The organism is Streptomyces sp. NPDC007088, assembly GCF_042869355.1.
Classification (GTDB): domain Bacteria; phylum Actinomycetota; class Actinomycetes; order Streptomycetales; family Streptomycetaceae; genus Streptomyces.
Genome location: NZ_JBIAFO010000028.1, coordinates 1 through 55371, shown reverse-complemented (window position 1 = coordinate 55371; position 55371 = coordinate 1). Strand labels below are relative to the sequence as shown.

Genomic DNA, 55371 nt, shown 5'->3' with positions numbered 1-55371 from the left:
CGGGCCCGCCTTCCCGGGGGCCGGCCCGCTCCGTTCCCGCATCAGGGCCAGGCTCTGGGCGAGTTCGTCGAGCGGGGACCGGGCCCGTGCCGGGTCACGGTCGAGCAGCTCCTCAAGGCCGGGGCCGGGCAGGTCCTGGACGACGGCGTACGGTTCCCGCAACAGGTACACCTCGGGGGTCCTCGCCCCGGCCGCCGTCAACTCCCGCACCGCCGAGGCGAACAGCCCGAAGCCGGTCCCCGGTGAGAACGGGTCGGCCGGATCGTCCCGCGAAGAATCCCGCGCCCCGGGCCAGTAGTCCTCGTCGGCGGTCCACGCATGCACCACGACCGTCGTGCCGTCGTCCAGGACGACGCGGTACGTGCCCTTCTTGGAGCCCCCCATGAGCCGCTGAACGCCCACGGCCCGGCGCGCCCGCCCCAGGGCCTCCCGCACCAGGGGACGTACGAGGTCGAGTGTGAGCCTGGCGCGGGCGGCCGTCACGGCTGCTCCCGGTAGGGGTCCGGGAATTCCGGGAAGGCGGTCCGCAGGCTCCGCATGTCGAGGAGATCGCGCTCCCTGGGCGGGTAACCCGTGTGGAAGGCGGCCTGCTGCCGCGCCGACAGGCAGGGCACGGTCCGGCCCCCGATGCTCCCGGTGACGAAGCAGTCCGCCGGGTACGCGTACGGCCGCCCCGGCGTGTACGACTCCTGCCGCGCGCTCCCGTCCGCCGCGAAGACGAGCGGGTGGAGGTCCACCTGATGTCCCCGCCCGTCGCGCAGCACCCAGCGCACCGGGCGGGCGTCCTCGGCGAGTACATGGCCGAGTGCGCCCAGGGCCGCCGCCAACTGCGCCGCCTGATCGGCCCGGTGGGCGAGATCCAGGTCCTCGTGCGGCCGCGTCGGCGTACCGAGCAGCGCGTCGACACCCCAGCCCCCGGCCACCCACACGGCACAACCGGCCGCCTCCAGGCGGTCCAGCAGGACGATCACGGACTCGGCACTCATCAACACCCGGGCACGGTAGGCCGGGAGCGGAGGACAGGTCGAGCGAATATCAGGGGCGCCCCTCCGACGGGCGCCGGCCTGAAGATCGCCGCCTACGGCGCCGGCGCGGGTGTCGCCGGTCCGCTCGCCACCCGGTCCTCCCCCACCGGCACGCTCGTCCTCGCGGCGGGCGTCGCGCTCGCCGCCGTCGCCGTGCACGCCGTGTTCCCGCGGGACGCGAGCGGTGGCCGGGCCGGGGGGCCGGTACGGGCGCGCCGGCACCCCGGCGGAGTGCTGCACGCCCGCAACCGACCGTAAGGTGGGAGCTGTTGTAGCCGGTTCTCGTACGCGGGGAGGGGCCGTCGCATGGCGGGTGCGCTGTGTGTGGTGGCGGGGCTGCTGTGCGTCCTGGTCGGGGTGCGCGCGGGGGGCCGGGCCGTGCGCCCGTTCCTGCCCGGCCGGGAGGCGCGGACCCGCGTCGACCGCTTCCCCGGGGACGCGCGGCGCGCCGCCGACATGGCGATCGCACAGGCCCGCCGCCGGGCCACGAGGGCGGAGCCCGCCGTGGTCCGGGTCGCCGCCGTGATCCACCTCGCCACCACCCAGTTCGGCCAGCCCTGCGTACCGCCCCCGCTAGCCGCCGCCGTACTGCGCGAACGCTACGAGGCCCGGGGCTGCCGGCGCGACTGCGTCACGGACGCCTACCCGGCGCACTGAGGAGCGCGCCGCGCGGGTGCGGGCCGACCGGGGGGAGGGGGCGGCCGCGTCCGGTCACTCCGGCCAGGCCGACTCCTGGATCGTCGTGACGAAGTCGCCGCGCCGGTAGCCGGGCACGAAGTGCTCCAGCACGTCCGCCTTGACGTTGCCGAACGTCGTCTCCGGCTTCGGCGCGACACCCTCCGTGAAGGCTTCGAGGATGCGCCGCTTGAAGTCGGGGCGCGGGTGCAGCTCCGTGACCGCCGAGCGGTCCCGTGCGGAGATGTCCCCGAAACCGATGCCGAGCACGTCGTACTCGACTCCCGCGGTCACGAGGGCCACCTCGGGCTCCATGTACGCCGGGATGCCCGGAGTGGTGTGCAGGGCGATGGCCGTCCACACCCGGCGCACGCTGTCCTCGGGCACGTCGTGGGCGCGCAGGAAGCGGCGGGCCTCGTCCGCGCCGTCCACCTCGAAACGGCGACCGCTGTCCCGGTGCCGTTCGCCGAGCCCCAGGTCGTGGAACATCGCCCCGACGTACAGCAGCTCCGGGTCGACGCTCAGGTCCCGGTGCCGGCCGAGAAGGCTGCCGAACCAGTAGACGCGCCGTGAGTGGTGGTAGATCAGCTCCGGGGTCGTGTCCCGCACCAGCTCGGTCGCCTCACGGGCGAGCCGGGTCGCGGGCACGCTCACCCCCGCACAGGTCTCGGCCACGTTCCGCTCCTCCGTCATGGACATACCTCCGAAGTCCCGGGTCCGGGTGCCCGGCGAGTGCGCCGTCACCCCTCCAGACTGCACCGCACCGCCCGGTCCCCGCCCGCCGGGCAGCCGGGGGCGGGCGGGGTCACCGGCGGTGCGCCCGGGGCTGCAGCGTCGTCGCGTACGGTCCGGTGCCGCTCAGCAGTTCCTCGTGCGTACCGCTCTCCACCAGCCGTCCGTGGTCCAGGACCACGATCCGGTCGGCGTCCTGGACGGTCGAGAGCCGGTGCGCCACGACGAACACCGTGCGCCCCCGCATCAGCCGGGACAGCGCCTCCTGCACGAGCGCCTCGGAACGGTTGTCGAGCGCCGAGGTCGCCTCGTCCAGGACCAGGACCCGCGGATCGCGGACCAGGGCGCGCGCGATGGCCAGACGCTGCTTCTGGCCGCCGGAGAGCCGTGAGCCGCGCGTGCCGACCACGGTGTCGACGCCGTGCGGCAGCCGGTTCACGAACTCCAGGGCGTTGGCCGCCGCGAGCGCCGAGCGCACCTGCTCCTCGGACACCTCCTCACCCAATCCGTAGGCCACGTTCTCGCGGACGGTGCCCTCGAACAGGATCGACTCCTGCGGCACGACCGACAGGAAACGCCGGTAGGTCCGCAGGTCGAGCGTGGAGAAGTCCTGCCCGTCGAGCAGGACACGGCCCTCGGTGGGCCGCAGGAAGCCGATGACGAGGTTGAGGACCGTCGACTTGCCGGCCCCGGAACCGCCCACCAGCGCCACCGTCTCACCCTCGCGCACGGTGAGACTGAAGTCCCGGACGGAGTACTCGGCCGCGTCCGGGTAGCGGTGTCCCACGTGCTGGAACTCGAAGCGGCCCCGCACCGCCCCGGCCCGCGCCTTGCCCTCGTTGATCTCCAGATCGGGCGCCTGGAGCACCTCGCCCACCGAACGCACCGACTCCAGGCCCCGCGACACGATCGGCATCAGGTTGAGCAGGCCCGTGACCGAGGCGGTGAGCCCCGTGAAGAAGGTGCTGATCATCACGACGTCACCGGGGGAGATCCCGAACCAGCCGTAGTACGCGACGAGCGCCGACCCGGAGAGGAAGGCGACCGCCATGACGTTGAGCAGAATCCAGGACAGCGCGCCGAACCGGCCGCCCAGCATGTCGAGCCGGAACCCGGCCGTCAGCACCCGCTGAAGCGAGCTGTCCACGCGGCGCAGCGCGGTGGGCTCCAGCGCGTGGGCCCGGGTGATCGGGATGAGCGTGGTCATCTCGCCGACGCGGGTGGACAGCCGCTCCACCTCGACGCGGAACGCCTCGTTGTCGTCCCGGATGCGCCCGCGCAACCGCCGTACCAGCAGCGCCGCGAGCGGGACGACGACGAGGAACAGCGGCAGGACGACGGGGGCCTGGAAACCGATGACGGCCAGACCACCCAGCAGGGTCATCAGCGCGCCGAGCCCGCCGTTGGCCACCTGCTGGAGCATCTGCTCCAGCGCCTCCACGTCCCGGATGACCTTGGTGTGCAGCACCTCGGCGCTCACCCTTGAGTGATAACCGATCGAGAGGTGCTGCATACGGCGGCAGAGCGCACCGCGCAACTCCGTGCCGGTGCGGCGGATCGAGGTGCTCAGCAGGCGGGAGAAGAGCAGCGCGAGCGGGAAGTTGAGCAGGAGGACGAACAGGACGGCGGCCGTGTTCCACCACAACTGGGAGACCGGACGGCGCTCCACCACGACATCGATGATGTGGGCGGTCACCAGCGGCAGCAGCCACACCGGTATGTGCTTGACGGCGAACACGAGCACCGCGCCCCACAACCTGGCCCGGTCGGGACGCAACAGGTAGCCGAGGGTCCGCAAGGGGTGCTCACCGGCGTACTGGTGGTCCAGGGGCGGGGTGCGGGGGACGGAGTGGGGGGTCTTCTGCTTCAGAGGTTTCTGCCTCAAGAGCCGGGCATCCCTTCGGGGGTGACGGGTCGGCCTGGTCGACAGACAGCGAGTCTCCCCCCTCGTGGTGGTGGGCCGCCAGGGGATTCCGCGTGGTGGACCGCGGCCGAGGACCACCTCCGGCGAAGGACACTCCCGTCATCCCCGTACGGCCCCTCGGATCTCTCCCGGAGAAACCGACTCCCCGCGCCCGCTGCCCTCGTGATCTACGCTGGCCGCCGGGCGTGCCGCGATCCCCGGCCGGTGGGCGGGTGCGGCCAGGACGAGGACGAGGAGGGCGCGGCATGGGACTGCTGGGCGTGGCGGTGCTCGGGGCCGGGCACATGGGAGCGGACCATGTGCGCCGGCTCGACCGGGTGGTGAGCGGGGCGCGGGTGGCCGCCGTCGCCGATCCCGACACGGCGCGGGCCGCCGAGGCCGCCCGCGGTATCGAGGACTGCGCGGTGCGCGCCGACCTGACGTCCGCGCTCGACGCTCCCGGGGTGGACGCGGTACTCGTCGCCTCCCCGGCCCCCGCCCACGAGGCCGCCCTGCTCGCCTGCTTCGAACGCGGGCTGCCGGTGCTGTGCGAGAAGCCCATGGCGCCCGACGCGCGCGGCGCGCTGCGGCTGGTCGAGGCCGAGACGACGACCGGCGGCCGGCTCGCGCAGATCGGCTTCATGCGGCGCTACGACCGCGAGTACCAGCGGTTGAAGACGCTGCTCGACGGGGGAGGGCTGGGCCGGCCGCTCATGCTGCACTGCACGCACCGCAACGTGTCCTCCCCGCCCGGCTTCACCTCCGCGATGCTCATCAACAGCTCCGTCTCGCACGAGATCGACGCGGCCCGCTGGCTGCTCGGCCAGGAGATCACCGCCGTCACCGTGCTGCGGCCCCGCCCCACCACCCACGCGCCCGACGGCCTGAGCGATCCGCAGTTCGTCGTGTTCGAGACCTCCGGCGGAGCCCTCGTCGACGTCGAGATCTACGTCAACTCCCGCTTCGCCTATCAGGTGCGTGTCGAGGCCGTGTGCGAGGGCGGCAGCGCCCGCATCGGCGAGGAGCACACCATGGTCGTGCAGACCCCGGGAACGGTGGGGGAGGAGGTCGCCCAGGACTATCTGGTGCGCTTCGCCGGGGCTTACGACCGCGAACTCCAGAACTGGGTCGACGCGGCCCGGGAAGGACGCGTCACCGGACCCAGCGCCTGGGACGGGTACGTCTCCTCCGTCGTGGCCGAGGCCGGGGTACGGGCGCTGGAGACGGGGGAGCGGGTCGCCGTGAGCCTCGCGCCGCGGCCCGCGCTGTACGGCTGAACCGACCGCTGCCCCTTCGCGACAGAGCGCCGCTGACCGTACTGCCGAACCCCACCGGCGAACAGGACCGTCGGCTCGCGTCGGGGTGGACCGGACCGGAGCACGTCGGCTCGCGTCGGGGTGAACCGGACCGGAGCCGCCCGCCCGCGCCGCGGTCCCGGGCAGGGCGCGCACCCGCGCCCTGCCGGGACACGCCCCGCACTACCGGTGCGCGGCCGCTACTTCGGCTCCGGCCACGTGCCGCAGTCCTCCCACGTGGAGTCCCAGCCCGAGTTCCCGCCCGCGTCGGTCACCGTGAACGCGCCGGCGCCGGTGGGGAACGGGCAGTTGTAGACCCCGGCGGCGCCCACCCCGGAGGCCGTCACGCCGCTGACCCGTGCCTCGCCCGGGGTCTCGGCCTGGACCACCACGGTGCCCGCCCCGTCGATCCGCGCCCCGTCCACGGTCACGTTGCGCACCGCCTTCCCGGTGCCGCCGCCCGAGACGAACTCGAAGACGCCGTACGGGCTGTCGGTCGCCGTGGTGTCGGTGATGTCCACCGTCGCCTCGATGTCGCTGTCGTAGGCGTCGACCCGCAGGGCCCCCATCGGATGGCCCCAGTTCGGGTTGAGCGCCCCGGTGCGCACCAGCGTGTTGCCGGAGACGGTGATGGTGCCGGCCAGCGGGAAGAAGGGGTCCGCGAACTTCTGGTTGGAGATCGCGATGCCGCTGCCCAGCGCGTTGGTGTCCGAGACCAGATTGTCCTTGACGGTGATGTCCCTGCCGCCGTAGATCGCGATGCCGTTGGCGAGGTTGGGCTGCGAGACGGTGTTCGACGCGAAGACGGAATCGGAGTTCGTGGCGTTGAGCGACCACATCGCGAGCGCGTCGTCACCGTTGTTGCGCAGGAAGTTGTCGCGTACCCGCACGCCCTTGGCGCTGCCGTTGAGGTTGAGCCCGTCGGCCGTCGTGTCGACGATCCGGTTGTCCTCCACCACGAGGTCGTCGTTGTTCCCGGTCAGCCACAGGCCCACCTTGAGGTGCTGGACCCACATGCCGGAGACGGAGGAGCCCGGACCCAGCGAGCCGTTGACGAAGTTGTCGGGGCTGGAGTCGTTGCGCTCGGTGACCTCGCCGATGACCGCGAAGTCCGCGAGATGCGCGTCACCCGCGGACGAGGATTGGTTGACGAAGCTGGAGGAGTGCACGACCGAGTACCAGCTGCCCGCGCCCCGCAGCGTCACGTTCTCGACCCCGCTGAGGGAGGAACCCACCGTGAAGTCGCCTTCCGGAATCCACACCACTCCGCCCTTCGCGGCGGCGATCGCCTCGCGGAACGCCTGGGTGGAGTCGGCCTTGCCCGAGGGATCGGCCCCCTTGTCGACGACCGAGACGGACCCGGCCGGCCGCGCGGCGGGCGGCGCGACCTTCTCGAAGTCCGCGACGTCCACGGTCACCTCGGCCGAGGCGGTGAGCGTCACCTCGTCCCCGGCCGCGACGTCCTGGCCGAGCAGCACGCGCGCGCTGTCCAGCAGGTGGTGCGTCTTCGAGCCGACGATCCAGGGTGTGTCGACATAGGAGTACTTCGAGGTCAGCGCGAGCGAGGCGCCCGTGGACTCGCCTCCCACCGAGACGTCCAGGCTCCCCGAGGTGCCGTCCGGGACGCTGTAGGCGACGGTCAGCGCGTTCGCCGCGACCGGCGCGGTGAAGGTGATGCTCTGCCCCGCCGCGAGTTTTACCGCCCGGCGCCCGGAGGACTCCGAGGCCACGGTTCCCTGCGTCAGGTCGGGACCGACCGCGCTCCCCTCGCTGCGCGCGTCCTCCGCCTCCACCGAGGTGAAAGGCAGATCGGCCCCCGCGGCGGCCGCGACGCGGCCCGCGGCACCCGCCGGGAGCGGGGCCGCCGAGGACACGGGCACCAGGAGCGCCGCCGTCGTCCCGGCGGCGGCCACGGCCACCGCGAGCGGGAGGAGACCGCGTCGGCGGGAGCGGGGCCGTGCAGGGGTTGTCATGTTCTTGTCATCACTGGACATGGAGTGAGCTGCGCCTTCCTGTGGGGTGGAAAGGGCGGCTGTCGGGGCGGTGGAAGGTGCCCTGGGGCACGGCCCCGATGCCACGAGGGAGGGCGACGGTGGGGGTCGCGGCTCCCGTCGTGCGACCGGTGGTCTCACGAGAGTGGAACGTGGCGCTCACCCTAGATGTGTCGCGCAGGGGTCAGCAAGACTTCGACAATATTTCGTGAATTCCTGACTGGTGGTCCCAGGGTCCGTCGGAGCGGGTGTGTACGGTCGCCCTCGCGCGTAACCAGAGCCGGAAGACGGCGGGTTGGGGCGGGACGGCGCGAGATGGGCGCCGCGTGCCTGCGAAGTCCTGACCGGTGTTCGTCCTGGTTTCGGTCAACTACTGAAGATGTCCGACCTTCGACGTCATACAGTTTGCAACTGCTGCGTTAATCTTGCGCTCATGACGCGACGAATTGCTCAGGTGGCCAAGAAGGTCGGGGTCAGTGAGGCCACGGTCAGCCGGGTGCTGAACGGCCGGCCGGGGGTGGCCGCGGCCACCCGGCAGTCCGTGCTGACCGCACTCGACGTCCTCGGCTACGAGCGCCCCACCCAACTGCGCGGGGAGCGTGCCCGGCTCGTCGGTCTGGTCCTGCCCGAACTCCAGAACCCCATCTTCCCCGCGTTCGCGGAGGTGATCGGGGGAACGCTCGCCCAGCAGGGGCTGACCCCGGTGCTGTGCACCCAGACCAAGGGCGGTGTCTCGGAGGCGGACTACATCGAGCTGCTGCTCCAGCAACAGGTGTCGGGAGTGGTGTTCGCCGGGGGACTGTACGCGCAGGCGGACGCCTCGCACGACCACTACAAGGTGCTCGCCGAGCGGCAGATCCCGGTGGTCCTCATCAACGCCGCCATCGAGACCCTCGGCTTCAACGCGGTCTCCTGCGACGACGGGGTGGCGCTGGAACAGGCGTGGCGCCACCTCGCCTCGCTCGGTCACGAGCGCATCGGGCTGATCCTGGGCCCCGAGGGGCACATGCCCTCGCGGCGCAAACTGGCGATGGCCCGCGCGGTAGCGGCCGCGGCCGGGAGCGAACTGCCCGAGGAGCGCGTCGTACGCGGGATGTTCTCGCTGGAGGGCGGGCAGGCGGCGGCCTCCCGGCTGCTCGACAACGGGGTCACCGGCATCATCTGCGCGAGCGACCCGCTCGCCCTCGGGGCGGTGCGCGCCGCGCGGCGCAGGGGCCTCGACGTGCCGGGGCGGATATCCGTGGTCGGGTACGACGACTCGGCCTTCATGAACTGCGCGGAGCCCCCGCTCACCACCGTGCGTCAGCCGATCGAGGCGATGGGGCGCGCGGCCGTGGAACTGCTCACCCTGCAGATCGGCGGCCGCACGGTGCCGCCGGGGGAGCTGTTGTTCGAACCCGAGCTGGTGGTCCGCGGCTCCACCGCGCAGGCCCCGCGCGGCCTCTGAGCACTCTTTCCGGCCCGGACGGGCACGGGAGGACCGCACGCCCCTCAAGCCCCCACGGGTCAGCCCGCGGGGGCTTCTTCGTGGCGCCGGACGATTCCGGCCCGTTCACCGGCGCCTGCGGAGGTTCCGGCGGTAGGGTGCGGTCCCCGGCCGCGGGCGGCCGTGGCTCACGAGGCCGGCGCGTCGCGGGCCGCGCGACCCCGTCAAGGGCCGGAGCGCCGGAAGTCCATAACTTTCAGAACACCGTTGCGTCTCCGACTGGTCCCGGTTCTGTTCCGGGCAGCCCGCCGTCGCCCAGGAGGCCCGTACCGGAGTCGGCGAAGGCCGGGCCCGCCCGGCCGGGGTGCCCCGCCCGCACCTCGCGCGCCCGCCCCTCGTCGTGGTGCGGGCCCACCTGAAGCGCCGCAGGTCGTACGGGGGTTGACCGCCGGTCGCGCGGCCTCGGACGATCTGTCGCGCCCGCGCTCGCGGGGACTTCTCCCCGGCCCCCTCCGCGGCCACCGCATCCAACGCCCTGTCAAAGATTTGCGAAATCGGAGCGACATCTTGCGGACATTCGTAGTTGGTGATTGAGTGAGCGCCGCCACACAGCGAAGTAGCTGTGGGTTTCCCATCCCTAGAGGGGTCCACCGATGAGAAGCTCCGGGTTCCGCCGTACCTGTACCGCCGCCGTAGTGTCCGCGTTGGCCTTGACCAGCCTGGCCGCCTGCGGCTCGGACGACGACGGTAACGACTCCGCGAAGGGCGGCAAGACGAAGATCACCGTCAACTGCATGCCACCCAAGAGCGCCAAGATCGACCGGAAGAGCTTCGAGGACGACATCGCGACGTTCGAGAAGGCCAACCCCGACATCGACATCGTCGGGCACGACGCGTTCCCCTGCCAGGACCCCAAGACCTTCGACGCGAAGCTCGCGGGCGGCCAGATGGAGAACGTGTTCTACACGTACTTCACCGACGCCTCGCACGTGGTCGACATCAACCAGGCCGCGGACATCACGCAGTACGTCAAGGACATGAAGGGTTACTCGGACATCCGGCAGGACCTGCGGGACGTCTACACCGTGGACGGCAAGGTGTACGGCGTGCCGCGCACCAACTACTCGATGGGCCTCCTGTACAACAAGAAGCTCTTCAAGGAGGCCGGCCTCGACCCCGAGAAGCCGCCGGCCACCTGGGAAGAGGTCCAGGCCGCGGCGAAGAAGATAGCGGGCCTGGGCAAGGGCGTCGTCGGATACGCCGACTACAGCGCGCAGAACCAGGGCGGCTGGCACTTCACCGCCGAGATGTACTCGCAGGGCGGCGACGTGGTGAGCGCCGACGGCAAGAAGTCGGCCGTCAACACCCCCGCGGGCAAGGCCGTCCTGCAGAACCTCAAGGACATGCGGTTCCGGGACAACTCGATGGGCTCCAAGCAGCTGCTCATCCTCAACGACGTGCAGCAGATGATGGGCTCCGGCAAGCTCGGCATGTACGTCTCCGCCCCGGACAACATCCCGATCCTGGTCAAGGAGAAGGGCGGGAACTACGAGGACCTCGGCCTCGCCCCGATGCCCGGCGGCAAGGGCACCCTGGCCGGTGGAGACGGCTACATGTTCAACAAGAAGGACACCCCGGCGCAGATCAAGGCCGGCCTGAAGTGGCTGGAGTTCCAGACCAACACCCCGGGCAAGGGCCTCAACGACTGGCAGCGCGCCTCCGAGAACAAGGCCCCGGTCGGTCTGCCCGAGCCGCGCCTGTGGACCGGTGCCACCGACCAGAAGGACCTCGCGCTCAAGAAGAAGTACGCGAACGTCCCGGTCGAGAACTACCAGGCGTTCCTCGACGGCGCCGACTCCGTCAAGCCGAAGCTGGAGCCGGCCAAGGCCCAGCAGATCTACTCGGTCCTCGACGCCGCCGTCTCCGCCGTCCTGACCAAGAAGGACGCGGACATCGACGGCCTGCTCAAGGACGCCGACACCAAGATCAACGGCATTCTCGCCCGAGGCTGACCACTCCATGAAGACTGCTCAGGAACCTCAGCGGTCCGCCGCGGCGCCGCCCCCCGTACAGCGGGGGGCGGCCCGCCCGGCGGGCCACGAGCGCGCGGCCCGCCGGCGCCGCGCCCTCGTACACAATCTCCGCGCCTACGCCTTCCTCGTCGGCGGCGTCGTCTGCTTCGCCCTGTTCTCCTGGTATCCCGCGATCCGGGCGATCATCATCGCCTTCCAGAAGTACATCCCGGGCTCCGACCCGGAGTGGGTGGGCTTCGACAACTTCACGGCCGTCTTCCACGACCCGGAGTTCGCCACCGCCTGGAAGAACACCGCGATGTTCACGGTGTTCGCCCTCGTGATCGGCTTCGCCGTCCCGTTCGTCATGGCGCTCGTCCTGAACGAACTGCGCCACGCCAAGGGATTCTTCCGCGTCGTGGTCTACCTCCCGGTGATGATCCCGCCGGTGGTCAGCGCCCTGCTGTGGAAGTGGTTCTTCGATCCGGGCGCGGGTCTGATCAACGAGGTCCTGCGCTTCCTCCATCTGCCCACCTCGGACTGGATCTTCAGCTCCGACACCGCGCTCGTCTCGCTGGTCCTCGTCTCCACGTGGGCCAACATGGGCGGCACCGTCCTCATCTACCTCGCCGCCCTCCAGGGCATCCCCGGGGAGCTGTACGAGGCGGCGGAGCTGGACGGGGCGAACATCTGGCAGCGGGTGCGGCACGTCACCATCCCGCAGACCCGCTTCATCATGCTGATGCTGATGCTGCTCCAGATCATCGCCACGATGCAGGTGTTCACCGAGCCCTTCGTCATCACCGGCGGCGGGCCCGAGAGCTCCACCACCACCGTGCTGTACCTGATCTACAAGTACGCTTTCAGTTATCAGAATTTCGGCGGGGCCTGCGCCCTGAGCGCCATGCTGCTGGTTCTGCTGAGCCTGTTCTCCGCCTGCTACCTGTGGCTCACCCGCACCAAGGACTGAGACCCAAGGACCGAGAGAGGAGAACAGCGTCATGACCACCGTGCTTCCGCCCACCGAACCGATGCAGAAGACCGGTTCCCGCAAAAGAGAACGGGCCAGCACCCCGGGCATCCGGGGGCTCGTCTCGCCGCTGGCCCTGGCCAGCCCCAAGGGCCGGATCATCTACTGGGTGATCTTCACCGTCGTGGTGATCGCCTTCGCCCTCGCCTTCCTCTTCCCGGTGTACTGGATGATCACCGGGGCGGCGAAACCGGCCGACGAACTCACCCGCACCCCGCCCACCCTGTTCCCCGAACAGTGGAACTTCTCCGGGTACACGGACGCCTGGGACCAGATGGACCTGCCCCGGCACCTGTGGAACACCGTCGTGCAGGCGGCCGGGGCCTGGGCCCTGCAGATCGTGTTCTGCACGGCCGCCGCCTACTCCCTGTCGAAGCTGCGTCCCGCCTTCGGCAAGGTGATCCTCGGCGGCATCCTCGCCACGCTCATGGTGCCCGCCCAGGCCATGCTGGTGCCGAAGTACCTGACCGTCGCGGACCTGCCGCTCATCCACACCAGCCTGCTGAACGACCCGCTGGGCATCTGGCTGCCGGCCGTCGCCAACGCCTTCAACCTGTACCTGCTGAAGAACTTCTTCGACCAGATACCCAAGGACGTCCTGGAGGCGGCCGAGATCGACGGGGCGGGCAAACTCCGTCAGCTCTGGTCGATCCTGCTGCCGATGTCCCGGCCGGTGCTGGCCGTGGTCTCCATCCTCGGCCTGGTCGCCGTCTGGCAGGACTTCCTGTGGCCCCTCATGGTGTTCTCCGACACCGACAAACAGCCCATCAGCGTGGCTCTGGTGCAGCTCTCGCAGAACATCTCGCAGAGCACCCAGATCGGCGCGATGGTCATCGCGAGCATCCCGATGGTGCTGGTCTTCCTCGTCTTCCAGCGGCACATCATCGCCGGTATCTCCGCCGGTTCCACCAAGGGCTGAGCCGGCCCGCGCCCACCGGCGCCGCCGGACCGATCCTGCGCACCGCCGTCCACTCCCGTTCCCCGCTGTGGGGGCGGCGGTGCGCAGTCCCGAACCAACAAAGCCCCACCGGAAAGCCCCACCGGGACGACACCGGCTCTGCGGGGCCCGCTCTCACGCCCGAAAGGAAACACATCGCATGGAAGGCAGCTCTCGGGAGTCCGCCGGCTCGAACTGGTGGCGCTCGGCCGTCATCTACCAGGTCTATCCGCGCAGCTTCGCGGACGGCGACGGAGACGGCACCGGCGACCTGGCGGGCGTCCGCGCCAAGCTGCCGTACCTCGCCGAACTGGGGGTCGACGCCCTCTGGTTCACCCCCTGGTACCTCTCGCCGCTCGCCGACGGCGGCTACGACGTCGCGGACTACCGCACCATCGACCCCGCCTTCGGCACCCTCGCCGAGGCCGAGAAGCTGATCGCGGAGGCCCGTCAGCTCGGCATCCGCACCATCGTCGACATCGTCCCCAACCACGTCTCCGACCAGCACGCCTGGTTCCGCGCCGCCCTCGCGGCGGGCCCCGGAAGCCCGGAGCGGGAGCGCTTCCACTTCCGCCCCGGCCGTGGCGAGAGCGGTGAACTGCCGCCCAACGACTGGCCCTCCGAGTTCTCCGGCGAGACCTGGACCCGGGTCGAGGACGGGGAGTGGTACCTCCACCTGTTCACCCCGCAGCAGCCCGACCTCAACTGGGACCACCCCGAGGTGCGCCAGGAGCACGAGGACGTCCTGCGCTTCTGGTTCGAGCGCGGCGTGGCCGGCGTCCGCATCGACTCCGCCGCCCTGGTCGCCAAGGACTCCGAGCTGCCCGACTTCGTCGAGGGCGAGGGCCCGCACCCCTACATCGACCGGGACGAACTGCACGAGGTCTACCGCTCCTGGCGCCGGGTGGCCGACGAGTACGGAGCGGTCTTCGTCGGCGAGGTCTGGATGCCCGACGCCGAACGCTTCGCCCGCTACCTGCGCCCCGACGAACTGCACACCGCGTTCAACTTCAACTTCATGACCTGCCCCTGGGACCTGGACCGGCTGCGGGCCGCGATCGACGGCACCCTCGCCGAGCACGCCCCCGTCGGGGCGCCCGCGACCTGGGTGCTGTGCAACCACGACGTGACCCGCACCGTCACCCGGTACGGCCGCGCCGAGGACACCGGCTTCGCCTTCGAGCGCAAACGCTTCGGCGTCCCCACCGACCTGGAACAGGGCACCCGCAGGGCCCGCGCCGCAGCGCTCCTCTCCCTCGCCCTGCCCGGCTCCGTCTACCTCTACCAGGGAGAGGAACTCGGCCTGCCCGAGGCGGACATCCCGCGCGAGAAGATCCAGGACCCGATGTACTTCCGCTCCCAGGGCGTCGACCCGGGCCGGGACGGCTGCCGGGTGCCGTTGCCCTGGATCGCGGACGCCCCGTACAGCGGCTTCGGCTCGACCGGCGAGCCCTGGCTGCCGCAGCCCGAGGGCTGGTCCGCGTACGCCGCCGACATCCAGGCCGCCGACCCCTCCTCGATGCTCTCGCTCTACCGCGCGGCGCTGCGGCTGCGCGCGAGTGAGCCCGGCTTCGGCGACGGACCCATGGAATGGCTGACCGCCGCCCCCGGCGTCCTCGCCTTCACCCGGCCCGACGGCCTCGTATGCGCCGTCAACTTCGCGCGGGAGCCCGCACCGCTCCCCGCGCACTCAGCCGTCCTGCTGGCCAGCGGCTCTCTCGACGAGAGTGGCAGGCTCCCGCAGGACACCGCGGTCTGGCTCAGGCACTGAGCCCCGGGGCGGTGCGCGGACTCCACCGCGTACCGCCCCGCCGCCCCGGGCCGGGCCGCCGTTCCACCCCCACCCACCCGCACAGAAGGAATGTCATGCACATGGCAACAGTCGCTCCTTCGCACCCCGGATCCCACCCCACTCCACCCCCGAGATCCCGTGTCCGGCGCGTGCGCGCGCTCGCCGCCCTCACGGCGCTCGCCTGCACCGCCGGCCTCGGCGCCCTCGCCGTCACCGGCCCCGCCGCGGCGGCCCAGAAGGCCCCGCTCTCCCCGCTCGCCGTCGAGGGACGCGGCGCGAGCGTCCCCTTCACGGAGCTGGAGGCCGAGGCCGCCACCACCAACGGCCAGGTGATCGGCCCCGACCGCACCTACACGACGCTGCCCTCCGAGGCCTCGGGGCGCAGCGCGGTACGCCTGGACGCGGCGGGGGAGTACGTCGAGTTCACTCTCACCAAGCCCGCCAACGCCGTGACCCTGCGCTACAGCGTCCCGGACAACACGGCCGGCACCGGCATCACCGCGCCCGTCGAGCTGAGTTCGGGCGGCAGCAAGCTGAAGGACCTCGACTTCACCTCGAAGTACGGCTGGTTCTACGGCAGCTACCCCTTCACCAACACCCCGGGCGACAAACCGCACCACTTCTACGACGAGACCCGCGCGCTGTTCGGCAAGACCCTCCCGGCCGGGGCCAAGGTGCGGGTCACCCTCCCGTCGACCACGGCGACCCCCTGGGCCGTCGTCGACCTCGCCGACTTCGAGCAGGTCGCCGACCCGCTCGCGCGCCCGGCCGGTTCGCTGTCCGTCGTCGACTACGGCGCCGACGCGAGCGGGGCCGGGGACTCCACGAGCGCCTTCCAGAAGGCCGTGGACGCGGGCGCCGCGCAGAACAAGGAGGTCTGGATACCGTCCGGCACCTTCAAGCTCACCGACCACGTGGTCGTCGACAAGGTGACCCTGCGCGGAGCGGGCCCCTGGTACTCCGTCCTCACCGGACGCAGCTCCACCGACCGCACGCGGGCGGCCGGGATCTACGGCAAGTACGTCCAGGGCGGCGGCTACACCGGTCAGATCCGCCCCTACGAGGCCGGCGGTCCGAGCAAGAACGTCACCCTCAGGGACTTCGCGCTCATCGGCGACATCCGCGAGCGGATCGACGAGGATCAGGTCAACGCGCTCGGCGGCGCCATGAGCGACTCCACCGTCGACAACGTGTGGCTCCAGCACACGAAGGTCGGGGCCTGGATGGACGGCCCCATGGACAACTTCCACATCAAGAACAGCCGCATCCTCGACCAGAGCGCGGACGGGGTGAACTTCCACGCCGGCGTCACCAACTCCTCGGTGGAGAACACCTTCCTGCGCAACACGGGCGACGACGGCCTCGCCATGTGGGCCGACACCAAGAACAACGTGAAGAACTCCTTCACCAAGAACACGGTCGTCGCCCCGATCCTCGCCAACAACATCGCGATCTACGGCGGCAAGGACATCTCGGTCACCGACAACGTCGTCTCCGAATCGCTCACCAACGGCGGCGGGCTGCACGTCGGCAACCGCTACCCGGGTGTCAGCCCCGGCAACGGCACCGACGTCTCGGGCACCTTCACCCTCGCCCGCAACACCACCATCCGGGCCGGCAACACCGACTACGGCTGGCCCTTCCCGATCGGTGCCGTGTGGTTCGACTCGCGCGACAGCTCGATCGACAAGGCGACCATCAACGTCACCGACACCGACATCCTGGACAGCTCCTACTCGGCGATCCAGTTCGTCTCCGGCACCACCAAGGGCGTCAACTTCAAGAACGTCAACATCGACGGCACCGGGACCTTCGCCCTGCAGTTCAACGACCCCGGACAGGCGAGCTTCACGGGCGTCAAGGCCAAGAACATCGGCTTCCGCGAGCCCGTCTACAGCTGCCTCGGCAGCTCCCTGAACATCACGCAGGGCACCGGCAACTCCGGCTGGAACGAGAAGCTGCCCGCCACCTACTGCGGCGAGTGGCCCGCCCCCGTCTACGGCGGCGGCAGCGGCCCGACGGACCCGACCGGGCCGACCGACCCGACCGACCCGCCCACCGAGCCCCCGACCGACCCCACCGTCAACCTCGCCCAGGGCAAGCAGGCCACCGCGACCTCCTCCACCCAGGCCTACGACGCCGGCAAGGCCGTGGACGGCAACGCGAGCACCTACTGGGAGAGCCAGAACAACGCCTTCCCGCAGTCGCTCACCGTCGACCTCGGCGCCACCAAGGCCGTCAAGCGGCTGGTCCTGAAGCTCCCCCCGGCCGCCGACTGGGGCGCGCGCACCCAGACCCTGTCGGTGCTCGGCTCCACCAACGGCACCTCCTGGACCACGGTCGCCGCCTCCAAGGGCTACCGCTTCGACCCGGCGAGCGGCAACAAGGTGACCGTCGACCTCCCGGCCAACACCAGCCTGCGCCACCTGCGGCTCACCGTCACCGGTAACACCGGCTGGCCCGCGGGGCAGCTCTCCGAACTGGAGGCGTACGGCTCCTGAGCCGGCGCGCCGAAGCTCCGTACGGCTCCTGACTCCGTACGGTCGCACCGGGCCGTGTCCCGCCCTCCGGCGGGGCACGGCCCTTCGCGTGCGCCGGGTCGCACCTCGTCCGGCGCGCGCTCCCCGCCCGGCCGGGTCATGATGAACGACGGGACGGGCCCGCCCGGGACGGCGGCCGGTCCCTTCCCCTGTGCCCCCAGCCGACCCCGGCCCCGCCGCGCACCGCGACGGGGCCCTTCGCCGGAGTACGACACCATGCCTGTGCCCGAACCCGACCTGCTGGCCGACCTCGCCCGCCGCTACCGGCGTCAGGAGCGCCTGGTGCGCAGCGCCCCGCACGACCTCGGCCGCCGTCGGCGCCTGGAGGAGACCGCGTACACCCTGCGCGTCCTGACCGGCCGTACCACCGCCCACGAGGCCGTCCGCGCCGCGGAGGTCGCCCTCGCGGGGTGCGGCCTGGTCCCGGCGGCGCGCACGCCGCGCCGACCCGACACCGGCCCCGGGGCGCGTTCAGGACATCGTCACTGAAATGTGACCCGCGTCACAGGTGTGCGGGGTGCGGGACGGGGCACCAGTCCTGTGACCCGAGCTCACGGCGGCCCTCCCCCCGGCCTCCTTGAGCCGATGCGGCCCCGCGCGCCCACCCCCCCAGGGCGTCAGCGGGGCCGCGGTTCGTGCGGCCCGGGGCGGGCGGGCCGGGCGCCCTCCGCCCCGGAACCATGTCCTTCCGGGCCGGGGCGACCGGCGTGCCCGTCCTCCGGCTCAGTGCCCGATCGGCTCGTTGTCCGCCGACTCGTTGCCCGAGACGGCCAGCGTGAACGAGTGCCCCGCCGGGTCCGCGTACAGGCGTGTGTCGCGCGGGCCGCCGTTGTCCTTCGTGTCGATCGGCCGTGCCCCGAGCCCCACGGCCTCCCGCTCCGCCTCGTCCATGTCCCCGTTCGCCACCAGGATGTGCAGATGTGACTGGAGGGAGTCGTCGGGGCGCGGCCAGCTCGGCGGCGCGTATCCGTGGTCCCTGCGCACCGCCAGATGCACCCCGCCCTCGCTCACGACCTCCACGAAGTCCGGATTGGCTCCGTACCGTATCTCGCCTCCCAGTAACTCCGCGTAGAAGGAAGCCAGTTCGACCGGCTCCGCACAGTCCAGTACCAAGTACGCGCTCTTCGCCACCGTCATGGTCTGCGGATACCCCGCCCCGGTTCCGGCACACGGCGCCCCGTGTCGCGTCCGGCAGGCCGGGTACGCGGGGCGCGAAAGGGCCCGGAGGCTCCCGGGCCGCACCCGCACCGAAGGAGACCGTCGATGGACCGCACCGAAGGGCATCCGATACCCGAACCGGCAAGCCCCGTCGTCCTGGAGCCGAGGCCGCCGCGCGGCCCCGTCCGCACCCATCTGCCCGGCCGCGCCGCGCGGGAGAGGGCCGGTGATGCCCGGAACGGCACCGAGCCGCGGCCGCCCGCCGACCCGGACTGGCCGGCCGGCAACGTCGTGCGCGGTCTCGACTGACCTGCGCGGCGGCCAGGCGTGGCACGCCCGCCCCGGCGGGCGGCGGTGGTTACATGACGTCCCGTGACCGCCCGGTCACGGGACCGGGGCGGAGAGCCGTGGAGGTGAGGACATGGAGCCGGCGGTACGCGCGGCCGCGCTCGCGGGCGCCGAGATCCTCGCCTGGTGGGCGCCGCTCACCGGGCTGTGGCTCGTCCTCATCAGTACCGTCGACACCGTGGAACTCGGCGTGGGCGCCGGCAGCGCCCTGCTCACCGCGCTCCTCGCCCGCGCCGTACGGCGGGCGGTGACCCGCGGGTGAACATCTGGCTCGCGCTCGCGGCCGCCCTCCTGGGCCTCGGCCTCGGCCCCGCCGTCTGGGGCGTGGCGAGCGGGTCACTGCGCCGCCGGGTCGTGTCCCAGAACCTCGCGACGACCACCGTCGGCCTCGTCCTGCTCCTGCTCGCCCAGGGCTACGACCGCCCCACCTACACCGACCTCGCGCTCGTCCTGTCCGTCCTCGGCCCCACCGGGACGCTGGTCTACGCACGGCTGCTGACCGAACGTCTGCGCCCGGGGCCCCCGGGCGCCTGGCTGACCACCGTGCTGCCCGCGGCGGCGATCTCCGCCGTGGTCCTCGCCCTCGTCCTCGCGACGGGGCCCGGCCGCGCGGCCCTCAAACTCCTCGTCATCGGGGTCCTCCTGGCCGGCGGCAACAGCCTGGCCTCGCGCGCCCTCGGGTCCGGCATCGGCGGCGAGGCGAACGCCGCTTCCGGCAGCGGGGGAGGGGGCCGAAGTGGCTGAGAACCTGCTCGCGTGCCTCGCCCTGCTGCTCGTCGTGGCCTCCTCGACGGCGGCCGTCCTCGTCCGCAGCCCCGGCCGCCAGGCCCTCGTCCTCGCCGTCGCCGGACTCGCCCTCGCGGTCCTGTTCACCGTCCTCCAAGCGCCCGACGTCGCACTGTCCCAGCTCGCGGTCGGCTCCGTGCTGACCCCGCTCCTGCTCATGCTGACGGTGCACAAGGTGCACCGGCGATCCCGCCCGGGACCGTCCGCGAGCCGGCCGAAGGACCGGCGGCGGTGAGGCACCGCCTGCGGCTGGGGCTCCTCCTCGTGTCGGGCGCCGCGCTCGCCGTCCTCCTCGTCGCGGCCTGCCTCGACCTCCCCCGCTTCGGTGGCGCGAGCCACCCCTACGGGGAGCGGGCCACCGCCGCCGCGCTCTCCCGGCACACCGCCAACGTCGTCTCCGCCGTCAACTTCGACCTGCGCGCCTTCGACACCCTCGGCGAGGAGAGCATCCTGTTCGCCGCCGTCCTCGGGGTCGGGGTCCTGCTGCGCCGCACCGAGGACGAACGCAAGAAGGCCCCGGCCCCCGACCCGGCGCCCCGCCCCGTACGCCTCTACACCCTCGCCGTCCTGCCCGTGTCCCTCCTCATCGGCTGGTACGTCGTCGCCCACGGCCAGCTCAGTCCGGGAGGCGGCTTCCAGGGCGGGGTCGTCGTCGCGAGCGCCGTCCACCTGCTGTACATCGGTGTGGACTACCGGGCCCTGGAACGCGTCCGCCCCCTCGGCCCCTACGTGGTCGCCGACGCGGCGGCCGAGGGCGCCTACCTCCTGATCGGCGCCGGAGCGCTCCTGGCGGGCGGCTCCTACCTCGCCAACGACTTCCTGCCGTACGGCACCTTCGACACGCTCACCTCCGGCGGCACCGTGCCCCTGCTCAACGCGGCGGTGGGGGCCGAGGTGGCCTGCTCCGTCATCGTGCTGCTCGCCCACTTCCTCGACCAGGCCGTCGAGATCGAGGCCGCCCGCGCCGCCCATCTCGCCGAGAGGACGGAGGGAGCGTGATGGACGTCCTGCCCTACCTCGCCGCCCTCTGGCTCTTCCTCGTCGGCTGCTACGGGCTGGCCACCAGCCGCAACCTCGTCCACGCCGTCGGCTGCCTCGGCGTGTGCCAGTCCTCGACGTACGTCCTGCTGCTCGCCGTCGGCTACCGCGACGGCGCCACCGCGCCCGTCTTCGCCGACATCGAGCCCGGCTCCCGGCCCGTCGTCGACCCCGTCGTCCAGGCCCTCGCCCTCACCGACGTCGTCGTCGGCGCCACCGTCACCGCCCTGCTGCTCGCCCTGGTCGTCCAGATCGCCAAACGCCACGGGACCGTGGACCCCGACGAACTCTCCGAACTGCGCGGATGAACCGACTCCTGCCCCTGCTCGTCGCCGTCCCGCTGTGCGGCGCCGCCCTCCTCGTCGTCCTCGGCCGGTTCGTCTCCCGCCGCGTCGCCGAGGTAGTCGGCGCGCTCTTCGCCGCCGCCACCGCCGCTCTGGCCGTGGCCCTCCTGGCCGGCCCGCAGCCCCACGAGGAATGGGTCGGCGGCTGGCGCCCGCACCACGGCGAGAGCGTCGGCATCGTCCTGAACGGGGACCGCCCCGGTGTCGGCCTCGCCGCGCTCGTCTCCGTCCTGGTCCTCGCCTCGCTCGGATTCGCGTGGCGCTACTTCGAGGAGCCCCCGCACCGGCAGGCCGGCGCCTTTCCCGCGCTGGTCCTGCTGTTCCAGGCCGGAATGTGCGGCTTCTGCGTCACCGGCGACCTCTTCAACGCCTTCGTCTTCTTCGAACTCATGGGCGTCGTCGCCTACGCCCTCACCGGTTACCGCGTCGAGGAGGCCCGCGCCGTCCAAGGCGCTCTCACCTTCGGCGTCCTCAACTCCCTCGCCGCCTACGTGGCGCTGCTGGGCATCGGCCTGCTCTACGCCCGCACCGGGCAGCTCGGCATGCGGCAGATCGGGCACGCCCTCGACCGGGGCGGGAAGCCCGACGCGCTCGTCCTGGCCGCCTTCGTGCTCGTCGTCACCGGCATGCTCGTCAAGGCCGCCGCCGTGCCCTTCCACTTCTGGCTGCCCGACGCGCACGCCGTCGCGCCGAGCCCGGTGTGCATGCTGCTGTCCGGCGTCATGGTCGAACTCGGCGTGTACGGCGTGTGGCGCCTGCACACGACGGTGTTCGCGGGCCCCGGCGGCATCCCCGCGGAAGCCGTGCAGCGGGCGCTGGTGACGCTCGGGGTCCTCACGGCCGTGGCCGGCGCGTTCTTCTGCTGGTTGCAACGCCACATCAAACGGCTTCTCGCCTTCTCCACCGTCGCCCACACCGGGCTCTTCCTGACCGGTGTGGGGCTGTCGCGCACCGAGGGCGCCGGCGGGGTCGCCGTCTACGTCCTCGCGCACGCCGGGGTGAAGGCAGCCCTGTTCGCCTGCGCCGGAATCCTGCTGGACCGCTTCGGCAGCGTCGACGAGTACGCGCTGCGCGACCGGGCCCGCCAGGCCCCCCGCTTCGCCGGGCTCCTGTTCGCTCTCGGAGCCCTGGCCCTGGCGGGGCTGCCCCCGTTCGGCACCTCCCTCGGCAAGTCCCTGATCGAGGAGAGCGGCGGCCCCGCGCTCACCGTCGTCCTCGTCGCCGTGTCGGCCGTGACGTCAGGGGCCGTCCTGCGGGTCGCCGGACGGGTCTTCTTCGGCCTCGGCCCGCGTCAGCGACGCCCCCAGGGGGAGAACCCGGCCGACACCACGAGCGGGGAGAGCGAACACCCCGAGACCGGCCGGCGCCTGGGCCGCGTCCCCCTCACGATGCAGACGGTGCCCGCCCTGCTCCTGCTCGGGGCCCTGCTCACCGGCTGCGTCCCCGCGCTCTACGAGGCGGTCGCGCGGGCACCCGAGAGCGGTCCGCGTCTTTCGCCGCCCGCCCACTGGACCTCCTCCGGAGTCGTCCTCGGACTGCTGTCCACCGCCCTGGCCCTGACCCTCGCCGCCCTGGCCGTGCTGCATCCCGTCGCGCCCGGCGGACGCACCTGGACCGGGCCGCTGCGCCGTCTCCAGTCCGGCCACATCGGCGACTACGTCGCGTGGCTGCTGGCGGGTGCGGCCCTGCTCACGGCGCTCACCCTCCCGGGCACCCTCACCGGCTGACCCGGGCCATCGCACGCGCATCCCCGCCGCACCGGCGGGTACGCGGACCGCACACCCGCACAGCGCCCGGAGTACCGGGCCGGAAGGAGAACCACCATGGGTGAAACCCCGCCGAAGGCGCCCGGCGAGCACGGCAACCCGCCCGTCCCGCGCGACATGCCCGACCAGCAGAGCCGGCCCGGCGAGGACCCCCTCGACATCCAGCCGCCGCCGGCCAACGACGGCTCGGGCAGGCGGGGCTCCGGCCAGGACGTGCCCGACACCGACGAGGCGGGCACCGGCAGAGCGGGCGACACGGCCGACGACTCCGAGGGGCCCGGCCCCGAGGAGTCGACCGGCTGAGCACCACCGCCCGCCACCGGCGGGCCGCCCACTCGCACGACCGGCGCGGTCGGTGGACCCTGGAGGGGCCGACCCTGCTGGACACCCCACGACGGGAGCACACGCAGTGACCACACACACCACCGACCAGGACCAGCCCGATCAGGTCGTCGTCGAACTGGAGGGCTCGTCCTCCCGCGACGCCGACGCCGTCCTCACCGCGCTGGGCGGGGCCTTCGGCTCCGACCGGGCGCCCGGCGACATCCCGGAGGACACCGAGGGCCGCCCCACCGTGTGGAGCGCCACCTTCGACGTCTCCGACGAGCGCGGCAAGGCCGCCCCGGTGCCGCTGACCGGACCCGTCACCCTGACCGCCCAGGGCGGCTACCATGCCGTGGACCGCCTGCGCGAGGCCCTTACCGACGTCTTCGCGGTCCACGTCACCGGCACCGCCTCCGGTGACCAGGAACAGGAGCTGCAGTTGCGCCTCGAAGGGAAGTGACGCGGGTGGGGGGAGGGCCCAGGCAGCGATCCGGCGGCCGCGAACCGGTGCCGCAGGCCCGGAGAAGGGCCCGGCTGTGACGCGGACCGCCGGGTGACGGGCCCCGGGCACCGGCTCGTGGCCGCCGGCACGCTGCTGCCCGTGGACGGACGGCTCGCGGCCGTCCTGCTCGCCCTCCTCCTCACCGCGGCGACGGTCGCCGCGCTCGCCCGCCTCGCCCCGGACGAGTCCTGGCGCCGCTCCCGCGCCGTGCTGCTCGCCGGGGCGCGCGCCGCCGTCCAGCTCGGCGTCGTCGCCCTCGTCATCGGCTGGGTCGTGCGCTCGACGCCCCTCCTGCTGGCCTTCCTGGCCCTCATGTACGCGGTCGCCGTCCGTACCGCGGGGCGCCGCGTCACCCCGCACCGCATCTGGTGGCGCACGGCCCTGCCGATCGGCGTGTCCGTCGCCCCGGTCGTCCTCCTGCTCCTGCTGACCGGACTGGTCCCGCTCAAGGGCGTCACGCTGATCCCGGTCACCGGCATCCTGATCGGCGGTGCCCTCACGGCGACCGTCCTCAGCGGCCGGCGCGCTCTCGACGAACTCGCCACCCGCCACGGCGAGGTCGAGGCCGCCCTGGCCCTCGGCCTCGAAGAGCGCGAGGCCCGGCTGGAGATCGCCCGCCCCGCCGCCTCCGAGGCCCTGCTCCCAGGGCTCGACCAGACCCGCACCGTCGGGCTCGTCACCCTCCCGGGCGCCTTCGTGGGCATGCTCCTCGGCGGCGCCTCGGCCCTTCAGGCGGGCGCCGTCCAGCTGTTCGTCCTGATCGCGCTCATGGCCGTACAGGCGATCTCCGTGGCCCTCGTCCTCGAACTCGTCGCCCGGGGCCTCCTGCACCGGGAGGCCGAGACCCGCCCCGCGCGCGGCGCCCGGCCCACCGTCGGTCAGCCGTGGCGCAGGAACAGTGCGGCGAGGTAGTCCTCCAGCCGCGCCCCGAGCACGGCGGGCGTCCGATCGCCCCGGCCGGCCTCCCGCCAGGGCCACCGCGACCTTCTCCGTCTCCGGCGCGAAGGCGCCCGGGAGGGTGACGAGCCCGACGGTGCGGGGAGCGGGCCCGGTGGGGCGGCGGGGACCGGCGGACGGCGTCCACGGCCCGTCGCCACAGCTCCGGCCGCCGGGTCCCTTCCGGGACCCGCACACGCTCGGCCGAGGCCCACGCCTCGTACCCGCGCGATCGGGCGCGTACAGGGACGTCGAGGCGGTGCGTGCCGGCCAGTTGCCGCGCCAGGAGCGCCGTTCGTCCCCCGGCCCCGTCGGTGTCCGCGTCGGCGAGCGCACCTCGCCGGGCAGCGGCGACATCAGCAGCGAGGGGTGGTCGCAGGGGACCGCCCCCGCGTCCGTGCGACGGGCTCGGTCCAGGCGCCCTGGTCTCCGGAAGCCCGCGCGGCCCGCGAGGTCCTGCGAGACCTCGCGGGCTGAGCCGGGGCGACCACACCTCGCGGGGCCGGTCCCTCAGCCGCGTACCGCCTCGACCACCGACCACACCGCGAGGACCGCCATGCACACGCCGCCGATCCGCTGCACCGTCTTGAGCGGCACCCTCTTCGCGATGAACCGGCCCGCGAGCAGCGCGAGGGCCGAGACGGACATGAGGGCCGCCGCCGCGCCGATGGCGACCGACAGCGTGCCGCGCGAGGCCGCCAGGTTGGCGGTGGTGATCTGCGTGAGGTCGCCCCACTCGCTGATGAACACCGCCATGAACGCCGTCGTGTAGACGGGCAGGAAACCGGTCACCGTCTTCACCTCGCCGTCCTCGTCCTCGTCGCCACCGCCCGCGCGCAGCAGCATGAACGCGCCGAAGCCGAACAGCGCGGCGGAGACGAGGGAGACGATCCAGGAGGGCAGCAGGCCGATCAGGCTGCCGGCCGCGCACGCGATCACCACGTGCACGATGAACGCGGTGGACGTGCCGAGCCAGACGTAGAGGGGCCGCATGCGGGTCCCCATGGCCAGTGAGGCGAACATGGTCTTGTCGGGGAGCTCGGCGAGAAAGATCAGGCCGAAGGCCGTGACGATGGCGAGTGGGTCAAAGGTCATCGGGACGGTGGTGCTTCCTTGCTCTGGCCGCGGTCGGCGGCCGCCCGCCCCGGAGGGCGAGGAGAGGACCACTCGGCCACGGCACGACGGCGCGCCCACGGGCGTGGACACGGTCCTGCCAGGCCGAAGGTCTCGTCCACCGCACCGCGAACGGTACGGCCCGGCGGCCGGGCCACCGCGCCCCCTCACGGGTGGCGAGCGGCCAGTATGTCGACCTGCCGGTATCTCGGGACTACTCCCCTTCGTCTGCCGACCAGGGTAGCAAGTGCCCGGCCCGCGCCCCTACCGGCCTCGGAGGGCCCCGGACGGCCGTTCCGCACGCGGCGGCCCGGTCGCCCCGGGCGAGACCCGCACCCCCGTACTCCCCGCGGACGGGGCAGCACCTGCCGCGGGCGCCGGCGTCACCGCCTCCGGGCCAGGAACAGGTCCGTCGCCAGCTCGAAGGCGAGGCTGCCGCCGTGTCCGTCCACCGCGTCGGCCAGCGCCTCGAAGAGCCGTACGCGACGTCTCTCGGGCAGCAGCCGGTAGTACGACACCGTGGACAGGTAGTTGAGGTAGGTCCGCGTGTCGTAGCGCGTCTCCTCGCGCAGGCGGATCTCCCTCAGATCACCGAAGCGCCCGTCGGCCCGGCACTCGGCGGCCGGCCACTCGCCGCTGTCCCAGGAGCCCGGCAGCTCGCGGTCGGCTCGCACGAGTTGCGCGTGCGGGCTCGCGACGGACCCGAACCGCCGGTCGATCTCGGCGAGCCGGGCGTGCAGCCCCTCGTCCCGTACCCGCAGCACGTTCCAGCACAGCGCGAGCGCCCCGCCCGGGGCCAGCGCCGCGTGGGCCAGGTCCCAGCGGCGCGCCGGATCGAACCAGTGCCAGCAGGTCGCCGCGAGCAGCAGGCCGTAGTGTCCGGCCGGCCGCCAGCGCTCGAAGGACTCGACCTCCACCCGCACCGACGGGTGTCCGGCCGTCCGTCGCCGCAGCACCGCGGCCATCCTCGGGTCGGGCTCCACGCACGACAGGGACACCCCGCGCTCCGCGAAAGCGAGCGTGGCCTTCCCCGTCCCCGCGCCGAACTCCACCGCGTCGAGGCCGCCGCCGGGGCCCGCGTACTCCAGGACCACGGGGGCGAGTTGCGGCGCGTAACCGGGGCGGGCGGCCTCGTACATCTCGGCGACCTCACCGAAGACGAGCGCACGCGGCCGTTCAGAAACCCCCATGGACCCCTCCCGTGATCGTGCCTGTGGTGAGCGCGTGAACCGACACCCGGCCTTCGAGTGACTCCACGACTTCCGTGGCCTGGGCGGATACCGGACCCAAGGCGGCCGGACGGCACGCTGGTCCACTCTTTACCGCTCCGGTTCCCTCGCCAAGCTCCGGGGCGCCGATCTGGAACGGTTCCGTGACCTCGGCGCGCGCACCGACGTCGACCTGCGTCACCCCTGGGAGACCGGGGTGACCGGAACGGGGGCCGCGCGCCCGGCTGCTGTGAAGGGGGAGCGGCCGGGGCACCCGCGTGGCTGATCCGAGGTTTCGGCCGGTGACCGGGCGGTCAACCGTGGTGCATGCCGCAGATCGGATACACCATGATGACCGAGCAGGCCGGACCGCGTGACCTCGTGTCCCACGTGGTGGGCGCGGAGCAGGCCGGATTCGACTTCTCCGTCACCTCCGACCACTACTTCCCGTGGCTGGAGGAGCAGGGACACGCCCCGTACGCGTGGAGTGTGCTCGGCGCGGCCGCCCAGGCCACCGAGCGCATCCCGCTCATGACGTACGTGACCTGCCCGACCGTCCGCTACCACCCGGCGGTCGTCGCGCAGAAGGCCGCGACCCTGCAACTGCTCTGCGAGGGCCGGTTCCGGCTCGGCCTCGGCTCGGGCGAGAACCTCAACGAACACGTCGTCGGCAAGGGCTGGCCCTCCGCCCCGGTGCGCCTGGAGATGCTGGAGGAGGCCGTGGGCATCATCCGGGCGCTGTTCGCCGGCGGCAGCGTCACGCACCACGGCAAGCACTTCGACGTCGCGAACGCGCGGCTGTGGGACCTGCCCGAGCAGGCCCCGCCGCTGGGCGTCGCGGTGTCCGGCCCCCGCTCCTGCGCCCTCGCGGGCCGTCTCGCCGACCTCGTCATCGCGACCGAGCCCAAGAGCGAACTCCTCACCGCCTTCGACCGCCACGGGGGCGCCGGCAAACCCCGCGTGGGCCAGCTCCCGGTCAGCTACGGGGCCGAGAAGGAGGCCGCGATCGACCGCGCCCACCAGCAGTTCCGCTGGTCCGTGGGGCCCTGGCCGGTCAACGCGGAACTCCCCGGTCCCGCCTCCTTCGACGGCGCCACCCAGCACGTGACCCGCGAGGACATCGCGCGGGCGGTGCCGTGCGGCGACGACGTCGACGTGTTCGTGGAGGCGGTCAAGCAGTACGCCGACGCGGGCTTCACCGAGATCGCCCTCGTCCAGATCGGCGGTGACCAGCAGGTCCCCTTCCTGCGCTGGGCCGAGAAGGAACTCCTGCCGGCCCTGCGCAGGCTGTGACCCCGGGCCCCTCGTCAGCTCGTCGGCCGCCGCCCCGTACCCGGACCACGCGGTGCCGCCCGCCCGGCCGGCGGGCAGCCCTCACTCACCCGAGTCCGTGCGGTCCGAGGCCACGTCGAGGACGCCCTCGAACTCGGACAACGAGGCGACCAGGGCGTACACACTGCCGGGCCCCTCGACCTCCAGCCACACCGAACGCGAGGACGTCTCGCCCTCCGGGGGAGGCTCGTGGGTCGTGCGCGCCGCCGTCGACGGACGTTCGACGCTGACCTGGCTGACCCGGAAACCCTGGTCCGTGCACTCCTTGAGCACGAGGGACAGCACCCCGCTGCCCGAGCGGTAGGTGAGGCTCAGCCCCGCCTGCTCCACCGAGGACAGCGCGGGGAGCCACCGGGTCAGCCACGGATAGCCGCGCACCACCAGGAAGTGCACGGCGGTCGCCGCCATCGCGAGCAGCGGCAGCCCGCCCCCGCAGGCCATCCCTATGGCACAGGTCAGCCAGACCGTCGCCGCCGTCGTCAGCCCCCGGACCGCGTCCCGGCGTACGAAGATCAGCCCGCCGCCGATGAAACCGATGCCGGACACGATCTGCGCCGCCACCCGCGAGGGGTCGAAGGACACGGCGTCCAGACCGAGCACCGCGTTGAAACCGTGCTGCGACACCTCCATGAACAGCGCGCTGCCCACCCCGACCAGGGTGTGCGTCCGCAGCCCCGCGCTCTTCTGCTGCACCGCGCGTTCCGCCCCGATGAGCGTCGACAGCAACAGGGCGAGGCCCAGTTCCGCGAGTTGCCGGGCGCCCTGCCCCGCGCCCGGATCGAACAGGGACCAAGTGTTGGTCTGCACCCCGACCTCCGTTCCTTGATCGTCTGATGGTCGAGAGGCCGAGCTTAACGACCTGTGGGAACCCTGTGACGGCCGTCACTTTTTACGACAGGTGTGCGGTGTCGTTTTGCGGGTATGCGACCGAGCCGGGCGGGCAATTCGCCGCTGGAAGACCGGTTCGCGGGCTGGAGAAGATGAGCGAACAGACTATGACGAGCACTGCTGCTGTTCCCCGGGAGCCCATGCCGGTCGAACCTCTCCGCCACACGAGCCAGTACACCGGCGAACCGGGCTGTATCGCCGACGCCCGCGCCGAGACCACTCGATTCCTGCGCCGGCTGCGCGCCGAATGGTGCGCCGAGTTCGACGACCGCACGGCCGGTGACATCCAGCTCGTCGTCAGCGAACTGGTCACCAACGCCGACCGGCACAGCCACGGCCCCTACGTGCTGGAGCTGGAGGGCACCGACGCGCGCCTCGCCGTCGCCGTCTACGACAGCAGTTCCGCCCTGCCCACCGTGTACGCCCCCGACCCGACCCGGATCGGCGGACACGGACTGGAGATCGTCCGCGCCCTCGTCACGGAACTGCACGCGGAAGCGGTCCCCGTCGGTAAACGCGTGCGTGCCGTGATCCGCTTCGGCGGCTGATCCTCCCGGGACCCGGCCCGTTCGACCCCGTCGCCCGGCGCCACCCGGGTTGTCCGGCCCCGCGCCGACTTCACCGGCCGCTTCAGCGGGTAGGCGTCACCCAGTGGCCGCGACAGCGGGCACCCGACGCCGAACGGGAGGAACGCCGTGAGTGGGGAACTCAGGGACGTCGCCATCATCGCAGCCCTCGTGGCCGCGGTACTCCTCGTCGTGGCCCTCGTGCTCGCCGTCCGGCTCGTACGCGTGCGCCGGGCGCTGCGCGCGGCGGGACTGCCGGAGGGCCGGCGCTGGGTCTTCTGGGGCGCCCTCGCCTACCTCGTGCTGCCGACCGACCTCGTCCCCGATCCCGTCTACCTCGACGACATCGGCGTGCTCCTGCTGGCGCTGCGCTCCATGGGCGCGGGCCGCGCCGGGCGGTACGCCGCCGAGCGCACGCGCGCCCACCTCGGCGGCCGGGGCGGAAGCGGGCCCAAGACCGCCGGTCGCACCGACACGTGAAACGACGCGCCCGGACCCGCCACCGACCGGGACACCGCCGAACCCACCCGCCCCGCCGGAGCCGGCCCCCGGGGCGGGCACGGTGCCGCCCGCGTCACAGCGCGCGCAGGAAGCCGGGCAGACGTTCGGCGAGGTACACGTAGTCCTCGGGCCGGTTGTACACGTGCGCGGACAGCCGCAGGAAACCGCGTCCCCCGAACGAGGTGACCGACACCTCGCAGCGCAGTTCGTGAGCGATCCGCCGCTGGAGCGCCGCGGCCTGCTCCGGGTCGACCGCCAGACGGGCCGCGAGCGGTATCAGCCGCATCGTCGGCGCCTGGTTCACCGCGACGGGCGCCAGGTCCTGGTCCAGCGCCCCGGCGAGCAGCGTCTGCGCCTCGTCCGCGAGCCGCGTCAGCGCCGCCCGCGCCGCGTCCCAGCCGTACCGCTGCTCGACGTAGTCCGAGGAGGCGGACGCGAGGAGCCAGCCCGTCGTGTCCTGTGTGCCCTGCTGGTCGAAACGCTCCGGGAAGGGGTCGGTGGCGCCCCAGGAGTCGGTGAGCGGCATCAGTTCCCGGGCGTGCGGGCCGCGCGCCACCAGGGCGGCGCTCCCGCGCGGGGCGCAAACCCACTTGTGCAGGTTGCCGGTCCAGTAGTCGGCGGCGCCCGCGTGCGCCAGCGGATCGGCGAGCATGCCCGGCGCGTGCGCCCCGTCGACCAGGACGCGGGCGCCCACCGCGTGCGCCCGCTCCACGATCGCGGCGACCGGGAACAACCGGGCGGTGGGGGAGGTGATCTGGTCCACGACGACGAGCGCCACCGGCGCCCCCGGCCGCGCCAGCTCGTGCGCGAAACGCTCGGTGACGTCCGACGCCGAGGCGTCCAGCGGCACCCGCACGGTGTCCACGACGGCCCCCGCGCGGGCGGCGACCCGGCGCACCCCCATCGTCACCGCGCCGTAGCTGTGGTCGCTGAGCAGGACCCGGCTCCCGCGCGCCAGGGTGAGCGAGTTGATGACCGCGCTCACCCCGGAGCTGGCGTTGAGCACGAAAGCCAGATCGCCGGGGGCCGTGCGCAGGAAGGCGGCGACGCCCTCCCGGGCTCGGGCCACCCGGCCCGGCAGCTCGCGGAACCACGCGTCGGGATTGGCCTCCATCTCGTCCCGCAAGGTCTGTCGCAGGGCCAGCACGGGGCGCGGCACCGCCCCGAAGGAGCCGTGGTTGAGGTGCCTGACACCCGGGTCGAGGGCCCAGTCCCGCAGCCCGTCGGCCCCCACGGCCTGGACGGACGGGTGCGCGGTCGTCCCCACGACGGACGGCTGAGTGGTCATGCGGGCTTCTCCCTCGGGCTCACGCGCCTTCGGCGCGGGTTCGTTCGCACCCGACGCTACGGGACGGCCCCGGAGCCGCGTCAGCCGGCCAGCAGCCGGGCGTACCGTTCGAGGTCCGCGTTGCCCCCGCTCACCAGCACCCCGACCCGCTTGCCCCGCCACCGCGCGGCCCGCTCCCGCAGCGCGGCGAGGCCCAGGCAGCCGGTCGGTTCGACGACGAGCTTGAGGTAGGTCGCGAAGTCCCGCATCCCCTCGACGAGGGCGTCGTCGGGCGCGGTGATGATGTCGGAGACCGTCCGCCGCAGGATGTCGAAGTTGTACGCGCCGATCTCCGTGGTCTGCGCCCCGTCGGCGAGGGTGCGCGGTGCCTCGATGCGGACGATCTCCCCGCGCCGCAGCGACTGGCGCCCGTCGTCCCCCGCCTCCGGCTCGACGCCGAACAGTTCGCACCCGGGCGCGAGCGCGCCCACCGCGAGGGCCGCCCCCGCGAGCAGCCCGCCGCCGCCCAGCGGTACGAACAGGGCGTCCAGCGGCCCGGTCTCCTCCAACAGCTCCTTCGTCACGGTCCCCTGGCCCGCGATGACGTCGGGGTGGTCGAAGGGCGGGACGAGGGTCAGCCCCCGCTCGGCGGCCAGGGCACCGGCGATCTGCGCGGGGTCGCCCTCGTAGCGGTCGTACGTGACGATCTCGCCCCCGTACCCCTTGGTGGCCGCGAGCTTCGAGGCGGGCGCGTCCAGCGGCATGACGATGGTGGCCGGTATCCCGAGCAACTGGGCCGAGCGCGCGACCGCTTGCGAGTGGTTGCCCGAGGAGTAGCTGACCATTCCGGCGGCCCGCTGCCGGGGCGTGAACCGGGACAGGGCGTTGAACGCGCCGCGGAACTTGAAGGAACCGGTGCGCTGGAAGTTCTCGCACTTGAAGTACGTCTCGACCCCGAGGGCCTCGTCGAGCATCCGCGAACGCAGGACGGGGGTGCGGTGCGCGTACCCCTCGATGCGCCGCGCGGCGTCCTGGACGTCGCGGTACACCGGGGAGTCGGGCAGCGGGGCGGGAAGGCGGGTTGTCATGGGCCGAGCGTAGAACGTCTGTTGAGCTGTGCGGACGTGATCTCGCACACCGGGACGTGGCCGGCCCGGGAGGTCGGAAAACCGGTGGCGGCCCCCGCGTCGGGCCCCCAGGATGTGCCCCATGACGGACACTGCCCCGACTCCCGGGACCGAGCGGCGCTTCGGCTGGTCCAACATGTTCGTGCCTCCCGGGGAGGACCGCCGCGGTGACGGCGGGCTGCCCGGCGAGCGCGCCCTGCTCACCGGCTACCTGCGCGATCAGCGGCTGACGCTGGAGCTGAAGTGCGCCGGCCTCGACGCCGAGGCGCTCGCCCGACGCTCCGTGCCGCCCTCCGGCCTCTCTCTCCTCGGCCTCGTACGCCACCTCGCGGACGTCGAGCGGAAGTGGTTCCGCGAGGTCATGGCGGGACAGGAGGTCGAGCGGCACTACCGTACGGCCGCGAACCCGGACGGGGACTTCGAGGGCGCCCGCGCCGACCCCGGGGAGATCGCCGAGGCGTGGCGCGTCTGGCGCGCGGAGGTGGCCTTCGCCGAACGGCTGGTGGACGCCGTCCCGGATCTCGCCACCCCGGCCGCCTGGGACGGCAAGCCGTTCGAACTCCGCGAGATCCTGGTCCACCTGATCGAGGAGTACGCGCGGCACAACGGCCACGCCGACCTCCTGCGCGAGCTGATCGACGGCCGTATCGGCCAGTGACCCCGAGCGGGCGGCGGGGGCCCCGGTGGTCACCCGCCGCCGCGCCGGGTGAACCTCTTCAGCTCCTCGATCCGCAGCACCTTGCCGGCCAGCAGGTAGACCAGCGCCGCCGTGAGCAGACCGGCCGCCAGACCGGCCGAGACCCCCGCGGTGCCCGGACCGCCCACGGTGCGCGTGACCCACCAGGCGGCCCCCGCGGCCACCGAGGAGGCGAGTACGAGCCGCAGGTAGGCGGAGCTGACCCCGCCGCCGATCCGCCGGCCCAGCCGCCGCCGCAGCCGCCGGGCCGTCACCGCGAGCCCCACCAGATAGCTGACGCCGTAACAGGCCGCCATCCCCACGACCGCCCAGCGCACCGGCAGGAGCGTGTGGCAGGCCAGGGCCAGCGCGATGTTCACCGCCCCGATCACCGTCGCCATGAAGAACGGCGTTCGCGTGTCCTCGTAGGCGTAGAAGCCCCGCAGCAGCACGTACTGCGCCGAGTACGGGATGAGCCCGAGGCCGAACGCCTGGAGCATCTGGCCCAGCGGCGCCGTGGTGTTCACCGCGCCGTGCCCGAACAGCAGCGCCGCGATCTGCGGGCCGAGCGCCAGGAACAGGAAGCCGGCGGGCACGATCAGCGCGCCCGTCACCCGCAGCGCCCGCGCAAGGTCCCCGCGCAACTGGTCGCGGTCGCCCTGCGCGGCGGACCGGCTCAGCCGGGGCAGCAGCGCCGTCACCACGGACACCGTGATCAGGGACTGCGGAAGCACCCAGATCGTCTGGGCGTAGGAGTAGGCCGAGTAACCGGCGCCCGCGTCGGGCGCCGCCGCGTCCACGGCGTTCGCGTAGTGCGTGACGACCGTCATCGCCGCGAGGTTCGCGAGGACGTACAACAGCGTCCAGCGCGCCGCCGCGATCGAGGAACCGAGCCCCGTGCCCTTCCAGTCGAAGCGCGGCCGGAAGCGGAAACCGGCGGCGCGCGCGAAGGGCACGAGGGCCACGGCCTGCAGGGCGAGCGCCGCCGTGGTGCCGATCCCCAGCACCCGCACGTGCAGGGAGGTCACGTCCGCGACCTCGGTGGGCACCGTCAGCAGCGTCAGATAGCCGCCGAACATCGCGATCAGCACGAAGTTGTTGAGCACCGGCGTCCACATCATCGCGCCGAACCGCTCGCGCGCGTTGAGCACCTGACCGTAGATCGAGTACAGCCCGTAGAAGAAGATCTGCGGCAGCAGGTACCGCGCGAAGGTCACCGTCAGCTGGTACGCGGCGTGCTGGTCCGGTGTGTCGGGCATGTAGACGCTCACGATCTGCGGGGCCGCCCACACCGCCAGCACCGTGCCCGCGCCCAGGACACACAGGACCAGCGTCACGATCCGCTGCTCGTAGGCCCGGCCCCCGTCCGCGCCCGTCAGCCGGGCCCGCACCAGCTGCGGCACCAGCACGGAGGTGAGCGCCCCGCCGATCAGCAGCGTGTAGAGGCTCGTGGGCACGGTGTTCGCCGTGTTGTACGTGCTGGCGAGCAGCCCCGTGCCGAGCGCGATGCCCTGGAGTACCTGCCGGATCAGCCCGGTGGCCCGCGAGACCATCGTGCCCACCGCCATGAGCATCGAGGAGCGGGCCAGACTCCGCTCCTTGCGCCGGGCGTGCCGGCGCCGCTCCGACTCGTCCGGTTCCGGTCCCCCCGCTGGCTTCGCGTGCCGCCCCCGCCCCGCCCCGGGCCCCGGCCCGGCGGTGCGTATCCCCTCGCTCATGGACGCACCCTACGGGTGTGCTCGCACACCTGGACGAGGGGCTGGGGCTTTGGGGCCCCGGGGCCCTGTCAGAGGGGCCCGTTCCGATCGGAGGCGTCTGCTCCGGATCGAACGGGACGCCCGGACGGCGCGCCGAAGCCGCCCAGGTCCACCCCCGCTCCCCTCAGGCCCGCCCCGCCGCGCCCAGGGCCCTGGCCCTCTCCCGGTCGCGCGGCAGTGAGACGACGGAGCGGGCCACCGCGCGCACGTCCCGGCCGTCCACCACCTCGCCGGTACGGCCGGGGAGCACGGCGGCGGGAACGGGGCCCGCAGCGAACGGGCGAGGACGAGGGCGACCGTCACGGCCCCCACCGTGCCGTGCGTGCTTCCACGGACGCGAACGGGTCGCGCGCGGCCTGCCGGGCCGTGAGCGCCGCGGCGCCCCGGCGGTGACCCCGCGAGGGCTTCGCGGCCGATCCACCCGCCTCACCACGTGACCTCGGCGGCCGAGGTGATCTCCGCGCCCATGTTCGTCTCCATCATCCGCAGCGCCGCCTCGGCCAGCTCCGGATGGATCTCGGCGACCGCGTCCCGCGGCACCACCACCCGCAGCCGCCGGATGTGCGCGTCCAGCGCCGAGTACAGGACGCACTGCTCGGTGACCTGCCCGGTCAGTACGACGCGGTCCACGCCGAGCTGGGAGAGCAGGTACGTCATCGGCGTCTCGTAGAAGACCGAGTGGCGGGCCTTGACGATGAACAGGGAACTGTCGTCCGGCCGCAGCGGCTCCACGAGGCCGGAGTACGGGCCCGACAGCGCCTCGTCGACGAGTTCGCCGTGGTGCGAGCGCCACTGGCCCCAGTTGTCGTTGGCGTAGATCACCGGCACCTCCTCCGCGCGGGCCCGCTCCAGCAGCGACTCCATGGCGGGCAGCGCGCGGGCGGCCGCGGGCAGCAGCAGGTCGGCGTCCTTGTGGTCGTAGGTGTTGATCATGTCGATGACGACGAGTGCGGTGCTTCCCATGAGGCCAGGGTGCCCCGGGCGGGCTCGCGGAGCACGCCGTGCGCGGAACGCGCGGGTGTACCGCGTGAGGCCCCGGGTACCCGCCCCGCGTTCGCCGCCGGGTCGCCGTCGCGTCCGCTTCGGGCCAGCCTGGGCGGAGCAGACCGAGCAGACCGGCTCCCGGCCGAAGGGGCCGGCGGCACCGCCGGAGGTACCGAGATGGGCTTGCGCACCTGGATCACCGACTGGCCCGTGTACCGGCAGCTCACCGGGGACGACCCTCTCGGACGGGGGCACGCCGCCCGCTCCCGGCACACCGAGGCGCTGCGGCCGCGCACCGACAGCGCCGACCGCGTCGTGCGCTCGGTGTGCCCGTACTGCGCCGTCGGCTGCGGCCAGCAGGTGTACGTCAAGGACGACAAGGTCGTCCAGATCGAGGGGGACCCCGACTCGCCGGTCAGCCGGGGCCGCCTGTGCCCCAAGGGCTCCGCGACCCTTCAGCTCACCACCGGCCCCGCACGCCGCCATCAGGTCCTCTACCGCCGCCCCCACGCGAGGGACTGGGAGCCGCTGGACCTGGAGACGGCCATGGACATGGTGGCCGAACGGGTCGTGCGCACCCGCGCCGAGGGCTGGGAGTGGGAGCGTGACGGGGTGCGCACCGCCCGCACCATGGGCATCGCGAGCCTGGGCGGGGCGACCCTCGACAACGAGGAGAACTACCTCATCAAGAAGCTGCTGACCGGACTCGGCGTCGTCCAGGTCGAGAACCAGGCGCGGGTGTGCCACAGCTCCACCGTCGCCGGGCTCGGTACCTCGTTCGGCCGAGGCGGCGCCACGACTTTCATGCAGGACCTCCAGCACGCCGACTGCATCGTCATCCAGGGCTCCAACTACGCGGAGGCCCACCCGGTCGGCTTCCAGTGGGTCATGGAGGCCAAGGCGCGCGGCGCGAGGATCATCCACGTCGACCCGCGGTTCACCCGGACCAGCGCCCTCGCCGACCTCCACGTCCCGATCCGCGCGGGCAGCGACATCGTGTTCCTCGGCGCGCTGATCAACCACGTCCTCACCGAGGAGAAGGACTTCCGCGAGTACGTCCTGCGCTACACCAACGCCGCGACCCTCGTGGGCGAGGACTTCCGGGACACCGAGGACCTCGGCGGCGTCTTCTCCGGCCTCGACCCCGAGAGCGGCACCTACGACCCGGTGAGCTGGCAGTACGAGGGCGTCGAGGTCCAGGCCCCGGCGGGCGATCCCGACCAGCTCTACGAGGAACGCCTCCGAGGGGCCGGTGGCTCCGAGACGCACGGCTCCGGCGGCGCCCAGACCACGAGCGTGCCCCCGCGCGACGAGAGCCTGCAACACCCCCGCTGCGTCTACCAGATCCTCAAACGCCACTACGCGCGCTACACCCCGGAACTCGTCGAGGAGACCTGCGGCGTCCCCAAGGACCTCTTCCTGGAGGTGGCCGAGGCGCTCACCACCAACTCGGGCCGCGAACGCACCAGCGCCTTCTGCTACGCCGTCGGCTGGACCCAGCACACCGTCGGTTCCCAGTACATCCGCGCCGCCTGCGTCCTCCAGCTCCTGCTCGGCAACATCGGCCGGCCCGGCGGCGGCATCCAGGCGCTGCGCGGCCACGCCTCCATCCAGGGCTCCAGCGACATCCCCACCCTCTTCAACCTGCTGCCCGGCTACCTGCCCATGCCGCACGCCCACACCCACGAGTCCCTCGACGCCTTCATCGACGCCAGCCGCACCGACAAGGGCTTCTGGGGCGACATGCGCGCGTACTTCGTGAGCCTGCTCAAGGCGTACTACGGCGACGCGGCCACCCCCGAGAACGACTTCTGCTTCGACCACCTGCCCCGTCTCACCGGCTCGCACAGCACCTACGAGACCGTCATGGCCCAGCTCGACGGCGTGTGCAAGGGCTACTTCCTGATGGGCGAGAACCCGGCCGTCGGCTCCGCCAACACCCGCCTCCAGCGCCTGGGCATGGCCCGACTCGACTGGCTCGTCGTCCGCGACTTCTCCCTCATCGAGTCCGCCACTTGGTGGCAGGACGGCCCCGAGACCGAGACCGGGGAGATGCGCACCGAGGACATCGGCACCGAGGTGTTCTTCTTCCCCGCCGCCTCGCACACCGAGAAGTCCGGTTCCTTCACCAACACCAACCGCTGGGTCCAGTGGCACCAGGCCGCCGTCGAACCCGAGGGGGACGCCCGCAGCGACCTGTGGTTCATGTACCACCTCGGCCGCCGCGTCAAGGAACTGCTCAAGGACTCCACCGACCCCCGTGACCGGCCCGTGCAGGACCTCGCCTGGGACTATCCGGTCGACGGCCCGCTGCGCGAACCGGTCGCCGCCGCCGTCCTCGCCGAGATCAACGGCCACGGACCGGACGGCGCGCCACTGTCCGCGTACACCGAACTCAAGGACGACGGCTCCACGAAGTGCGGCTGCTGGATCTACTGCGGGGTCTACGCCGACGGCGTCAACCAGGCCAACCGCCGCAAGCCGCACACCGAACAGAGCTGGACCGCCCGGGAATGGGCCTGGGCGTGGCCCGCCAACCGGCGCATCCTCTACAACCGCGCCTCCGCCGACCCCGAGGGCCGCCCCTGGAGCGCCCGCAAGGCGTACGTGTGGTGGGACGCCGACCAGGGCCGCTGGACCGGCCACGACGTGCCCGACTTCATCCCCGACCTCGACCCCGCCCACGTACCGCCCGAGGGCGCCACCGGGCCCGAGGCGCTGCGCGGCGACGACCCGTTCATCATGCAGGCCGACGGCAAGGGCTGGCTGTACGCCCCCGCCGGGCTGGAGGACGGACCGCTGCCGGTCCACTACGAACCCCAGGACTCCCCGTTCCCCAACCTCCTGCACCCGGACGTCCCCCGCTCCCCGGCCCGCGGACTGCTGCCCCGCGAGGGCAACCGCTACCACCCGAGCGGGGACGAGCCGGGCGCCGAGGTGTTCCCGTACATCGTCACCACCCACCGCCTCACCGAGCACTTCACCGCGGGCGGCATGAGCCGCTGGTCGCCCTACCTGAGCGAACTGCAACCCGAGTTCTTCTGCGAACTCTCCCCGCAACTCGCCGCCGAACGCGGCCTGGAACACGGCGGCTGGGCCACCGTCATCACCGCGCGCAACGCCGTCGAGGCCCGCGTCCTGGTCACCGAGCGCCTCAAACCCCTGACCGTGCACGGCAGGACCGTCCACCAGATCGGGATGCCCTTCCACTGGGGCCCCAACGGTGTCGTCACCGGCGACGCGGCCAACGAACTCATGGCCATCTCGATGGACCCCAACGCGCACATCCAGGAGGACAAGGCGCTCACCGCCGACATCCGGCCCGGTCGCAGGCCCCGCGGCCCCGCCCTGCCCCAGCTCGTCGCCGACTACCGCCGCCGCGCGGGCATCACCGAACACACCGGAACCGGAGTGGAGAAGACGACTTGACGGCCGAACCCGCACCCCGCACCCGGCCGCCCGCACACCCCGGGCACCCGGGCCCCTCCCTCGACCGGCTCCTGTCCGGCCCGGAGCCCGATCCCGCCGCCGACGCCGGGTACGAGGACGCCCCGCCCCGCGTCGGCTTCTTCACCGACACCTCCGTGTGCATCGGCTGCAAGGCGTGCGAGGTGGCCTGCAAGGAGTGGAACGCCCTTCCCGAGGACGGCTTGACCCTCACCGGCATGTCCTACGACAACACCCAGGGCCTCGGCGCCTCCACCTGGCGGCACGTCGCCTTCATCGAGCAGCCGAAGCCCGTCCCCGCGCCGGGACCGCCGGACCCGGAGGGCCGCACCCTACTGCCGCTCGCCACCGATCCGGCCCCCGCCCAGGGCACCCAGAGCCCCCAGGGGCCCGGCGACATGCGCTGGCTCATGTCCTCCGACGTGTGCAAGCACTGCACGCACGCCGCGTGTCTCGACGTGTGCCCCACCGGATCGCTCTTCCGTACCGAGTTCGGCACCGTCGTCGTCCAGCAGGACATCTGCAACGGCTGCGGCTACTGCGTGCCCGCCTGCCCCTACGGCGTCATCGAACAACGCCCCGAGGACGGCCGCGCCTTCAAGTGCACGATGTGCTACGACCGGCTCGGCGCGGGGCAGGAACCCGCGTGCGCCAAGGCCTGCCCCACGGAGTCCATCCAGTTCGGCCCGCTCGACGAACTGCGCGAACGCGCCGCCCTGCGCGTCGACCGGCTCCACGAGGCAGGGGTGCCCGAGGCCCGCCTCTACGGACACGAACCGGACGACGGGGTCGGCGGAGACGGCGCCTTCTTCCTGCTCCTGGACGAACCCGAGGTCTACGGACTGCCCCCGGCCCCCGTCGTCACCACCAGGGACCTGCCCACGATGTGGAAACACGCGGGGGCCGCCGCCCTCTCGCTGCTGTCCGCCGCGGGCGCCGCCCACGCCCTCACCGCACTCGCCCGCCTCCGGAAGGGTTCCCGATGAGCACCACCCCCGACACCCGAGGCCCGCGCCGCAGGGGCGGCAGGAAGCGCCGCGGTGAGGAACTCATGGTGCCGCGCGCCGAGTTCCAGTCCTACTACGGCCGCCCCGTCATCAAGGCTCCCTCCTGGGCACCCCGCGACATCGCCGGCTACTTCTTCCTCGGCGGGCTCGCCGGCGCGGGCTCGGTACTCGCGGCAGGCGCCCACCTGACCGGGCGCACCACCACCGCCACCGCCCTGAAGACCTCCTCGACCTGTGCCATCGGCCTGTCCGTCGTCGCGCTCGTCAACGATCTCGGCCGGCCCGAGCGGTTCACGAACATGCTGCGCGTGTTCAAACCGACCTCCCCGATGAGCGTCGGCTCCTGGCTGCTCGGCGTCTACGGGCCCGCGGCGGCCACCGCGGCGGCCGCCGCCGTCACCGGCCGCCTCCCGCGCCTCGGCACCGCCGCGACCCTCGGCGCCGCGCTCACCGGACCCGCCGTCGCCACCTACACGGCCGTCCTCGCCGCCGACACCGCCGTCCCCGCGTGGCACGGCGCGCACCGCGAACTGCCGTACCTCTTCGCCGCCTCGGCGACGGCCGCCGCCTCCGGCATGGCGCTCGTCCTCGGACCGACCCGGGAGACCGGACCGGCGCGAGCCGCCGCCGTGCTCGCCGCGGCGGGGGAGGTCGGCGCGACCGCCGCCGCCGAACACCGCCTCGGCTCCGTCGCCGTCACCTGGCGCGAGGGCCGCGCCGGCACCCTGTTGCGGGCCGCCAGGGCGCTCACCGTGGGCGGAGCGGTCGCGGGCGCCGTCTCCGTCCACCTGGGCGTGGCCGCCCGCCCCGTCGCCGCGCTCGGCGGACTCGCCCTCCTGACCGGCTCCGCCTGCACGCGCTTCGGGATCTTCGCGGCCGGCGTCGCCTCCGCCGAGGACCCGCGCCACACCGTCGTACCGCAGCGCGAACGCCTGGAGCGCGAGCGCGCCGCCGAACAGGCCCGGCGGGAAGGACAGGGGACGGAGGGGGAGCGGTCCGCGCCCCGGAACGCCTGAGGCCCGGTCCGCACCGTGCGGACCGGGCCCCGCGGGCCCGCGCGGGCGGACCCCCTCAGGCGGTCGTTCAGCGGTTCGCGACGCCGTTGCCCGACAGGACCGGGATGTCGCCCAGCAGGTGCGACAGCGGCTCGTCCTCCTTGGCCTGGGTGCTGTTGTCCGTGCACTGCTCGTTCTGCGGCGAGGAGAGGACCTGCACGTCCTGCACGGTGACCGGGACGAGCAGGCCGACCAGCGAACCCGCGTTCACCTTCGCGGGCACCCCGAGGCACAGCTTGTTGAGGCTGTCGGAGACGAGGCTGCCCTGCGGGCTCTGACGGCCGGCCGTCGTGGCGTTGCCCGAGGCCTCCTGCGCGCCGTTCCCGCTGAGGGTGGTCGCCCCGCCGTCGTCGGAGAGGGCCATCGCGGGGGCCGCGGACATCGCGGCACCGGCGACGGAGGCGGTGACCGCGACGGCGGCGAGGTACTTCTTCATGAGAACTCCTGGCTGATGAGGGGACGGGGCCGAACCGCTCGCCGCCGCCCGCAACGGGCCCGGACGGCGCTGCCGCCCGGCTCGACGAGACCCCGTGACCGGGGCACCGTGCCCAACCGGTCAGACGCCCCGGGGTTTCGTGCCGTCCCCCGTAAGGACCACAACCAGGGCCCGATGTGACCCTCACGAGGGAAGCTCCCGGCCAGGCCGTGACCTGCCCCACCCGACCCCCGTGATCAGTGCCCCGCCCTTCCGTGCCACCATCCTGACGGCCACCGGCGGACACGTAGGGACACGGAAACTGATGACAGGCGAGGCGGACAGCGGCGGCATGAGGACCGGGGCCCCGAGCGCGCCCGGCCCCCGGACGCGGCCCCCCGCGCCCTCTTCCGTGCCTTCGCGCCGTACCCCCGCCGCCCCGCCCCCGGCGCCCGCACCGGGCGTCCGGCCCCTCCTGCCGGCCCGCAGGGTCCGCCGGCCGGGCGACCTCGTGCGGTGCGCCGCCGGGCTCCTCGCCCTCGTTCTCGTCCTCCTCATGGCCGGCTACGCGCGCAACACCACCGCGGGACTCGGCAGCGACCTGCCGGTCGGCGGCAGGCAGGGCCCGGGACCGTTCGCCTCCGCGATCGGCTTCCTCTCCGGGGCCGGGGTACTCCTGGTGCCGCTCGCCTTCGCCGTGGACCGGCTCGTACGCCGTGACGGGGCCCGGGTCGCCGACGGGGTACTCGCCGCCGTCCTCGCCTACGCGCTGTCCCTCGGCCTCAACACGTGGGTCACCGACGGCGCCTCCACGGCGGTCCGGGCCGCCCTCACCAACGTGCCCGAGGGCGGCACCCCCACCGACGCCGTCCACGTCTACCTCGCCCCGGTCATCGCCTGCATGACCGCCGCCGGGCTCACCGGCCGCCCCCGCTCGCGGCTCGCCCTGTGGGCGGGCGTCGTCCTGTGCGGCACGACCGCCCTGCTCGGCGGCTACGCGACCGTCCTCTCGCTCACGCTGACGGTCCTGCTCGGCTTCGTCGCCGGCCATGGCACGCTGTGGACGATCGGTGCTCCCGCCGACCGCACCACCGCCCGGCACGTCGCCGCGGGACTGGCCACCGTCGGCATCACCGCCACCGCCGTACGGCCCGAGACCGACCCCGTACGGGGCGGCCGCCGCCACCTCGTGCACCGCGCCGACGGACCGCCCCTCGACGTCCACGTCCTCGACCGCGAACAACAGGCGTCCGGCTTCTTCTACCGCCTGTGGCGGCGACTGCGGCTGCGCTCCTTCGCCGTACGGCGCACCCCGCAGTCCGTGCACCAGGCGCTCGAACAGGAAGCCCTCCTGGCCTACGCGGCCACCGCCTCGGGGGCCCGCACCCCCGAACTCCTCGCGGCCACCGAACTCGGCCCCGACACCGCCCTCCTCGTCTACACCCACGTCCCCGGCCGCACCCTCGACGAACTGGCCGAGGACGAGATCGACGACGCGCTGCTGCGCAGCTGGTGGGAGTGCGTCCACACGCTGCACCGACGCCGCGTCAGCCACGGCAGGCTCACCGGCCGCTGCCTGCTCGCCGCCACCCCCGGGCCCGGCACGCCGGAAACCGCGGACCCACGCGCCCAGGGCCACCTCCTCGACCTCACCGAAGGCAGCATCGCCGCGGGCGATCTGGCCCTGCGCCTCGACGTCGCCCACCTGCTGACCGTCCTCGCGCTGCGCGTCGGCGCCGACCGGGCCACCGCCTCCGCGACCGCGGTCCTCGGCGTGACCCGGGTCAGCGCCGCACTGCCCCTGCTCCAGCCCATCGGGCTGCTGCGCTCCGTGCGCCGGGACCTGCGGCGCCACGACCGCGCACGCAAGAGCGCCCTGCGCACCGACGTGGCCGGCCGGCTCGCGGCCGGCGAACTGACCCAGGCCGAGGCCGAGCGGGAACTCGGCGCGGGCGAGACGGACCTGCTCGCCGAGATCCGCGCCCGCGTCCTCGCCGAGGCCCCGCGCGCCGAGGCCGAACCGGTCCGGCTCGAACGTCTGCGACCACGCACCCTGTTCAGCGTCGTCGCCGGCGCCTTCGCCGTGTACCTGCTGTGCACGCAGCTCACCGTGCGGCCCTCCGACATCGTGGCCCGCGCCGCCCCCGGGTGGGCGCTCGCCGCGCTCGCCGCCGCCGCGCTCAGCCACGTCGCCGCGGCGATGAGCCTGACCGGCTTCGTGCCCGAGAAGCTGCGCTTCGGCCGCTCCGTCGCCGCGCAGCTCGCCGGTTCCTTCGTCAAACTCGTCGCACCGGCCGCGGTGGGCGGGGTCGCCCTCAACACGCGCTTCCTCCAGCGCTCGGGGCTGCGGCCGGTCCAGGCCGCCGCGAGCGTCGGCGCCTCCCAGCTCGTCGGCCTCGGCTGCCACATCCTGCTGCTGGCCGGATTCGGCTACGTCGCGGGCAACGAGCGGACCCAGGACCTCACCCCGTCCCGCAGCGTCATCGCGGGCCTGCTGACGGGCGCCGTACTCGTCCTCGCCATCGGCTCCGTCGGTCCCGTGCGCCGCCGGCTGCTGTCCCTGCTGCGCCCCCTGCTGACCGGCGTCGTGCCCCGCATGCTCGACCTCGTGCAGCGGCCGGGCAAACTCGCCACCGGCTTCGGCGGCACGATCCTGCTGACCCTGTGCAACGTGGCCTGCCTGACCCTCTCGGTACGGGCCTTCGGCGGGCAGGTCAGCTTCGCGGTCGCCGCCGTCGTCTTCCTGGCCGGCAACGCGGTCGGCTCGGCCGCGCCCATCCCCGGCGGCATCGGCACCATCGAGGTGGCCCTCGCCGCGGGGCTGCGCGCCGCCGCCGGCCTCGACTACACGACGGCCTACCTCGCGGTCCTGCTGTTCCGGCTGCTCACCTTCTGGCTGCCGGTGCTGCCCGGCTGGCTCGCGTTCACCGTGCTCCAGCGCAAGAAGGCACTCTGAGGGCGCGACCGCGCAACGCACCCCGCGCGGCGGCCGCGGGGCGCTGCCGGCTCACTTCTGGTCGAACAGCGCGCTCACCGACTCCCCGTCGTGGATACGCCGTACCGCCTCCGCGAGGGCCGGGGCGACGGACAGCACCGTGAGCTTCTCCGTACGCTCGGACTCGGGGACCGGGACGGTGTTCGTGCACACGACCTCCACCACGTCCGGCTGCTCGGACAGCCGCTTCAGCGCGCCCGCGGCGAACAGCCCGTGGGTGCACGCCACCCGCACCGAGCGGGCGCCCAGCTCCCGCAGCCGCTCCAGCAGCTCCAGGACCGTACTGCCCTTGGCGATCTCGTCGTCCAGCACGATCACGTCCCGGCCGGCCACCTCGCCGATCACCGAGCTGATCGTGACCCGGTCGTCGGCGAACCGCTGCTTCGCGCCGGCCGCGACCCCGGTGCCGAGAAGCCGCGCGAAGGCCGCCGCCTCCTTCGCGTTCCCGAGGTCGGGGGAGACGACGGTGGTGTTCGACAGGTCGAGCCGCCGGAAGTGCGCGGCCAGTTCACGCAGGGCGTGCAGGTGGTCCACCGGCACCGAGAAGAAGCCGTGCACCTGCGGGGAGTGCAGGGTTATGGCCAGCACCCGGCTCGCCCCCGAGGCCACGAGCAGGTCCGCGACGAGCCGGCCGCCCAGCGAGATGCGTGGCGCGTCCTTCTTGTCGGAGCGCGCGTAGGCGTAGTGCGGCATGACGACCGTGATCCGCCCCGCCGAGGCACCACGCGCCGCGTCGCACATGAGCAGCAGCTCCACGAGGTGCTCCTGGACCGGCGTCACCAGCGGCTGGATCAGGAACACGTCCCGTTCCCGGCAGTTCGCCTCCAGCTGCACCTCCAGGCAGTCGTTGGCGAAGCGGTTGATCCGGGCCGGGGAGAGCGGTACCCCCAGGTGGGCGCACACCTCCGCGGCCAGATCGGGATGGGCGCTGCCACTGAACACGGCGATGTCTCGCACGAACCGCTCCTCGGTGGATCTACTGGGCGTGCCGTCCAGGATCGTAGCCGTCCGCACCACTCGGCAGCGCCGCCACCACCCGGTCCACGGCGGCGTCCAGTGCGGTCAGCTCCTCCGGTCGCGCCATGGGGTCGCGGGCTCTGCGGCGCCGGGCCCGCGGCAACTGCGACGCGATCCCGGACGGCCCCGCGGCCAGCAGCAACCGCAGGAACTCCTCGACCGCCCCGGTCCGTTCGGTGAGGGAGACGGCGACCTGCGCCATGATGAGCGCCGACAGGGCCCAGTCCAGCGAGGGCGGCCCGGTGGCGGCGTTCTGCCAGTCGATGACGACCGGGCCCCGCGGACCGAGCAGCACGTTCTCCGGGTGCAGGTCGAGGTGGAGCTGGCGGTGACCGGGCACCGTGTCCGTCACCGGGAGCGTGTGCAGGCGGTGCAGGAGGTCCGCGAGCAGTGCCGCGGCCTCGGCCACCTCCAGCGAACCGTCCAGCATCGCGCGGGACATGGTCGGTCCGGTGACCCGGCGCATGACCAGATCACCCTTGGCGTACGTTCCCGGGCGCACCTCAGGAACGGGGTAGCCCCGGGCGGCCAGTCGCCGCATGAGGGCCGCCTCCGGTGAGGCGTCCACGGCGTCCCGGTAGCGCCGCAGGACCCAGTCCCCGTCCAGCGCGAAGACGTCGGCGGTGCGTCCCGAACCGATCAGCTCACCTGTCGTCACTCCGCCAGCCTAGTCACCCCGCGAGCGGGCCGACCCGCTCGCGGCTCCCGGCCTCGCGGGGGTGCCGCTGCCGGCGCCGTTTCCCGCCCCGGGGAAAGCGAATGACGGGACGTCAGGACGCAGGTGCCCTCAACGCCCCCGCGTAGGCGGAAACTTCGTGGCACCGGCCCCCTACCCCCGGCGGTACCGGATAGGTACCCTCCAGGCATGCCGTCACTGAACGTGTCCTTCACCGATGAGGAACTCGAAGGGGTGCGGGTCGCCGCGGCGGCCGAGGGCAAGAGCCTGAAGCAGTACCTGCACGACCTCGGGGTCCGGGAGCACCAGCGCAAGCAGTTCGTGGCCGGTGCGCTCGACTGGGGGGACCGCCTGCGTCAGGAGTTCGACGAGGCGTTCCCCGCCGAGATACCGCCACGGCGCCGGTCGGGCGGTCCCGGCGGAGGGGCAGCAGCGGCCTGATGCCTCTCTTCGTGGACGTGGCCTGGCTCCTCGACGTCCAGGAGCGGGCGGTGCCGGAGGACGTCTCCGTGGCCGACTACTCGGCCCTGGTCGCGGCGGTGTCCCGGCACCGCACCAAAATGCCCACCCTCGCCGCCTCCGACCCCGACGCCGCCTGGCGGGCGGCCGCCCTCCTGCACACGATCGTGCGGCTCGAACCCCTTCCGCACCGCAACTCCCTCTACGCGGCCCAGGTCGCCGCGCAGTACATGGGGCAGTGCGGCGAGGGCATCGACCCGCCCTACGGGGCGCTGTCCGAACTGATCAAGGCCATCAGCGTGGACGAGGCCGACCTGTACGCCGTGGCAGACCGCCTGCGCGCCTGGCGCATCTGAGGTCCGGCGGTCGCCCGCTCCGGCCGGGTCCCGGCGCGCGCGCCCGTCTCATCTCTGATCCCGAAATATGAGACGCGTGTTCGGAATCCGGTACGTGTCTGATTATCGTGAGCCCATGCACGGACAAGCGCGATCCCTCACCATGGCGCTCTTCGCCGCCACGGCCTGGAGCGTCGACGACGCTCTCTGTCGCCGCTGAGCCCCGCGCCGACGGTGCGCGGCCCTCTTCCCCGCGTGCGCTGATCCCGGCCCGGAGCGGTCCGCCGCCGGACACCCGGAGCCGACGCGCCTCGCCTGCCCCCACGGGGCCCGCCTCCCACCGAGTCCGCCCCCCTTACGGGGCCCCTTCCCGTGCCCCGCGTCATGACCTCGCGACCTCCTCGTCCTCGCAGACCCGAAAGGCCCGCCGTGACCACCGCCCCTCCAGAGCAGGCCCCCAGCCGCAGGGGCCCGCTCACCCCCGTACCCACGAGCGTCCCGGCCCCCGCGGCCGAACCGCTGCCCCCGGTGCGCACCGCCCCCCTCCTCGGCGCCGCTCTCGTCGGCGCCGCGCTCACCGTCTACACGTGGGCCGAGCACGGAGCCAAGCCGGGGGTCCTGCTGCTGCTCGGCATGGGGCTGGGCGTCGCCCTCTTCCACTCGCGGTTCGGTTTCACCTCCGCCTGGCGGCAGCTGATAGCCGTCGGCAACGGCACCGGACTACGCGCCCACACCCTGCTGCTCGGCACCACCGCGACCCTCTTCGCCCTCATCATCGGCACCGGCACCGGACTGTTCGGGGCGAAGCCCGCCCCCAGCGCGGGACCGATCGGCCTCGGCCTCCTCATCGGCGCCTTCCTCTTCGCCGTCGGCATGCAACTGGGCGGGGCCTGTGCCTCCGGCACCCTCTTCGCGGTCGGCTCGGGCCAGACCACGGTGCTCCTGACGCTCGGCGGCTTCATCGCGGGATCGACCCTCGCCGCCTGGCAGTGGGGGGTGTGGAAGGACCTGCCGGCCGCCGACCCGGTGCTGTTCTCCGACCACCTCGGCGGCTGGTTCGGCTCCTGGCTGCTGACCCTCGTACTGCTGGCCGGGGTGTACGTCCTCGCGCGCCGCGTCCAGGCGCGGCGCAACCCGCCGCCGATCGGTGTGCCGCCGTCCGCTCGCGGCTCTCTCGCCCGCGCGATCCGGGGTTCCTGGCCCCTCGCCGCGGGGGCGCTCGTGCTCGCCGTCCTCGGAGCGGGCGTACTGCTCGTGTCCGGTGGCGCCTGGGGCATCACCAGCGCCTTCGCCCTGTGGGGCGCCAAGTTCGCCGGGGTCCTCGGGGCCTCGCCCGAGACCTGGGACTACTGGAAGCAGGCCGGGAACGCCGCCCAGCTGCACGGCCCGGTACTGGCCGACAAGAACAGCCTCACCGACATCGGCATCATGGTCGGGGCGGCCGTGGCGGCCGCCGCCGGCGGGGTGTGGCAGCTGCACCGCGGACTGCCCGCCCGTACCGCCCTCGCCGCCGTCCTCGGCGGAGTCCTCATGGGCGTCGGCGCCCGGATGGCGGGCGGCTGCAACATCGGCGCCTACCTCGCGGGCATCGCCTCCGGCAGCCTGCACGGCTGGATCTGGGGAGCCGTCGCCCTGATCGGCACCTGGGCCGGTCTCAGGCTCCGTCCGCTGTTCGGCCTCGGCAATCCGAAGCCGGGCGACAGCGTCTGCTGACGCGCCTGACGCATACGCGTCAGGCGCAGCGGACCACGCACGACGCGCCCCGTACGCGGTCCGCAGGCGGTCCGCACGCGCCTGTACGCGCTTTGTGCGGGTGGGAGAGCGCGCGGTGGGGGCGGGTGGCGGGGCACCACACGGTTGCGCCGCCCGCCCCGTCTCCCTTCCCGGACGCTCCCGCACTCCTTGACCCTCACCCGTACGTCAGGGGTTAGCGTCCCGGCTCCGGTGGCGACGGCGTCGGCCACGTCGGCCGCCGGGACCAGTCCGCCGACCGTCAAGGAGCCCCGGATGAGCAGCGTTCCCGCCCCCGCCCTTCCCGCGACCTCACGCGAGGTCCGGCTCGCCAGAAGCCCTCGCGGCCTGCCCCGCCCCGAGGACTTCGAGGTGGCCACCCGTCCCATGGTGGCCCCCGCCGCGGGGGAGGTGGTGGTCCGCAACCACTACTTCGTGATCTCGCCCGCCCTGCGCTCCCTCTTCGCAACCCCCGCCTTCCGCACCCCGCTTGACCCGCTGCGATCCGGACAGCCGCTCGTGGGCACGGCCGTGGGCGAGGTGGTGGCAGCGGGGGACGCGACCACCCCGGCCCCCGGCACCCTGGTGAGCCACCACCTCGGCTGGCGTGAGTACGCCGTCCTGCCCGCCGGATTCTGCACTCCGCTCGACCCGGCCCTCCCCGACGAGGCGGCCCACCTCTCCCAGGGCGCGCTCGCGCACGCCGCCCTCACCGGGGTCGCCGGACTGCGCCCGGGGGAGACGGTGTTCGTGGCCGGCGGGGCGGGCGCGGTCGGTTCGATGACCGGCCAGCTGGCCCGGCTGCTCGGCGCGGGACGTGTCATCGGCTCGACCGGCTCGACGGACAAGGCCCGGGTGATGACCGAACGCCTCGGCTACGACGAAGCGGTGCTCCGCGAAGGGCCCGGCGGACCGGACGGTGACTTCGGCAAGCGGCTGCGCGAGGCGGCTCCCGACGGGATCGACGTGGTCGTGGACCTCGTCGGCGGCGCCCAGCTCAGGGCGGCGACCGAGACCGCCAACCCGGGGGCCCGCATCGCCCTGGTCGGAGCCCTCGCCGGACAGCTCGACGCCCAAGGGGACGGTGCGAGCGCCCCCGTCACACTCGACACCTTCCGGCTCGTCGTGCAGCGCGTCAGCCTGCGGGGCGTGAGCGGACTCGACCACCCCGAGAGCTACACCGCGTGGCCCGCCCTGTTCGCCGCCGGCCTCGCCGAGGGCCGCCTCACCTTCCCGCACGAGAGGATCACGGGCATGGAAGCGGCTCCCCGCGCGTTGCAGGAGGCGATGGCCGGCCGCTACGTCGGCGCGGTGGTCGTCGACCTGCGCGGCGCGTCCGCCCCGAAGTAGCGCCGACGGGGACCGGTCCCGGGCCGTCGTGGTCAGCGGCACAGCTACCGGGGCGGCCCGGTCCGCCGCGGAAAAGGGGGAGACGGTCGGATGCGCATCGGGGACGCGGCGGCGGCAGCCGGTACGACACCGCGGGCACTGCGGTTCTACGAGGAGCGGGGACTGCTGCCCCCGCCCGCCCGCAACAGCGGCGGACAGCGCGACTACGCGCCGCGGGACATCGAGCGGGTGCGCCTGATCAGGGAACTGCTCGCCAGCGGGCTGACCGTGGACGACGTGCGGCACTGCGCCGCCGGCCTCGACGAACTGATCGGCCGACTGCCCCGCGCCTGCGCCGGCGCGGAGGGAGGCCCGTCCGCCGCCCCCGCCCGGCCGGAGGGGATCGCCGCACGCCGGCTCGCCGCGCTGGACGCCGAGATCGACCGGCTCACCCGTCTGCGTGAACGCCTGGCCCGGCAGATGAACCCTGAGGTGGTCTCCCGCATGGAGCCGTGATCACGTGGAAGGGGACAGGGGAACGCCGACGTGGCGCCCCCGCCCGACGCGCCCCAGATCCCCAGCCCCGGAGAAGTGATTCCATGGCCCCCGCCCCGCTGCTCGAACTGAACGACGGTCACGCGCTCCCCGCGCTCGGCCTCGGCACCTACCCTCTCGACGACGCCGGGGCGGAGGCGGCGGTCGCCCAGGCCGTGGGCCTCGGCTACCGACTCGTCGACACGGCCGTCAACTACCGCAACGAGACCGGCACCGGACGCGGCCTGGAGCGCTCCGGGGCGCCACGCGAGGACCTGTTCGTCACCACGAAACTGCCCGGCCGCGACCAGGGCTACGAGGAGACCCTGGCCTCCTTCGAGGACTCCCGCAAGCGGCTCGGCGTCGCGTACGTGGACCTCTACCTCATCCACTGGCCGCTGCCCCGGGTCGACCGCTACGTCGACTCCTGGAGGGCGATGCTCAAGCTGCGCGAGGAGGGACTCGTCCGCTCCGTGGGTGTCTCCAACTTCACCCCCGAGCACATCGAGCGGCTGGAGCGGGAGACCGGCGTACTGCCGGCCGTGAACCAGATCGAGCTGCACCCGCTGTTCCCGCAGGACGAGTTGCGCGCCTTCCACCGGACGAAGGGCATCGTCACCGAGAGCTGGAGCCCGCTCGGTCGCGGCAGCGACCTCCTCGACGACCCGGCCGTGGCGGACGTCGCCGCACGGCACGGCGTCTCGGCCGGACAGGCCGTACTGCGCTGGCACGTCCAGCTCGGCGCCGTCCCCGTCCCGAAGTCCGCCGACCGGGACCGTCAGCGCGCCAACCTCGACGTCTTCGGTTTCGAGCTGTCCGACGAGGACATGCGCCTCATCGGCGACCGCCCCCACCGCAGGATCGGCGGCGACCCGCTCAGCCACGAGGAGTTCTGAGGATCCGTCGCGGCGGGCCGGGGCACCCCGGCCCGCGCACCGGTCCTACGGCCGGTACACCGCTCCCGGCTTCGGCACTCCGGGAGCCATCAGCTGGGGCACGGTGACGAAGGTGTACCCCCGCTTCCTCAGCGCGTCGATGATTCCGGGGACCGCCGGCACGGTGCCCTGGTACAGGTCGTGCAGCAGGATGATCCCGTCGCGCGAGGACTGGTCGAGGATGCGCTTCTCTATCAGCTTCGAGTCATTGGTGGAGTAGTCCTTCGCGGTCGCGCTCCACAGCACCTGCGCTATGCCGAACTCCTCGCATATCTTCGACACCTCGTCGCTCGTGCGGCCCTGCGGCGGCCGCATCAGCGTCGGCTCCTTGCCGGTGAGGTCCTTCACCGCCTTCTGCGTACGGGACATCTCCCGGCGCACCTCCGTGTCGGAGAGGTCCGTGAGCCTGCGGTGCGACCAAGTGTGCTGGGCCACCTCGTGCCCCTCGTCCGATATCCGCTTCACGAGCTTCGGGTACCGCTCTATGTGGTTCTTGCCCAGAAGGAAGAAGGTCGCGTGCACCTTCTTCTCCTTGAGGATCTTCAACAGCTGCGGTGTGTGCCGGCTCGGGCCGGCGTCGAAGGTCAGCGCTATGCACTTCGCCTCGCGGCAGTCCACCGGCTGATGTGCCATCACGACTTTCGCGTTCGCGTGCGCGCGCTCGCTCTTCGGCGCGACGGTGTGCAGGCTCGTGCACCCGCTCAGTACGGCGCCGAACGCGGTCGCGAGGGCGAGCGCGGCGGCGCCACGGCGCCGCCGTGAGGAACGGTGGGGGCCACGGACGGACTCGGGCATGGTGAAACTCCCTCTCGCGGGCGGGGGCGGGTGACGCGCCGTCACGGGCGTTCCCCCGCGGCCCGCGTGCGCGCAGCACGGCATCGCGGACGGACCGAGGCCGGTCCATCCGCGCTCGTCACTGCTGGTCAGAGCAGGTCAATCGCTCCGGGCGCGACTATACACATGAGGTATACACGTGATGCATAGTGGCCCTGTTCCCGTCGGCCCGAAGCATCGGGGCGGGACACCGGGGAAGATGCGGGGGAGAGCCGCGGGGTTCCATCGAGCGGCGCGGTACACACTGAGAGAAGGACTCGAATACATAACGAAGGGACAACACGATGAGGTCTGTGCTGTGGGTGTTACTCGTCGGCTGCACGGGCGCCAACATCGCCTTGTCGATGCTGCTGGACAGGGGCCCGGTCCAGGTGGCGCTGAGCGTCGCCACCGGTGCGGGAGTGTTCGTCTCCCTCGTCGTCCTGGTCACCATGCGCTCCAGCAGGAGCCCCGGGGAGCGCCGCGCCCGGGGCCTGCCGCGCCACGAGTGAGCCGCCCCGGCGGGGAGGCGGGCGGTACGCCGGCTTCCCGGCCGGTGAACCCGGCGGCCCCGGTCTCTCACCCGAACGGGCCTGCCACGGGCGGGGGATCACGAGCGGGGCGCCCTGGCAGGGGGCAGGGGGCTTCAGGTATGGGGGCCGGGGCGCCACCGCCGTCCTCACTCCCCGAAGGGCACTCCACGGACACCGCTCCCCCGGGCCCGCGCTGTCTCAGGAAGTGGCGACGGCTCAGGCCGCCGGTCCCGGCTTCTCCTTGGGGATGCGCTCCAGGAGGCCGCGCATGTCGTCCGCGTGCTCCTCCTCCTGCGCGAGCAGGTCCTCGAAGACCCGCCTCGTCGTCGGGTCCTTGTCCCCGAGCCACTGGATGATCTCCGTGTACGAGTCGATGGCGATGCGCTCGGCCACCAGATCCTCCTCCACCATCCTCACGAGGTCGAGGCTCTCGTCGTACTCCGCGTGCGCACGGCCCGTCAGGGTGTCCGGGTTGAAATCCGGTTCGCCGCCCAGTTGCACGATGCGCTCCGCGAGTTTGTCCGCGTGCTCCTGCTCCTCCCCGGCGTGCTCCAGGAACTCGGCCGCGACCGGTTCCGAGTTCATCCCGGTCGCCGTGTAGTAGTGCCGTTTGTAGCGCAGCACGCACACGATCTCCGTGGCCAGTGCCTCGTTGAGCACCTGGAGCACGCGGGAGAGGTCCGCCCCGTACGCCTCGGTGATGGGACCCTTGTCGATCTGCTGACGGGCCCGCTCGCGGATCGTCTGAATGTCGGTGAGGAACTCGGCCACGCCGGGGACACCCCTTCTCGCTCTGTCGGAACCGCTCGTGATGTCGCGCTACGGGTACCCCGCTACCGGGGACCTGTACGCCTCCGGGCCCCCTACGACTTCGTTCGTTGCACCATTCGGCCCCGAGTGCGGCCGACAGCGCTACGGCGCGTGGGTGTCCGCGCCCAGTCGCACGGGCAGTGCGAGCACCCCGTTGCCGACGAAGCTCGGATGCCGTGGAAGCTCCGCGTCCGCACCCACCGGCCGCAGTCCGGGGAAGCGTCCGAAGAGAGCGCCGAGCGCGACCTCGGCCTCCATCCGGGCCAGCGGCGCGCCCAGGCAGAAGTGCGCGCCGTGCCCCAGGGACAGGTGCCGCGCGTCGGCTTCGCGGTTCACCCGGAAGCGGTCGGCGTCGGGCCCGTGCGCCACCGGATCGCGTCCCGCCGCCGAGTAGCCCGACGCCGCGCGCTGATCCGCCAGGGGTTACGGGACAGCCCTTAGGGCGCTCGCGGCCGTCCCGGAAGTGGATTCCAGGCCGAAACCGGACCGGCGCCGGCTTCTCGTGACCGGTGCCACCGGGCACACCGGGACGGACGTGGCCCGCGCGTTGACCCGGGCGGGTGAACGTCCCCGGGGCCGCCGCGCACGTGTCGTGCCTGATGACGCGGCACGAGCCGCTCCGCTCCCCGGGGCGGGCTCCGCTCCGGCGTGCGGCGGCGCCGGGGTGGGGGTTGGCTGGGGGAGCCGGGCACGCCGTCCGGGTCGAGAGGAGGAGTCGTGCGCATATTGAAGGCGACACAGGAGACCGGTGACTCGTCCCTGGTGTGGCACGCGATGGCGGAGGGCGACCGGGCGCTGTGCGGCGTCCGCGTGCCCGAGGCCGCGCCCGAACCCCCCGCCGGGGGTGAGCGCTACTGCCTCGTGTGCATGAACCGTGTGGACACGCACGTCGGCACCGGCGCGGTGGCGGGCGAACAACTCGCCTGAACCGGCGGCTCGACCGGGCGGGGTACGAGGACGCACACCCAGGAACTCGGATGCCGGGGGCGGGGACGAGCATGCGCGGCTCTCCCCGCCCCCGGGAAGTGGTGGACGCGCGAAGCGTGGCCGGCGGAAGGAAGAACGGGTCGTGGGGTGGCAGGGACCGATGACGACCCTCGGTCCCTGCCACCCCACCACCCGTTCGCCGCTCCCGCCGTGTACGGAGTGCGTCCGGCGCCGAGCGGCAGCCGCACGCGCTCCGTACACGGCGGCGGGGGGGGGGGGGCGCGGCCGCCCCGCCCCCCCCCCCCCCGCCCCCCCGGTGAGCGGGGGGGGGGGGGGGGGCCGCCACCCCCCCCCCCCCCCCCCCCCCCCCCCCC

55 protein-coding genes and 1 pseudogene (1 of these 56 only partly in view) are annotated in these 55371 nt (G+C 73.0%); 36 read left to right on the top strand and 20 right to left on the bottom strand.

The window, feature by feature from the left end:
• Together ACFYMP_RS29600 and ACFYMP_RS29595 are read right to left on the bottom strand one after the other, a co-directional pair.
• A protein-coding gene (locus tag ACFYMP_RS29600; protein ID WP_388863268.1) for an aminoglycoside phosphotransferase family protein crosses the window boundary here: on the bottom strand, positions 1 to 483 show its start. The gene continues 504 nt to the left of window position 1, outside the view; only the first 483 of its 987 coding nucleotides appear in the window; its start codon is at positions 481 to 483; its stop codon lies beyond the left edge, outside the window.
• Positions 480 to 986, bottom strand: a complete 507-nt coding sequence (locus tag ACFYMP_RS29595; RefSeq protein ID WP_388863293.1) for a nucleotidyltransferase domain-containing protein — start codon at positions 984 to 986, stop codon at positions 480 to 482. Before ACFYMP_RS29595 ends, ACFYMP_RS29600 begins: the two co-directional genes overlap by 4 nt.
• A gap of 345 nt (positions 987 to 1331) precedes the next feature.
• Here ACFYMP_RS29595 and ACFYMP_RS29590 point away from each other — a divergent pair, with 345 nt between their 5' ends.
• Complete coding sequence (locus tag ACFYMP_RS29590) at positions 1332 to 1682, top strand: hypothetical protein (protein ID WP_388863266.1); 351 nt, start codon at positions 1332 to 1334, stop codon at positions 1680 to 1682.
• Positions 1683 to 1736: 54 nt separating this feature from the next.
• On the opposite strand, the gene ACFYMP_RS29585 is transcribed toward ACFYMP_RS29590, so the two are convergent.
• Both ACFYMP_RS29585 and ACFYMP_RS29580 read right to left on the bottom strand, forming a co-directional pair.
• Positions 1737 to 2393 (bottom strand): HD domain-containing protein, encoded by a 657-nt coding sequence (locus tag ACFYMP_RS29585; RefSeq protein ID WP_388863264.1) that lies wholly within the window; start codon positions 2391 to 2393, stop codon positions 1737 to 1739.
• Positions 2394 to 2505: 112 nt separating this feature from the next.
• On the bottom strand, positions 2506 to 4317 hold the full coding sequence (locus ACFYMP_RS29580; RefSeq protein WP_388863262.1) for an ABC transporter ATP-binding protein: 1812 nt from the start codon (positions 4315 to 4317) through the stop codon (positions 2506 to 2508).
• Between the two features lie 284 nt (positions 4318 to 4601).
• On the opposite strand from ACFYMP_RS29580, the gene ACFYMP_RS29575 reads away from it, so the two are divergent.
• The gene (locus ACFYMP_RS29575) at positions 4602 to 5612 is read left to right on the top strand and encodes a Gfo/Idh/MocA family protein (protein WP_388863260.1); all 1011 of its coding nucleotides are present in this window, start codon (positions 4602 to 4604) and stop codon (positions 5610 to 5612) included.
• Positions 5613 to 5830: 218 nt separating this feature from the next.
• On the opposite strand, the gene ACFYMP_RS29570 is transcribed toward ACFYMP_RS29575, so the two are convergent.
• On the bottom strand, positions 5831 to 7603 hold the full coding sequence (locus ACFYMP_RS29570) for a glycosyl hydrolase family 28-related protein (protein WP_388863258.1): 1773 nt from the start codon (positions 7601 to 7603) through the stop codon (positions 5831 to 5833).
• 451 nt (positions 7604 to 8054) lie between these two features.
• Here ACFYMP_RS29570 and ACFYMP_RS29565 point away from each other — a divergent pair, with 451 nt between their 5' ends.
• The 7 genes from ACFYMP_RS29565 to ACFYMP_RS29535 all read left to right on the top strand — a co-directional run bounded on the left by ACFYMP_RS29565 (position 8055) and on the right by ACFYMP_RS29535 (position 17847).
• A complete protein-coding gene (locus ACFYMP_RS29565; protein ID WP_388863256.1) occupies positions 8055 to 9068 on the top strand; it encodes a LacI family DNA-binding transcriptional regulator in 1014 nt (337 codons plus the stop codon).
• 632 nt (positions 9069 to 9700) lie between these two features.
• The gene (locus ACFYMP_RS29560; protein WP_388863253.1) at positions 9701 to 11059 is read left to right on the top strand and encodes an ABC transporter substrate-binding protein; all 1359 of its coding nucleotides are present in this window, start codon (positions 9701 to 9703) and stop codon (positions 11057 to 11059) included.
• A gap of 7 nt (positions 11060 to 11066) precedes the next feature.
• Entirely contained in the window at positions 11067 to 12029 is a 963-nt protein-coding gene (locus tag ACFYMP_RS29555) for a carbohydrate ABC transporter permease (protein ID WP_388863251.1), read from the top strand.
• 61 nt (positions 12030 to 12090) lie between these two features.
• Positions 12091 to 13008 (top strand): carbohydrate ABC transporter permease, encoded by a 918-nt coding sequence (locus tag ACFYMP_RS29550; protein WP_388863291.1) that lies wholly within the window; start codon positions 12091 to 12093, stop codon positions 13006 to 13008.
• 178 nt (positions 13009 to 13186) lie between these two features.
• Complete coding sequence (locus ACFYMP_RS29545) at positions 13187 to 14797, top strand: glycoside hydrolase family 13 protein (protein ID WP_388863249.1); 1611 nt, start codon at positions 13187 to 13189, stop codon at positions 14795 to 14797.
• Between the two features lie 101 nt (positions 14798 to 14898).
• Positions 14899 to 17319: a discoidin domain-containing protein gene (locus tag ACFYMP_RS29540; protein ID WP_388863247.1), complete on the top strand. Its 2421-nt coding sequence runs from the start codon at positions 14899 to 14901 to the stop codon at positions 17317 to 17319.
• Positions 17320 to 17574: 255 nt separating this feature from the next.
• Complete coding sequence (locus ACFYMP_RS29535; RefSeq protein WP_388863245.1) at positions 17575 to 17847, top strand: DUF5133 domain-containing protein; 273 nt, start codon at positions 17575 to 17577, stop codon at positions 17845 to 17847.
• A 234-nt stretch (positions 17848 to 18081) separates the two neighbouring features.
• On the opposite strand, the gene ACFYMP_RS29530 is transcribed toward ACFYMP_RS29535, so the two are convergent.
• Positions 18082 to 18495, bottom strand: a complete 414-nt coding sequence (locus ACFYMP_RS29530) for a VOC family protein (protein WP_388863243.1) — start codon at positions 18493 to 18495, stop codon at positions 18082 to 18084.
• Positions 18496 to 18621: 126 nt separating this feature from the next.
• Here ACFYMP_RS29530 and ACFYMP_RS29525 point away from each other — a divergent pair, with 126 nt between their 5' ends.
• The 10 genes from ACFYMP_RS29525 to ACFYMP_RS29480 all read left to right on the top strand — a co-directional run bounded on the left by ACFYMP_RS29525 (position 18622) and on the right by ACFYMP_RS29480 (position 24536).
• Complete coding sequence (locus ACFYMP_RS29525) at positions 18622 to 18825, top strand: hypothetical protein (protein WP_388863241.1); 204 nt, start codon at positions 18622 to 18624, stop codon at positions 18823 to 18825.
• Between the two features lie 112 nt (positions 18826 to 18937).
• Positions 18938 to 19126, top strand: coding sequence for a hypothetical protein (locus tag ACFYMP_RS29520; RefSeq protein ID WP_388863239.1), 189 nt, complete (start codon positions 18938 to 18940; stop codon positions 19124 to 19126).
• Positions 19123 to 19608, top strand: coding sequence for a monovalent cation/H+ antiporter complex subunit F (locus tag ACFYMP_RS29515; RefSeq protein ID WP_388863237.1), 486 nt, complete (start codon positions 19123 to 19125; stop codon positions 19606 to 19608). The genes ACFYMP_RS29520 and ACFYMP_RS29515 overlap by 4 nt, the downstream gene beginning before the upstream one ends.
• Positions 19601 to 19885, top strand: a complete 285-nt coding sequence (locus tag ACFYMP_RS29510) for a Na(+)/H(+) antiporter subunit B (RefSeq protein ID WP_388863235.1) — start codon at positions 19601 to 19603, stop codon at positions 19883 to 19885. The genes ACFYMP_RS29515 and ACFYMP_RS29510 overlap by 8 nt, the downstream gene beginning before the upstream one ends.
• Positions 19882 to 20649 carry a hydrogen gas-evolving membrane-bound hydrogenase subunit E gene (mbhE, locus tag ACFYMP_RS29505; RefSeq protein WP_388863233.1) on the top strand — a complete coding sequence of 256 codons (768 nt, stop codon included), beginning with the start codon at positions 19882 to 19884 and terminating at the stop codon, positions 20647 to 20649. Before ACFYMP_RS29510 ends, mbhE begins: the two co-directional genes overlap by 4 nt.
• A complete protein-coding gene (locus tag ACFYMP_RS29500; protein WP_388863230.1) occupies positions 20649 to 20996 on the top strand; it encodes a sodium:proton antiporter in 348 nt (115 codons plus the stop codon). The genes mbhE and ACFYMP_RS29500 overlap by 1 nt, the downstream gene beginning before the upstream one ends.
• Entirely contained in the window at positions 20993 to 22759 is a 1767-nt protein-coding gene (locus ACFYMP_RS29495; protein WP_388863228.1) for a complex I subunit 5 family protein, read from the top strand. The genes ACFYMP_RS29500 and ACFYMP_RS29495 overlap by 4 nt, the downstream gene beginning before the upstream one ends.
• Positions 22760 to 22855: 96 nt before the next feature.
• Positions 22856 to 23101, top strand: coding sequence for a hypothetical protein (locus tag ACFYMP_RS29490; protein ID WP_388863226.1), 246 nt, complete (start codon positions 22856 to 22858; stop codon positions 23099 to 23101).
• 106 nt (positions 23102 to 23207) lie between these two features.
• Complete coding sequence (locus tag ACFYMP_RS29485) at positions 23208 to 23582, top strand: hypothetical protein (protein WP_388863224.1); 375 nt, start codon at positions 23208 to 23210, stop codon at positions 23580 to 23582.
• 93 nt (positions 23583 to 23675) lie between these two features.
• Positions 23676 to 24536, top strand: a complete 861-nt coding sequence (locus ACFYMP_RS29480; RefSeq protein ID WP_388863222.1) for an ABC transporter permease — start codon at positions 23676 to 23678, stop codon at positions 24534 to 24536.
• 534 nt (positions 24537 to 25070) lie between these two features.
• Here ACFYMP_RS29480 and ACFYMP_RS29475 read toward each other — a convergent pair.
• Both ACFYMP_RS29475 and ACFYMP_RS29470 read right to left on the bottom strand, forming a co-directional pair.
• Complete coding sequence (locus ACFYMP_RS29475; RefSeq protein WP_388863220.1) at positions 25071 to 25655, bottom strand: TMEM165/GDT1 family protein; 585 nt, start codon at positions 25653 to 25655, stop codon at positions 25071 to 25073.
• A gap of 401 nt (positions 25656 to 26056) precedes the next feature.
• Positions 26057 to 26863, bottom strand: coding sequence for a class I SAM-dependent methyltransferase (locus tag ACFYMP_RS29470; RefSeq protein ID WP_388863218.1), 807 nt, complete (start codon positions 26861 to 26863; stop codon positions 26057 to 26059).
• Between the two features lie 79 nt (positions 26864 to 26942).
• On the opposite strand from ACFYMP_RS29470, the gene ACFYMP_RS29465 reads away from it, so the two are divergent.
• Positions 26943 to 27167, top strand: a complete 225-nt coding sequence (locus ACFYMP_RS29465; RefSeq protein WP_388863289.1) for a tyrosine-protein phosphatase — start codon at positions 26943 to 26945, stop codon at positions 27165 to 27167.
• 41 nt (positions 27168 to 27208) lie between these two features.
• A complete protein-coding gene (locus ACFYMP_RS29460) occupies positions 27209 to 28174 on the top strand; it encodes an LLM class F420-dependent oxidoreductase (RefSeq protein ID WP_388863216.1) in 966 nt (321 codons plus the stop codon).
• A gap of 81 nt (positions 28175 to 28255) precedes the next feature.
• On the opposite strand, the gene ACFYMP_RS29455 is transcribed toward ACFYMP_RS29460, so the two are convergent.
• Entirely contained in the window at positions 28256 to 29020 is a 765-nt protein-coding gene (locus tag ACFYMP_RS29455) for an MgtC/SapB family protein (RefSeq protein WP_388863214.1), read from the bottom strand.
• A gap of 173 nt (positions 29021 to 29193) precedes the next feature.
• Between ACFYMP_RS29455 and ACFYMP_RS29450 the strand changes: the two genes are divergently transcribed.
• Positions 29194 to 29649 (top strand): ATP-binding protein, encoded by a 456-nt coding sequence (locus ACFYMP_RS29450; RefSeq protein WP_388863212.1) that lies wholly within the window; start codon positions 29194 to 29196, stop codon positions 29647 to 29649.
• A 147-nt stretch (positions 29650 to 29796) separates the two neighbouring features.
• On the top strand, positions 29797 to 30147 hold the full coding sequence (locus ACFYMP_RS29445; RefSeq protein WP_388863210.1) for a YkvA family protein: 351 nt from the start codon (positions 29797 to 29799) through the stop codon (positions 30145 to 30147).
• Positions 30148 to 30241: 94 nt separating this feature from the next.
• On the opposite strand, the gene ACFYMP_RS29440 is transcribed toward ACFYMP_RS29445, so the two are convergent.
• Both ACFYMP_RS29440 and ACFYMP_RS29435 read right to left on the bottom strand, forming a co-directional pair.
• The gene (locus ACFYMP_RS29440; RefSeq protein ID WP_388863208.1) at positions 30242 to 31456 is read right to left on the bottom strand and encodes an aminotransferase class V-fold PLP-dependent enzyme; all 1215 of its coding nucleotides are present in this window, start codon (positions 31454 to 31456) and stop codon (positions 30242 to 30244) included.
• Positions 31457 to 31536: 80 nt separating this feature from the next.
• Positions 31537 to 32523, bottom strand: a complete 987-nt coding sequence (locus ACFYMP_RS29435) for a threo-3-hydroxy-L-aspartate ammonia-lyase (RefSeq protein ID WP_388863206.1) — start codon at positions 32521 to 32523, stop codon at positions 31537 to 31539.
• Between the two features lie 121 nt (positions 32524 to 32644).
• On the opposite strand from ACFYMP_RS29435, the gene ACFYMP_RS29430 reads away from it, so the two are divergent.
• The gene (locus ACFYMP_RS29430; protein ID WP_388863204.1) at positions 32645 to 33220 is read left to right on the top strand and encodes a DinB family protein; all 576 of its coding nucleotides are present in this window, start codon (positions 32645 to 32647) and stop codon (positions 33218 to 33220) included.
• A 29-nt stretch (positions 33221 to 33249) separates the two neighbouring features.
• On the opposite strand, the gene murJ is transcribed toward ACFYMP_RS29430, so the two are convergent.
• From murJ to ACFYMP_RS29415, 3 genes are all read right to left on the bottom strand, one after another.
• Positions 33250 to 34956, bottom strand: coding sequence for a murein biosynthesis integral membrane protein MurJ (gene murJ / locus ACFYMP_RS29425; RefSeq protein ID WP_388863202.1), 1707 nt, complete (start codon positions 34954 to 34956; stop codon positions 33250 to 33252).
• 163 nt (positions 34957 to 35119) lie between these two features.
• Positions 35120 to 35245: a hypothetical protein gene (locus ACFYMP_RS29420; RefSeq protein ID WP_388863200.1), complete on the bottom strand. Its 126-nt coding sequence runs from the start codon at positions 35243 to 35245 to the stop codon at positions 35120 to 35122.
• A 176-nt stretch (positions 35246 to 35421) separates the two neighbouring features.
• On the bottom strand, positions 35422 to 35958 hold the full coding sequence (locus ACFYMP_RS29415; protein WP_388863198.1) for a cysteine hydrolase family protein: 537 nt from the start codon (positions 35956 to 35958) through the stop codon (positions 35422 to 35424).
• A gap of 198 nt (positions 35959 to 36156) precedes the next feature.
• Here ACFYMP_RS29415 and fdh point away from each other — a divergent pair, with 198 nt between their 5' ends.
• From fdh to nrfD, 3 genes are all read left to right on the top strand, one after another.
• Positions 36157 to 39408: a formate dehydrogenase gene (gene fdh / locus ACFYMP_RS29410; protein ID WP_388863196.1), complete on the top strand. Its 3252-nt coding sequence runs from the start codon at positions 36157 to 36159 to the stop codon at positions 39406 to 39408.
• Positions 39409 to 39479: 71 nt separating this feature from the next.
• Entirely contained in the window at positions 39480 to 40412 is a 933-nt protein-coding gene (locus ACFYMP_RS29405; protein WP_388863287.1) for a 4Fe-4S dicluster domain-containing protein, read from the top strand.
• Positions 40413 to 40477: 65 nt separating this feature from the next.
• Positions 40478 to 41449, top strand: a complete 972-nt coding sequence (nrfD, locus tag ACFYMP_RS29400) for an NrfD/PsrC family molybdoenzyme membrane anchor subunit (RefSeq protein ID WP_388863285.1) — start codon at positions 40478 to 40480, stop codon at positions 41447 to 41449.
• Between the two features lie 67 nt (positions 41450 to 41516).
• Here the strand turns inward: nrfD and ACFYMP_RS29395 are convergent, their stop codons facing one another.
• On the bottom strand, positions 41517 to 41924 hold the full coding sequence (locus tag ACFYMP_RS29395; protein ID WP_388863194.1) for a rodlin: 408 nt from the start codon (positions 41922 to 41924) through the stop codon (positions 41517 to 41519).
• A 391-nt stretch (positions 41925 to 42315) separates the two neighbouring features.
• Here ACFYMP_RS29395 and ACFYMP_RS29390 point away from each other — a divergent pair, with 391 nt between their 5' ends.
• The gene (locus ACFYMP_RS29390; RefSeq protein WP_388863192.1) at positions 42316 to 44859 is read left to right on the top strand and encodes a lysylphosphatidylglycerol synthase domain-containing protein; all 2544 of its coding nucleotides are present in this window, start codon (positions 42316 to 42318) and stop codon (positions 44857 to 44859) included.
• A gap of 51 nt (positions 44860 to 44910) precedes the next feature.
• Here the strand turns inward: ACFYMP_RS29390 and ACFYMP_RS29385 are convergent, their stop codons facing one another.
• Together ACFYMP_RS29385 and ACFYMP_RS29380 are read right to left on the bottom strand one after the other, a co-directional pair.
• Positions 44911 to 45855 (bottom strand): ribose-phosphate diphosphokinase, encoded by a 945-nt coding sequence (locus ACFYMP_RS29385; RefSeq protein ID WP_388863190.1) that lies wholly within the window; start codon positions 45853 to 45855, stop codon positions 44911 to 44913.
• 19 nt (positions 45856 to 45874) lie between these two features.
• Positions 45875 to 46573: a phosphotransferase gene (locus ACFYMP_RS29380; RefSeq protein ID WP_388863188.1), complete on the bottom strand. Its 699-nt coding sequence runs from the start codon at positions 46571 to 46573 to the stop codon at positions 45875 to 45877.
• A 207-nt stretch (positions 46574 to 46780) separates the two neighbouring features.
• On the opposite strand from ACFYMP_RS29380, the gene ACFYMP_RS29375 reads away from it, so the two are divergent.
• From ACFYMP_RS29375 to ACFYMP_RS29350, 6 genes are all read left to right on the top strand, one after another.
• On the top strand, positions 46781 to 47032 hold the full coding sequence (locus ACFYMP_RS29375) for a hypothetical protein (RefSeq protein ID WP_388863186.1): 252 nt from the start codon (positions 46781 to 46783) through the stop codon (positions 47030 to 47032).
• Positions 47032 to 47406 (top strand): toxin Doc, encoded by a 375-nt coding sequence (locus tag ACFYMP_RS29370; RefSeq protein ID WP_388863184.1) that lies wholly within the window; start codon positions 47032 to 47034, stop codon positions 47404 to 47406. The genes ACFYMP_RS29375 and ACFYMP_RS29370 overlap by 1 nt, the downstream gene beginning before the upstream one ends.
• A 408-nt stretch (positions 47407 to 47814) precedes the next feature.
• Entirely contained in the window at positions 47815 to 49098 is a 1284-nt protein-coding gene (locus ACFYMP_RS29365) for a YeeE/YedE family protein (protein WP_388863182.1), read from the top strand.
• 294 nt (positions 49099 to 49392) lie between these two features.
• Positions 49393 to 50466, top strand: a complete 1074-nt coding sequence (locus tag ACFYMP_RS29360) for an MDR family NADP-dependent oxidoreductase (RefSeq protein WP_388863180.1) — start codon at positions 49393 to 49395, stop codon at positions 50464 to 50466.
• 90 nt (positions 50467 to 50556) lie between these two features.
• The gene (locus ACFYMP_RS29355; protein ID WP_388863178.1) at positions 50557 to 50961 is read left to right on the top strand and encodes a MerR family transcriptional regulator; all 405 of its coding nucleotides are present in this window, start codon (positions 50557 to 50559) and stop codon (positions 50959 to 50961) included.
• Between the two features lie 83 nt (positions 50962 to 51044).
• Positions 51045 to 51875: an aldo/keto reductase gene (locus ACFYMP_RS29350; RefSeq protein ID WP_388863176.1), complete on the top strand. Its 831-nt coding sequence runs from the start codon at positions 51045 to 51047 to the stop codon at positions 51873 to 51875.
• A gap of 45 nt (positions 51876 to 51920) precedes the next feature.
• Here the strand turns inward: ACFYMP_RS29350 and ACFYMP_RS29345 are convergent, their stop codons facing one another.
• Positions 51921 to 52709, bottom strand: a complete 789-nt coding sequence (locus ACFYMP_RS29345; protein ID WP_388863174.1) for a polysaccharide deacetylase family protein — start codon at positions 52707 to 52709, stop codon at positions 51921 to 51923.
• A 323-nt stretch (positions 52710 to 53032) separates the two neighbouring features.
• On the opposite strand from ACFYMP_RS29345, the gene ACFYMP_RS29340 reads away from it, so the two are divergent.
• The gene (locus ACFYMP_RS29340) at positions 53033 to 53239 is read left to right on the top strand and encodes a hypothetical protein (protein WP_388863172.1); all 207 of its coding nucleotides are present in this window, start codon (positions 53033 to 53035) and stop codon (positions 53237 to 53239) included.
• A 237-nt stretch (positions 53240 to 53476) separates the two neighbouring features.
• Here ACFYMP_RS29340 and ACFYMP_RS29335 read toward each other — a convergent pair whose 3' ends face one another.
• The gene (locus ACFYMP_RS29335) at positions 53477 to 54031 is read right to left on the bottom strand and encodes a bacterioferritin (RefSeq protein WP_388863170.1); all 555 of its coding nucleotides are present in this window, start codon (positions 54029 to 54031) and stop codon (positions 53477 to 53479) included.
• Positions 54032 to 54172: 141 nt separating this feature from the next.
• Positions 54173 to 54469: pseudogene (locus tag ACFYMP_RS29330) on the bottom strand (cytochrome P450); the annotation flags it as partial.
• Between the two features lie 318 nt (positions 54470 to 54787).
• Here ACFYMP_RS29330 and ACFYMP_RS29325 point away from each other — a divergent pair.
• Entirely contained in the window at positions 54788 to 54997 is a 210-nt protein-coding gene (locus ACFYMP_RS29325; RefSeq protein ID WP_388863168.1) for a hypothetical protein, read from the top strand.
• Positions 54998 to 55371: the final 374 nt, after the last annotated feature.

Coding starts and splice junctions, on each gene's coding strand:
- ACFYMP_RS29595 (WP_388863293.1), bottom strand. CDS start 986: ATGAGTGCCGAGTCCGTGATCGTCCTGCTGGACCGCCTGGAGGCGGCC.
- ACFYMP_RS29590 (WP_388863266.1), top strand. CDS start 1,332: ATGGCGGGTGCGCTGTGTGTGGTGGCGGGGCTGCTGTGCGTCCTGGTC.
- ACFYMP_RS29585 (WP_388863264.1), bottom strand. CDS start 2,393: ATGACGGAGGAGCGGAACGTGGCCGAGACCTGTGCGGGGGTGAGCGTG.
- ACFYMP_RS29575 (WP_388863260.1), top strand. CDS start 4,602: ATGGGACTGCTGGGCGTGGCGGTGCTCGGGGCCGGGCACATGGGAGCG.
- ACFYMP_RS29570 (WP_388863258.1), bottom strand. CDS start 7,603: ATGACAACCCCTGCACGGCCCCGCTCCCGCCGACGCGGTCTCCTCCCG.
- ACFYMP_RS29565 (WP_388863256.1), top strand. CDS start 8,055: ATGACGCGACGAATTGCTCAGGTGGCCAAGAAGGTCGGGGTCAGTGAG.
- ACFYMP_RS29560 (WP_388863253.1), top strand. CDS start 9,701: ATGAGAAGCTCCGGGTTCCGCCGTACCTGTACCGCCGCCGTAGTGTCC.
- ACFYMP_RS29555 (WP_388863251.1), top strand. CDS start 11,067: ATGAAGACTGCTCAGGAACCTCAGCGGTCCGCCGCGGCGCCGCCCCCC.
- ACFYMP_RS29550 (WP_388863291.1), top strand. CDS start 12,091: ATGCAGAAGACCGGTTCCCGCAAAAGAGAACGGGCCAGCACCCCGGGC.
- ACFYMP_RS29545 (WP_388863249.1), top strand. CDS start 13,187: ATGGAAGGCAGCTCTCGGGAGTCCGCCGGCTCGAACTGGTGGCGCTCG.
- ACFYMP_RS29540 (WP_388863247.1), top strand. CDS start 14,899: ATGGCAACAGTCGCTCCTTCGCACCCCGGATCCCACCCCACTCCACCC.
- ACFYMP_RS29535 (WP_388863245.1), top strand. CDS start 17,575: ATGCCTGTGCCCGAACCCGACCTGCTGGCCGACCTCGCCCGCCGCTAC.
- ACFYMP_RS29530 (WP_388863243.1), bottom strand. CDS start 18,495: ATGACGGTGGCGAAGAGCGCGTACTTGGTACTGGACTGTGCGGAGCCG.
- ACFYMP_RS29525 (WP_388863241.1), top strand. CDS start 18,622: ATGGACCGCACCGAAGGGCATCCGATACCCGAACCGGCAAGCCCCGTC.
- ACFYMP_RS29520 (WP_388863239.1), top strand. CDS start 18,938: ATGGAGCCGGCGGTACGCGCGGCCGCGCTCGCGGGCGCCGAGATCCTC.
- ACFYMP_RS29500 (WP_388863230.1), top strand. CDS start 20,649: ATGGACGTCCTGCCCTACCTCGCCGCCCTCTGGCTCTTCCTCGTCGGC.
- ACFYMP_RS29495 (WP_388863228.1), top strand. CDS start 20,993: ATGAACCGACTCCTGCCCCTGCTCGTCGCCGTCCCGCTGTGCGGCGCC.
- ACFYMP_RS29490 (WP_388863226.1), top strand. CDS start 22,856: ATGGGTGAAACCCCGCCGAAGGCGCCCGGCGAGCACGGCAACCCGCCC.
- ACFYMP_RS29475 (WP_388863220.1), bottom strand. CDS start 25,655: ATGACCTTTGACCCACTCGCCATCGTCACGGCCTTCGGCCTGATCTTT.
- ACFYMP_RS29470 (WP_388863218.1), bottom strand. CDS start 26,863: ATGGGGGTTTCTGAACGGCCGCGTGCGCTCGTCTTCGGTGAGGTCGCC.
- ACFYMP_RS29460 (WP_388863216.1), top strand. CDS start 27,209: ATGCCGCAGATCGGATACACCATGATGACCGAGCAGGCCGGACCGCGT.
- ACFYMP_RS29450 (WP_388863212.1), top strand. CDS start 29,194: ATGAGCGAACAGACTATGACGAGCACTGCTGCTGTTCCCCGGGAGCCC.
- ACFYMP_RS29440 (WP_388863208.1), bottom strand. CDS start 31,456: ATGACCACTCAGCCGTCCGTCGTGGGGACGACCGCGCACCCGTCCGTC.
- ACFYMP_RS29435 (WP_388863206.1), bottom strand. CDS start 32,523: ATGACAACCCGCCTTCCCGCCCCGCTGCCCGACTCCCCGGTGTACCGC.
- ACFYMP_RS29430 (WP_388863204.1), top strand. CDS start 32,645: ATGACGGACACTGCCCCGACTCCCGGGACCGAGCGGCGCTTCGGCTGG.
- murJ (WP_388863202.1), bottom strand. CDS start 34,956: ATGAGCGAGGGGATACGCACCGCCGGGCCGGGGCCCGGGGCGGGGCGG.
- ACFYMP_RS29415 (WP_388863198.1), bottom strand. CDS start 35,958: ATGGGAAGCACCGCACTCGTCGTCATCGACATGATCAACACCTACGAC.
- fdh (WP_388863196.1), top strand. CDS start 36,157: ATGGGCTTGCGCACCTGGATCACCGACTGGCCCGTGTACCGGCAGCTC.
- nrfD (WP_388863285.1), top strand. CDS start 40,478: ATGGTGCCGCGCGCCGAGTTCCAGTCCTACTACGGCCGCCCCGTCATC.
- ACFYMP_RS29395 (WP_388863194.1), bottom strand. CDS start 41,924: ATGAAGAAGTACCTCGCCGCCGTCGCGGTCACCGCCTCCGTCGCCGGT.
- ACFYMP_RS29375 (WP_388863186.1), top strand. CDS start 46,781: ATGCCGTCACTGAACGTGTCCTTCACCGATGAGGAACTCGAAGGGGTG.
- ACFYMP_RS29370 (WP_388863184.1), top strand. CDS start 47,032: ATGCCTCTCTTCGTGGACGTGGCCTGGCTCCTCGACGTCCAGGAGCGG.
- ACFYMP_RS29360 (WP_388863180.1), top strand. CDS start 49,393: ATGAGCAGCGTTCCCGCCCCCGCCCTTCCCGCGACCTCACGCGAGGTC.
- ACFYMP_RS29355 (WP_388863178.1), top strand. CDS start 50,557: ATGCGCATCGGGGACGCGGCGGCGGCAGCCGGTACGACACCGCGGGCA.
- ACFYMP_RS29350 (WP_388863176.1), top strand. CDS start 51,045: ATGGCCCCCGCCCCGCTGCTCGAACTGAACGACGGTCACGCGCTCCCC.
- ACFYMP_RS29345 (WP_388863174.1), bottom strand. CDS start 52,709: ATGCCCGAGTCCGTCCGTGGCCCCCACCGTTCCTCACGGCGGCGCCGT.
- ACFYMP_RS29340 (WP_388863172.1), top strand. CDS start 53,033: ATGAGGTCTGTGCTGTGGGTGTTACTCGTCGGCTGCACGGGCGCCAAC.